Here is a 56,568-nt window from a genome sequence, read left to right as displayed (position 1 = left end):
GCGGAGCCGACGACGACACCCTGCGGGAGTTCGAACCGCGACTGGCGGAGGCGTCGGTACTGCTCGGGGAGGTGGGCAGCGAGCTGACCAGCTACCTCGACACCCTCGACGCGGACCCGCAGCGGCTGGAGACCCTGCTCGCGCGCCAGGCGGAGTTGAAGCAGCTCACCCGCAAGTACGCGGCCGACGTGGACGGGGTGCTCGCCTGGGCCGAGGACGCCCGCGCCCGGCTGGCCGGAATGGACACCTCGGAGGAGGCACTCGACGAACTGGCGGCGCGGCGCGACGCGCTCGCCGGTGCGGTGGCGGGGCACGCGGCCGACCTTTCGGCCGCGCGCACGACCGCGGCGGCCGAGCTCGGAGAGCGCATCAGCGCGGAGCTGGCGGGGCTCGCGATGGGGCAGGCGTCGATCGAGATCACCGTGCGGGGCAGGGAGGCGGCGCCGGAGGACGCGACCGCGATCACCGTGGCGGGACAGGTCCTGGCCGCGGGGCCGGACGGGGTCGACGACGTGGAACTGCTGTTGCGAGCCCACGCGAAGGCGCAGCCACTGCCGGTACACAAGGCGGCCTCGGGCGGCGAACTGTCTCGGGTGATGCTCGCGGCGGAGGTGGTGCTGGCCCACGCCGACACCGTGGCCACGCTTGTATTCGACGAGGTGGACGCCGGGGTCGGGGGCCGCGCCGCCGTCGAGATCGGTCGCAGGCTCGCCCGGCTCGCCCGCACCCACCAGGTGCTGGTGGTGACCCATCTTCCCCAAGTGGCGGCGTTCGCGGACCGGCATTTGGTGGTCGACAAGGGCACCGACGACGGGGTGACCAGCAGCGGAGTGCGCAGTCTCGACCGGGAGGAGCGGGTCACCGAGCTGGCCCGGATGCTCGCCGGGCTCGACGACACCGAGACCGGCCGGGCCCATGCGGAGGAGTTGCTGGGTGCGGCCGAGCGGTTCATCGCCGAGGCTGCGGGGCGGGGGCGTTCGGAGGGCCGTCGGAGACCGTCCCGTCGGCGCCGGAAAGAGGGCGCCTGAGCGGGGGCGCCGCCCGTCCCGGGTGAACCGGGAGGCCGTCGCGGCGTGGCGGACACCGGTGGCCAGCGAAATTTGTCACCATCCTGCGCATGAAATTCACCGGTCTGCTCTCCCGGTCCACTCCCGCTCCGCCCGGCGTCGTCGGCACCGCGCGGGTCGACCGCCGGATACGGGACGTGGTGAGACGGGTCGGGCCCGGGGACATCGCGGTGATCGACCACGTGGACCTCGACCGCGCGAGCGCCGACGCGCTCGTGAAGGCGGGAGTCGCGGCTGTCGTCAACGCCGCACCCTCCATTTCGGGCCGCTACCCCAATCTCGGTCCCGAGGTGCTGCTCAAGGCGGAGATTCCGCTGATCGACCACGCGGGCGGTGACCTGCTGCATCGTGTCAGGGACGGCAGCAAGGTCCGGGTACACGAGGCAAGCGTGTACTCGGGACGCCGCGAGGTCGCGAAGGGCATCGTGCAGACCGCCGAGAGCGTGGCGGACCAGATCGTGGAGGCGCGGGCCGGGATGTCCGCGCAGCTGGAGGCGTTCTCGGCGAACACCATCGAGTTCCTGCGACGGGAGCGCAGCCTCATCCTCGACGGGGTGGGCGTGCCGAAGCTGCGGGTGCCGCTGGACGACCGGCATGTGGTGGTCGTGGCCTCCGGCGTTGGGCACGCCGAGGACCTGCGGGCCCTGCGCACCTACATCCGGCACCATCGTCCCGTGCTCGTCGGGGTGGAGGGTGCGGCGGACACGATGAAACAACTCGGGTTCGTGCCCGACATCGTGGTCGGCGATCCGAGCGTGGTGGAAGCGGCGACGGTGCGCGCGGCCTCGGAGGTGGTGGTGCCCGCGCAGCCCGACGGGCACGCGCCCGGCGTGGAGCGGGTGCAGGACCTCGGCATCGGTGCCGTGACGTTTCCGGCCTCGGCCAACCCGGAGGACCTCGCGCTGCTGCTCGCGGACACCCATGGGGCGGCCCTGGTGGTGACCGTGGGGTTCCAGGCCACTCTGAGAGAGTTCCTCGACAGCGGCCGGTCCGGCTCCAATCCGTCCACGTTCCTCACCCGGCTGAAGCTGGGGACGAAGGTGGTGGACGGCAGGGCGGTGGCGACCCTGCATCGCCACCGCGTTCCGGTCCTGGCGCTGGTGCTGCTCGTGCTGGGCGCGCTCGCGGTCGTGGTAGTGGCGTTGCTGTTGTCCGGCACCGCGTCGGCCTACGTGGACGAAGCCGCGAAACTGTGGGACTCGGTGGCGGGCTGGGTGACAGGGTGGTTCTCGTGAGGTCGCCCCGGTGGGGACTTGTGCCGGTGGCGGCCGTGGTGCTCGCGTTCGCCGCCGGGCTCGGAATCGGTGCGACGGCCCTGCACGGCAGCGCTTTGTCGTCGCTGGCAGCGGATCGCGACTCACTGGCCGACCGAATCCGGCTAGTATCGGCCGAGCGTGACGCCGTCCGCGAGCGGGTGGCCGAGCTGCGGAGGACCATGACCGAGGTCGCACCGTCCGTCGTGGACGGCACGCTGGCCGGTCGCACCGTCGTCCTCGTCGACACACCGGATGTGGCGGAGCCGGCGCGCACCGCGATGAGAGACCTGTTGGAGGCGGCGGGCTCGACCGTCACCGGTGAGGTGCGGCTGACGTCGGACTTCACCGGGATCGGGCAGACCGACCAGCTTCGCGACCTCGCGACCACGCTGCAACCCGCCGGAGTGCGCCTGCCCGTCGGCGGGGAGCCGGGTTCGCTCGCCGGTGCGCTGCTGGGTTCGGTGCTGTTGCTGGATGCGCCGAGCGGGCAGGAGCAGGCGACCGAGCAGGAGCGTCGGGACGTGCTGGCGGCACTGCGCCACGCAGGTTTCCTCACCGACCGCCCGGGCGGTAGCGCCGATGCGGTCGAACCCGCGGAGTTGGCCGTGGTGCTGGCCGGTGCGGAGCCGGGCGCGGAGCCGACGCGGTGGCTGTCGCGTTTCGCGGAGCAACTGGACCGGGCGGGCGGTGGCGCGGTGCTCGCGGGTCCGGGTTCGCCGGGCTCACCGGGTGACGGGGAACCGGGCGCCGAGCCGCCCAGGGTGGCGAGTGCGGCCACGCCGGAGGGCAGGCTGTCCGCCGTACTCGCGCTGCGGCAGCGGTCGGGCTGAACGGTCCCCGGTTCGGACGCCTCAGCGCGCGGTCAGCACGCCCTCCCAGTCCGGCACGAACCCGGGATAGGTCTTGCCGACCGTGGCCGGGTTCTCGACGGTCACGCCCGGTACGCGCAGAGCCAGGACCGCTCCGGCCATGACGAGCCGGTGGTCGTCGTAGGTGTGGAACACCCCACCGTGCAGCGGTGCCGGGCGAATCCGCAGGCCGTCCTCGGTCTCGGTGACGTCGCCGCCCAGCGCGGACAGTTCCGTGGCCAGCGCGGCGAGCCGGTCGGTCTCGTGGCCCCTGAGGTGCGCGACTCCCCGGATCTCGGACGGGCCGTCGGCGCAGCACAGCAGCGCCGCGACCACCGGAGTGAGCTCACCGACCTCGTGGAGGTCGAGCGTGGCCCCGGTGACGGAGCCGGTACCGGTGACGGTCAGCCCGTCGCCGGAGAGAACCGCGCTGCCGCCGAGCTCGGTGACGAGGCTGCGCAGCCAGTCGCCGGGCTGGGTGGTGGCGGTGGGCCAGCCCTCGACCCGGACGGTGCCGCCGGTGAGCAGTGGCGCGACGACGAACGGGGCGGCGCTGGACAGGTCCGGTTCCACCGTGTACTCGGCCAGCGACAGCGTCGCGGGCGGGACGTGGAACCGGTCGCCGTCGCGCTCGGGGGCCGCACCGAAGCGGCGCAGCATGTCGAGGGTCATGGCGATGTGCGGCTCGCTGGGCGTGCGGCCCCGCAGCCGCACGGTGACGCCGCGTTCGAACGCCGGGGCCGACAGCAGCAACGCCGAGAGGAACTGGCTCGACGCCGACGAGTCGATGTCCACGTCGCCGCCCGCGAGCCCGCCGTGGCCGCGCACGGTGAACGGGACCGTGCCCCTGCCGTCGTCGTCGATGTCCGCGCCGAGCGCGACGAGCGCCCGCAGCAGCGGCCCGACCGGCCTGCGCCGGATCGCGGGATCGCCGTCGAAGTGGACGGACCGCGCGCCCAGCGCGGCCAGCGGCGGCGTGAACCGGGCCACGGTACCCGCGTTGCCCAGCGCGACAGTGACGTCACCGTCACCCCTGGTCAGCGGCCGGAGCCGGACGCCGTGCGGCAGCGTCTCGGAGTCGGCGCCGAGCCGGCCGAGCGCCGAGAGCATCAGCCGTGCGTCCCGGGAGTCCAGCGGATCACGGACCAGCGTGTCGCCCGAGGACAGCGCGGCCAGGACGAACGCGCGGTTCGTGATCGATTTGGATCCGGGCACCCGGACCACGGCGTCGATCGGGCCGTCGGCCGTCGGTGCGGCCCAGGTGTTCTGCTCGCCCACGCACTCACTCTCCCACAACAGCGCCCCGAGCCACGCCGGGCGGCCTTCGGGCACGTTCGTCCGGCGGTGCGATAAGGTGGAAGCCCGTGGGACTTCAGCCGCGGACAACCAAGTACGTCTTTGTCACCGGAGGCGTTGCCTCCTCCCTGGGTAAGGGGCTCACCGCCTCCAGCCTGGGCCAGCTCCTCACGGCCCGCGGGCTCCGGGTCACGATGCAGAAGCTCGACCCCTACCTCAACGTGGACCCCGGAACGATGAACCCGTTCCAGCACGGCGAGGTGTTCGTCACCGAGGACGGCGCGGAGACCGACCTCGACATCGGTCACTACGAGCGCTTCCTCGACCGCAACCTCTCGGGCACCGCCAACGTCACGACCGGCCAGGTGTACTCGTCCGTGATCGCCAAGGAGCGGCGCGGGGAGTACCTGGGTGACACGGTGCAGGTGATCCCGCACATCACCGACGAGATCAAGTCCCGGGTCATGGCGCTGGCCGTCGACGACGGCAGCGGTGCCACCCCCGACGTGGTCATCACCGAGGTCGGCGGCACGGTGGGCGACATCGAGTCGCTGCCGTTCCTGGAGGCGTGCCGCCAGGTCCGCCACGACGTCGGCCGGGACAACTGCTTCTTCCTCCACGTGTCGCTCGTGCCGTACCTGGCCCCGTCCGGCGAGTTGAAGACGAAGCCCACCCAGCACTCCGTCGCCGCGCTGCGCAACATCGGTATCCAGCCCGACGCGCTGGTGTGCCGCGCCGACCGGCCGCTGTCGGACGACGTGAAGCGCAAGATCGGTCTCATGTGCGACGTGGAGAACGAGGCCGTCATCGCGTGCCCCGACGCGCCGTCGATCTACGACATCCCCAAGGTGCTGCACCGGGAGGCGCTCGACGCCTACGTGGTGCGCAGGCTGGGCCTGCCGTTCCGGGACGTGGACTGGACGGTGTGGGGCGACCTGCTCGACCGCGTGCACAACCCGACGGAGACCGTCCGGGTGGCGGTCGTGGGCAAGTACATCGACCTGCCCGACGCCTACCTGTCGGTGACGGAGGCACTGCGGGCGGGCGGGTTCGCCCACCGCGCCAAGGTCGAGATCGTGTGGGTGCCCTCCGACGAGGCCACGACCGAGTCGGGCGCGGCGGCGGCCTTGTCCGATGTGGATGGTGTGCTGGTGCCGGGCGGCTTCGGTGTGCGCGGGATCGAGGGCAAGATCGGCGCCATCCGCTACGCGCGGACGCACGACATTCCGGTGCTCGGGCTCTGCCTCGGCCTGCAGTGCATGGTGATCGAGGCGGCCCGGGGGCTGGCGGGTATCGGCGACGCCAACTCCGCCGAGTTCGACGAGAACACCCCGAACCCGGTCATCTCCACGATGACCGACCAGAAGGACGTCGTCGCGGGGGAACGCGACATGGGCGGCACCATGCGGCTCGGCGCGTACCCGGCCAAGCTCGTCGCGGGCTCGCAGGTCGCGGAGGCGTACGGGACCAAGGAGGTCTCGGAGCGGCACCGGCACCGCTACGAGGTGAACAACGCCTACCGCAAGCGGCTCGCCGACGCGGGACTCGTGTTCTCCGGTGTCTCACCGGACGATCGTCTCGTGGAGTTCGTGGAGCTGCCGAAGGAGGAGCACCCCTTCTTCGTGGGCACGCAGGCGCATCCCGAGCTGAAGTCGCGGCCGACGCGCCCGCACCCGCTGTTCGGCGCGTTCGTGCGTGCGGTGGTCGCCTACCGCACCGCCGAGCGGCTGCCCGTGGAGCTGCCCGAGAAGGCGGCCGCGCGGTGACCGCTCCGGGCGGGCACGAGTTCACCGTCACCGCCTCCCGCGACGTCCACATCGGACGTGTGGTGGGGCTGCGGGTGGACGAGGTGGTGATGCCGGGCGGTGGCACGGCATCCCGGGAGGTCGTGGAGCACCTCGGTGCGGTGGCGGTGTGCGCACTGGACGACGAGGGCGCGGTGACGCTGGTACACCAGTACCGCCACCCGCTCGGTGACCGGTTGTGGGAGCTGCCCGCGGGACTGCTCGACCACGACGGTGAGGACGCGGTGACGGCCGCCCGCCGGGAGCTCGTCGAGGAGGCGGGCATCGAGGCGCGGCGGTGGGACACACTGGTGGACATCGCGGCCTCGCCCGGCTTCACCGACGAGGTGGTGCGGGTGTTCCTCGCCCGCGACCTGGTGCGGGTCGACCGTCAGGTCCACGGCGAGGAGGAGGCAGACCTGGTGGTGGACGCCGTCCCGCTGGAGCGGGCCGTGCGCATGGCTCTGTCCGGCGAGATCGTCAACGGGGCCACGGTGGGCGGGCTGCTCGCGGCACACGCCGTGCTGACCGGTGGGGAGGAGGTCGCACCCAGGTCGCCGGACGCTCCGTGGCGGCACCGGCCGACCCGCTTCGCGGCGCGGGAGCGGTGAGCGGCCCGCTCGGTCAGTTCAGGCGGCGGCCCCGGCCGTCGGTGCCGCCGTGGATCAGCAGCAGGATGCCGTCGACCACCGGCCAGATCGCGCCGAGGCCGAAGGTCAGCACGGTGACGATGAGCTGGAGGAGTGCCAGCCGGGTATGGCCGCTGTAGAAGCGGCCGATGCCGCAGGGCAGCACGATCTGGAGGACCCCCGCGGCGACGGCCGAGCGGTCCGACACCTCCGCGGCTTCCATTCCCGCCGGTGGTGCGGGCGTGGGCGTGGTCGTCGCCGCGGCGGCAGCGGTGCCTGGTTCGCCGTCGGTCAGGTAGGGCGGGTGTGGCGCGGGCAGGTCGCCGAACAGCGGGCGCACGTCCCGGCGCGTGCGCGCGGCCAGCGCCCGGCCCGCCCGATCCTCGTACTCCTCGACGCTCAGCCGTCCCTGCGCGAAATGGTCGGACAGCAGGCGCGTGGCCAGGTCCCGTTCGGCCGTGCCGATGCGGAGGTCGTCCGTGTCCGTCCCACCGTTCATGCCGACAACGGTACCGATCGGACGTTTCGCGCCGGGCGCGTCCGTCAACGCTGTCGGGCATGAACGCGACGATCCCACCCAGGCACGCGCCCCGCCGGCCCGCGGGACAGGACAAGAGCGGCTGGCTCGCGGTGCTGGAGCAGGGTGCCAACGTGCTGCAGTCGAGTGGCCCCCTGCCGGGCTTCGACGTGTACGTGGTGGGGCTGCACTGTGCGAAGAACGACCCCGCGATGCAGATGGAGGCGCATCACTACTGCCGGGTCGTGAACGAGGACTTCCTGCAGTGCGTGATCTTCGACGGCAACACGGCCGACGCGAACCTGATCGGGGTCGAGTACATCGTCTCGGGCGGGTTGTTCGAGACGCTGGACGAGGCGGAAAGCGGGTACTGGCATCCGCACAACTACGAGGTCCTGTCGGGCCAGCTCGCGGCCCCCGGGCTGCCCGCCGTGGCGGAGAAGGCCCTGATGAAGCAGCTGATGAACAGCTACGGCAAGACGTGGCACACCTGGCACACCGGCCGCCACGACGGGGAGCCCGGCGACGCCCTGCCGCGGGGCGAGGCGACGCTGATGTGGTCGTTCAACCGCGACGGCGAGGCCGACGAGAGCCTGTCGCTGAACCGGGACGAGGCCATGCGGCTGGACACGGCGGGCAAGCGTGACCACCGGCACGACCTGGTGGGGCTCGCCCGCCCGCAACACGGTGTCGACACGCTGCGGGACGCGTTCCGGGGCACGACGCCCGTGGAGGGAGTCCTCAACGCCTGAACCGTGTTGATCACCGGGCGCGCCGCTTCGCTGCCCTACAGTGGGCGTGTGGCAGAGGCCGGTGATCGTGAGCTTCGCGAGGTCGTGGCGGCGTACGTGGATCACCTGGTGGTGGAGCGGGGCACGGCGCGAAACACGGTCGACGGCTATGCCCGGGACCTGCGGCGTTACCTGGCCCACCTCGCGGACGCCGGGGTGAGCGGGGTGCGCCAGATCGGTCCCGACCACGTCGTCGGCTTCGCGGTGGCCCTGCGGCGCGGGGGCGCCGACCGGCCGCCGCTGGCCCCGTCGTCGGCCGCGCGGGCGCTGTCGGCCGTGCGGGGGTTGCACCGGTTCGCGCACGCCGAGGGCTGGACCGAGACCGACCCCGCACGCGAGGTGCGACCGCCGTCCCCGGCCCGGCGGCTGCCCAAGGCGCTGCCCGTGCCCGACGTCGTGCGCCTGCTCGACGTCCCGGCCGGTGAGGACGCGCGAGCGCTGCGGGACCGTGCCCTCCTGGAACTGCTGTACTCCACCGGCGCCCGGATCTCCGAGGCGACCGGACTGGACGTCGACGACGTCGACCACGCGGAGCGCACCGTGGTCCTCGACGGCAAGGGCGGTCGCCAGCGACTGGTGCCGGTAGGCCGTCCCGCGCTGGCCGCGCTCGACGCCTACCTGGTGCGCGCGCGGCCCGCGCTCGCGGCGAAGGGACGGGGCACGGGCGCGGTCTTCCTCAACGCGCGGGGCGGGCGGCTGTCGCGCCAGGGCGCCTGGCAGGTGCTGAAAGCGGCGGCGGAACGGGCCGGGATCTCCGCGGCGGTGTCGCCGCACACCCTGCGCCACTCGTTCGCCACGCACCTGCTGGAAGGCGGCGCCGACGTCCGGGTGGTGCAGGAGCTGCTGGGCCATGCGTCGGTCACCACGACGCAGGTGTACACACTGGTCACCGTGAACACGCTGCGTGAGGTGTACGCGACGTCGCACCCCCGCGCTCTGGGCTGAGCGAGGCGAAAGTACTCCGGTCGTGACCGGCGAGCCGCTTTGGCGGTGCTGTCCGTGCGGCCTACGCTGGCGCCGGTCCATGCGAACAAGGAGCTTTCGCCCCATGTCGACTTTCTCCCAGCCGGCGCGGCGGCTGCCGGACCGCCCGGACCCTGCCACCGAGTCCGAACCGGGCGGCGCGGACCCGCGTGACCGGACCACCGTGCGGATCGCGAAGGGCGCCAGGGACGCCAAGTCGGGCAAGGCCGCGAAGGACACCGGCGACGACGGACCGAAGCTGGGGCCCACGGGCCGCCCGGTGCGCCACCTGCCCGAGCCGCCGCCGATCGACCGCCACGGACCGGCCCAGATCGTCGCCATGTGCAACCAGAAGGGCGGCGTGGGCAAGACGACCTCGACGATCAACCTGGGCGCGGCTCTGGCCGAGTACGGGCGGCGGGTGCTGCTCGTGGACTTCGACCCGCAGGGCGCGCTGTCCGTGGGGCTCGGAATCCAGCCGCACGAGCTGGACCAGACCGTCTACAACGTGATCATGGAGCGGTCGGTCGACGTCGAGGACGTCATCCGCGAGACCCGCGTCGAGCGGGTCGACCTGCTACCCAGCAACATCGACCTGTCCGCGGCCGAGGTGCAGCTCGTCGCGGAGGTCGGGCGCGAGCACACACTGCTGCGGGTGTTGCGCCCCGTGATCGACCGCTACGACTACGTGCTGGTCGACTGCCAGCCGTCGCTGGGGCTGCTGACGGTGAACGCGCTGACGGCGGCCGACGGTGTCGTCATCCCACTGGAGTGCGAGTTCTTCAGCCTGCGCGGTGTGGCATTGTTGATCGACACGATCGAGAAGGTGCGCGAGCGGCTGAACCCGAAGCTGGACATCACCGGCATCCTCGCCACCATGTTCGACCCCAGGACACTGCACTCGAAGGAGGTCATCGCGCGCGTGGTGGAGGCATTCGGCGACACCGTGTTCGACACGGTGATCAACCGCACCGTGCGGTTCCCGGAGACGACGGTCGCCGGGGAGCCGATCACCAGGTGGGCGCCGCGGTCGGCGGGAGCGACCGCCTACCGCGCGCTGGCCCGCGAGGTGATCGCCCGGTGAGCAGGAGAGCGTCCCTGCCCGGTGCCTCGGAGCTGTTCCGCCGCACGGGCGAGCGCGGCACGGGCGAACCCGCCGCCGCTGCCGCCCGGCGTCCCGCCACCACCGAAGGCCCCGGCAGGCAACTCGACGGCGGCACCGGCCCCCGGCGCGGTACCGGACGGCAGAAACACGACGCGAAGATCACGGTCTACGTGTCGGGCGACGAACTGCTCGCCCTGGAACACGCCCGGCTTCAGTTGCGCGGTTCCCACGACCTCGTGGTGGACCGGGGCCGCATCGTGCGGGAGGCGGTCGCGGTGCTGCTCGCGGACTTCGACCAGCATGGTGAGGAGTCGGTGCTCGTCCGCCGGTTGCGGGGCGAGGGCGGCGGTGGGACCGAGGGCGCCGGGAGCCGATGACCGACCAGGCTTCCCCGTCGCAGCCTCCTCCCGGCGACGAGCAGGCCGACGCCGAGCGGCCGGCCAGGGGCTTCCAGGTGCGGCTGGCCAACTTCGAAGGGCCGTTCGACCTGCTGTTGCAGCTCATCTCGCAGCACCAGCTCGACGTCACCGAAGTCGCTCTGCACCAGGTCACCGACGACTTCATCGCCTACACCCGCACGCTGGGCCCGGAGTGGAACCTCGACGAGACCACCGAGTTCCTGGTCGTCGCGGCCACGCTGCTCGATCTCAAGGCGGCTCGGCTGCTGCCGTCGGCGGACGTGGAGAGCGAGGACGACCTCGCGCTGCTGGAGGCGCGCGATCTCCTGTTCGCCCGGGTACTCCAGTACCGCGCGTACAAGCAGGTGGCGGCTCTGTTCGCCGAGCTGGAGGCCGGGGCGCTGCGGCGATACCCGCGCTCGGTGTCGATCGAGGAACGGTTCGTGGGGCTGCTGCCCGAGGTCATGCTCGGCGTCACCCCGGAGAAGTTCGCCGAGGTGGCGGTGGGCGTCTTCCGGCCGAAGCCACCCCCTACGGTGTCACTGGACCACCTGCACATGGGACGGGTGTCGGTGCGGGAGCACGCCGCGATCCTGCGGGTGCGTCTCGCGGCCGAGGGCAGTGCCACGTTCGGGGAACTGGTCGAGGACTGTGAGCACACCATCGAGGTCGTGGCGCGGTTTCTGGCGCTGCTGGAGCTCTACCGCGAGTCGGCGGTGCGCTTCGATCAGGACGAGGCGCTGGCCGAGCTGCATGTGCGGTGGGCAGGTGGGTCCGCGCAGCAGGCCGCCGACGACGCCGAACGCGACCGCGCGGCCGGGCAGGACGACGAGGAGTACGGGTGAGCAGCGACGCGGAGGCAACCGCCGATACCCGGCAGGCGGACGGGCCGGTGCCGGCACCACTGCCGGAGCCGGATCGCCCTGCCGAGGAGGTCGACAGCGACGTCGACAGCGACGTCGACGTCGGCGCTGCGGCGAACGTGGCGGAGCCGGACGCGCCGGAGCCGGACTCGACGGAGTCGCAGGCGGTGCGGGAGCTGCCCGACCTGACGGGCGAGGCGGCGTTGCGGTCGGCCCTGGAGGCGTTGCTGCTGGTGGTGGACTCGCCCGCGAACGAGGAGTCGCTGGCCGGCGCCCTCGAACAGCCGGTGGAGCGGGTCACCGAGACGTTGCGCACGATGGCGCTGGACCTGACCGACCGGGGCAGCGGCATGGAGCTGCGGCGGGTCGGCGAGGGCTGGCGGCTCTACACGCGCGATACGTACGCGCCGTTCGTGGAGAAGCTTCTGCTCGACGGGCAGCGGTCGAAGCTGACCAGGGCGGCCCTCGAAACCCTGGCCGTCATAGCCTATCGGCAGCCGGTCACCCGGTCGCGGGTCGCGGCCGTGCGCGGCGTCAACGTCGACGGCGTGGTGCGGACACTGCTCGCACGCGGTCTCATCGAGGAGAACGGTGCGGACCCGGAGACCGGTGGCACGCTGTACGTGACGACGGAACTGTTTTTGGAACGGCTGGGGCTGTCGTCGCTGACCGACCTGCCCCCGATCGCTCCGTTGCTACCCGAGGTGGATTCGATTGACGACAGCTGACCCCTCCACCGAGGGAGTTCGCCTGCAGAAGGTGCTGGCCAAGGCCGGGGTCGCGTCCCGGCGTGCGGCGGAGGACCTCATCGTCGCCGGCCGCGTGAGCGTGGACGGCACCGTGGTGCGCGAGCTGGGCCGCCGGGTCGATCCGGACACGGCGGTGATCCACGTGGACGGCACGCGCGTCCAGGTACGCGACGACCTCGTGTACCTCGCGCTGAACAAGCCGCGCGGCGTCCACAGCACCATGAGCGACGAGCAGGGCAGGCCCTGTGTGGGCGACCTCGTGGCGGACCGGCGCGAACGCCTGTTCCACGTGGGCCGCCTCGACGCGGACACCGAGGGACTGCTGCTGCTGACCAACGACGGCGACCTGGCACACCGGCTGATGCATCCGTCGTTCCATGTCACCAAGACCTACCTCGCCGAGGTCGACGGCACGGTGGCGCGCGGACTCGGCAAGCGGCTCCGGGCCGGTGTCTCGCTGGAGGACGGGCCGGTGCGGGCCGACGAGTTCCGCATCAAGGACGCGCGGCCGGGACGCACCCTGGTCGAGATCGTGCTGCACGAGGGCCGCAAGCACATCGTCCGCAGGCTGCTGGCCGAGGTGGGGCACCCGGTGCGAAAGCTCGTGCGCACGGCCATCGGTGACGTCGTGCTCGGCGGTGCCCGGCCCGGCTCGCTGCGGCCCCTGACGCGGCAGGAGATCGGCTCGCTCTACCGCGAGGTCGACGGCTGAGCCGAGGGAGTTCAGTCGGTGGCGGGCTCGGCCGCAGGGTCGGCCACGCGGAGGTCCAGCGAGCCGGTGAGCCGGAGCTCGCGGACGGTGCGCTGTCCGGTGTCGAGCGTGCGCACGGTGCCGTCGGGGTTCCAGCCGACGCCCCGGAAGAAGGACAGGGACGCCGAGTCGGACTGCACCACCCAGGCGATACCCCGGTCGGCGCCGCGCTCGCGCAGCCCGGCCGCCGCGGCGGCGAGCAGCCTGCCACCGTGGCCGCGCCGACCCCACCGGGGTTCCACCACCAGCGACGCGATCAGCCCCGTGCGGGCCGCGTCGTCGGGCAGACTGCCGTCGGCGGCGGCGACCTCGGACTCGGGTGCCGTACCGGCGACGCAGAAGCCGACCGTGAACCGGCCCTCGGTGGCCACCAGCACGTCGGTGTCCGGGTGCGCGACGGCGTCGGCCCAGCGTGCCGCGACGTCGTCGGCGTCCAGCCCGTCGACGACGTCCCCGCCGAGCGCGTCACCGTAGGCCGTGCGCCAGGTGGTGAGCTGTAGACGCGCGATCTCGGACGCGTCGCCGGTGGTGGCGGGACGGACGGCGGCGGTCGACATGGCCGCCACAGTAGTGGGCCGGTGACGCGCGCCGGTTTGTCGGGGCCGACTGGCATCATCGCGAACGTGAGAACGGTCAGCCTCGACGTCGCCCGGCGAACGGCCCTCGCAGCGCAGGGTTTCGCCGATCCCCGCCCCACCGGCAGCCCCACCCGCAGGCACCTGCGCCGGGTCATGTCGCGGCTGCACGTACTGCAGCTCGACTCGGTCAACGTGGCGGTGCGCGCCCACTACGCGCCGCTGTTCGCGCGGCTCGGCGCCTACGACAGGGAACTGGTGGACGCCGCCGCGTGGGAGCACACCAGCAAACGCCCGCGACTGCTGGTGGAGAGCTGGGCGCACGAGGCGAGCCTGGTCCCCGTGCGGGACTGGCCGCTGCTGCACTCGGGAGCCAAACCGAGGGGCTGGTGGCGGCACTACGGCAGGCTCGCCGAGTCGGCTCCCGCGCTCGTGGACGACGTGCTCGCCGTGGTGAAGGAACGCGGGCCCGTCGGCGCGGGCGCCATCGAGCGCGCACTGACCGGACCCGCGGCCCGCACACCGGGCTCGTGGTGGGAACGCTCGGAGGTGAAGAAGATCTGCGAGTGGCTGTTCGGCATCGGGGAGCTGACCACCGGCACCCGGCGCGGCTTCGAGCGGTTGTACGACCTGACCGAGCGCGTGCTGCCGCCCGAGGTGCTCGCCACGAGGGTCGATTCGGATACCGCGGCTCGGGAGTTGATAGCGCGCGCCGCGAGCGCACTCGGGATCGCCACCGAGCCCGACCTGAGGGACTACTACCGGCTCGCGCCCGCCGTGAGCCGGGGTGCCGTGGCCGAACTGGTCGAGGACGGCGTGCTCGAGCCGGTGCGGGTGGCGTCGTGGCAGGCTCCCGCCTACCGGCACGTCGAGGCCCGCACCCCGCGCCGGGTGACGGGCCGCGCGCTGCTGTGCCCGTTCGATCCGCTCGTGTGGGCGCGCGACCGGGCCGAGCGGTTGTTCGGGTTCCGCTACCGCATCGAGATCTACGTACCCGAGGGCGAGCGCGTCCACGGCTACTACGTGTTCCCGTTCCTGCTCGACGGTCACCTGGTGGCGCGCGTCGACCTCAAGGCTGACCGTGCGGCGGGGGTGCTGCGCGTGCCGGGAGCCTTCGCCGAACCCGGCGTGGACCGGGCCAGGGTGGCGGTCGAGCTGGCCGCCGAACTGGACCACATGGCGTCGTGGCTCGACCTCGCGGGGGTGGCCGTCGGCGACCGGGGTGACCTGGCGGCCGACCTGCGAAGGACGCCGTGTCCGCAAGTTAGGTAGCCGTGTCCGCAGTTCCCGTAGCCGTGTCCGCACCGTGCGATGCGGACACGGCTACCCAGGTTGCGGACACGGCTACCCAGGCTGAGGACACGGCTACCCAGGTTGCGGACACGGCTACCCAGGTTGCGGACACGGCTACCCAGGCTGAGGACACGGCTACCCAGGCTGAGGACACGGCTACCCAGGTTGCGGACACGGCTACCCAGGCTGCGGACACGGCTACACGGGCTGAGGACACGGCGTCCTCAGGTCGCGCGCGTCACCAGGACGTCGCCTGCGCCGCTGCGGGCTCGCACCGTCAGTCCCACGGTGTCCTCGGGCGGGGAGTCGGCGACGTCCAGGTCGCTGTCCACGCTCCCACCGCCGCTCGACAGATCGATCTCGGCGGCGGTGCCGGAGCGGACACCCACCCTGATGTCACCCGAGCCCGACACGGCCTCGACGGAACCGTCGACGGCCTCGCCCACCCGGACCTCGCCGCTGGTGGTGCGGACGAGGACCGAGTCGCTGACCACGCCGATGCGCACTCCCGCGCTGCCACCGGACACGGTGGCCGGACCACCGAGCGAGGCGACGTCGATCTCGCCGCTGCTGGTGCGCAGCGTGGCGGTCGAGCCGCTTCCCGACACGGTGTCGAGAGTGATGGCACCGGAGGCGGTCACGATGTCGACCCGGCCGCACTTGCCCCGCGTGGTGACCGACGCGAGCCGCGTGCGGGCCCGTACGGCAGAGCCGCTGGGAGCGCGCACCGTCACCTCCAGCGCGGTGGCCACGGGTGGTGGCGCTTTCGGGCCTCGCACCACGACGCGGTCACCGACCTGCTCGATGCGTACCTCGTGTACCGCGTCGCCGCCCGCGCCCGGACCACCTCCCGGTCCGCCGCCGAACACCTCGCCGACCCAGTTCAGCACTCCCGCCGCGCCCTCGGCCCACGACGGGGTCGCGGAATGCCTGCGCCGGACCTCCACCGACACGCTGTCGGTCTCGGTCAGGCGCACGTCCACCGCGCCAGCGGTGAGGTCGACGTCCAATTCCACGGGACCGTGCGCGTCGAAGGTCTGGCTGCGCACCACATCGTCCTGTTCGGGCACGTCGTCACCCCCTGACCCAACCGTGGAGGTGCGCTCCACCCCCGTGGCCGCCGTGGCCACCATGCCCACCATGCCCCCCGTGACCCCCGCGCCTGCCGTGCCGGTGAGGCTGCTGGCGTGAGCCGCCCTGCAGCGCCCCCTGCACCGCCTGGGAGACGAACGTGTTGAGGGACACGCCCTGCGCCGCCGCGGCCTGCTCGGCCTGGCCCTTCAGTTGCTCGAACAGGCGCAAGGTCATGCGGCTGATGTCGCCTGAGTCGCCGGGGGGCGGCGGAGGCGGCGGGGGAGGAGTACCCGGTGCCTCGGGGGCCTCGGGGGGTTCCGGCGCCCCGCCTCCCGACACGACGACGCGGACGTCTCGACCGTCGAGGCGGACCTCGACGACGTGCTCGGGCAGGTTGGCGGTGACCTCGGCGGCGAGGTCGGACAGCGCGCTCATCAGGGTCAGCCGAGCGGCAGGTTCCAGGGCCGCCGACAGGACGGCGGCGGCGCGCTGCAACTGCTCGTCACCGGCCGAGGCTGTGGTGGCCAGGCTTTCTCGCAGTGTCGCGAGATAGGGGTTCAGGTCCATGACACCACTGTGACGTCATGAGCGACATCATTCAAGGGGCCGAATGGCGTCATCGCGGCAGCGCAGCACTCGCAGCACTCACACAGCAGTCGCGCGGCGTATCGCACAGTGCGGGTCGGTACCCCGCGTGGACCCGGTCCGACGGAAGTACGCTGCCCCTGTCGAACGAGTGGAGGGAGTCGGACGTGGCCGAAACGGTGGAACCGAAGGTCCGGTTGATCGCGAAGACGGAGTTCTTCCCGCCGGAGGACGTGCCGTGGACCACCGACGCGGACGGGGGGCAGGCGCTCGCGGAGTTCGCTGGCCGGGCGTGCTACCAATCGTGGTCCAAGCCGAATCCGCGGACGGCGACCAACGCGGGCTACCTCGACCACATCATCGAGGTCGGCCACCTGTCGGTGCTCGAACACGCGAGCGCCACCTTCTACATCACCGGCATCTCGCGGTCGCTGACCCACGAGCTGATCCGGCACCGCCATTTCTCCTACTCGCAGCTCTCCCAGCGCTACGTGCCCGAGCGGGACGCCGCGTTCGTGGAACCGGACGTCATCGCGCAGGACCCGGAGCTGCACGAGAAGTTCCTCGCCGCGACGCAGGCGAGTGTCGACGCCTACACCGATCTGCTCGCCGGGCTGGAGGAGAAGTTCGCCGACGCGCCGAGCGCGACGCTGCGTCGCAAGCAGGCTCGCCAGGCCGCGCGGGCCGTGCTGCCCAACGCGACCGAGACCCGCATCGTCGTCTCGGGCAACTACCGCGCGTGGCGTCACTTCATCGCGATGCGGGCCACCGAGCACGCTGACGTGGAGATCCGCGCGCTGGCGGTGGAGTGCCTGCGGCAGTTGCAGAAGGCGGCCGAGAACGCGTTCGCCGACTTCACGATCTCGACGTTGCCCGACGGCACCGAGGTGGCGTCGAGCCCGAAGGTCGCCGAGGGCTGACGGGAGTGCCGTGCGCAAGCTCGTGATCGACACCAGGCCGGGCGAGTACGCCGTCGTCCGCCTGGGTCCGGGTGCGTCCGTGCCGCCACGACTGTTCGAACCCGGCGACTCACTCGTGTCCGTGACCCGGACCCCCGGCGAGTTGTCCGTGGTGTGCGCGGCCGACCGGGTGCCGGAGGACGCGGTGGTGGAGACCGGGTGGCGGGTGCTCACCGTGCGCGGGCCGCTCGACTTCACGCTGACCGGCATCATGGCCGCGCTGTCGAGCGAACTCGCCGCCGCCGGGGTGTCGCTGTTCGCGTTGTCCACCTACGACACCGACCACCTGCTGGTGAAGGACGCGGACCTGGAGCGGGCGGTGGCGGCGTTGCGGGGTGGCGGGCACGAGGTTCACGGAACCTGAGCGCGGGAGCATCGGTCTCAGCGCAGATCCACCCAGGTGAGTGCCCGGCCGCTCGGGTGGTGTCGTTACGATCGCTGCGCACGAGACGAGGGGACCGAGGGTGACCGACGAGCAGACCGCCACGACTCCCGCGCTGTCCGGCCCGAGGATGGTGGCCAACCGCTACCGCCTCAGCGGCGAACTCGGCCGGGGCGGGATGGGCGTGGTCTGGCGCGCCGAGGACACGGTGATCGGCAGGCCGGTCGCCATCAAGGAGCTTCGCCTGCCCGAGGGAGCCGAGGACGGTGTCTTCCAGGAGCGAGTGCTCCGGGAGGTGCGCACAGGGGGCAGGATCAACGACCCCGCCGTGGTGACGGTGTTCGACGTGGTCGCCGACGGCGACACCACGTACATCGTCATGGAGCTGGTTGACGCGCCCACCCTGTCGTCCCTGGTGCGTGGAGCGGGGCCGCTGCCCGAGCCGCAGGTGGCGTCGGTCGGGCTCCAGGTGCTGTCCGCGCTGCGTGCCGCGCACGACTCCGGCATCGTCCACCGCGACGTCAAGCCCGCCAACATCATGGTCGGTGCGAACGGGCGCGTGAAGCTCACCGACTTCGGGATCGCCCAGGCCATCGATGACCCGCGGATCACGACGAGCGGGATGCTGGTCGGCTCGCCCGCGTTCATGGCCCCGGAGCGCGTCGGCGGCCAGGAGGCGATGCCCGCATCGGACCTGTGGTCGCTGGGGGCGGCGCTGTACTTCGCCGCCGAGGGATCGGTCCCGTTCGAGCGGGCGAGTACGGCCGCCACCCTGCACGCGATCATGAACGAGGTCCCGTATCTCACCCGGGTCCAGGGGCCGCTCGCCTCGGCGATCATGGGGCTGATGGCCTCGAACCCCGAGGGCCGGATCACCAGCGAGCAGGCGCACCAGCTGCTGTCGCTGGCTGCGCAGCAGCCCGCGCACCTCACGCCGCCGGGTGGCCAGCCGACGTCGCAGCACGCGGGCGGCGTGCCCACGATGCTGGCCAACCAGCCGGCCTCCCGGACGACGGGAACCGGCACGCCGCGCCCGCGCAGGACGAAGGCGCTGCTCGCCGGTGGGGCGGCCGTGGCCGTGGGGGCGCTGGTGGGCGGCTTCTTCCTCGGCGAGCCGTTCTGGTCGCCCGCCGTGGACGAGCAGATGCTGCCGACACTGACCTACGGCGACGGCGGCGACGTCGAGCGGGTGGAGTTCAACACCTCCTACCGCTGCCTCAACACGACCCTCGACCGGGGGCGCTCGCTCGCCGAGAGCAACTGGGTGGACTGCGACCAGTCGCACGACCTGGAGCTCTACGCCTGGCCTACGCCGATCGGCAACGAGGACGACCAGGGCATCCCCGCGGCTCGCTACCCGAGCGTCGAGGAGCTGGCAGCCTACGCCGAGACGGCCTGCGGGCTGGTGTTCCACTCCAACGTCGTGCAGGACCAGCACCGGCCCGCGATGACGTACCGGGCGCTCGTTCCGAGCCAGCAGCAGTGGAACATCGAACCCGACTCCTACCTCGACGACGCAAGCCGCACCGTCTACTGCTTTCTGGGGACACGGGACGGGAGCCAGCGCACCGAGGCGGTCTCCCAGCCGGTGAAATGACGGCGCAGGCAGGAAAGGTTCCGGTGCTCACGGGTCCACGCCGGTAATCCTTTCGGCCGCGCCGGTCGGCGCGTCGGCACCGGACCGAAGAGGTACCGTCAGGTTCATGTCGATCGCACCGCCCACTCCACCGACGGCCGCGCCGGGACGTCCCTTCGGCCGCGTGCTCACCGCCATGGTCACGCCGTTCACCGCCGAGGGCGCGGTGGATCTGGAGCGTGCGCAGGAACTGGCCACTCACCTGGTCGAGCTGGGCAACGACGGCCTGGTCGTCAACGGCACGACCGGGGAGAGCCCCACGACGAGCGATGCCGAGAAGGCCGACGTCGTGCGCGCGGTCGTCGAGGCCGTGGGCGAACGTGCCACCGTCGTGGCGGGAGCGGGTACCTACGACACCGCGCACAGCGTGGAACTCGCGCGCCAGGCGGAGAAGGCGGGGGCACACGGGCTGCTCGTCGTGACCCCGTACTACTCGCGGCCGACGCAGGCGGGTCTGCACGCCCACTTCACCACGGTCGCCGACGCCACCGGGCTGCCGGTGATGCTCTACGACATCCCGCCCCGCTCGATCGTGCCCATCGAGGTCGACACGCTGCGCAGGCTGGCCGAGCATCCCCGCATCCTCGCGGTGAAGGACGCCAAGGGTGATCTGCTGGCCGGAAGCGAGGTCATCGCGAACACGCAGCTGGCCTACTACTCGGGCGACGACGGGCTGAACCTGCCGTGGCTGTCGGTCGGGGCGACCGGTGTCGTGAGCGTCATCGGGCACGTCGTCGCGGGCCGCATCCGCGCGATGATCGAGGCGTACGAGGACGGCGACACGTCCACCGCGCGCACCAACCACCGCGGCATGATCCCGGTCTACCGCGCGTTCTCGCGCGTCGGCGGGGTGGTGTTCGCGAAGACGGCGCTGCGCCTGCGGGGGCTCCCCGTGGGTGATCCCCGGCTGCCGATGGTGCCCGCCTTCGACGACCAGGTACGGGCCATCGCCGACGACCTCAGCCAGGCAGGCGTCCCGCTGGAGAACGCGCCCGCGAGCGACTGGGCCGGCTCGCGGGTGGCCCAGGCCGACTCGGCCGCTGCCTACGTGGCGCCGACCACTCACACGAGTGTTGGGACCATTCACCGGTGAACCAACAACTGATCGGACCCGGACCCGCCCACCCGCCACCGCCGCTGCCCGACGGCGGCCTTCGCGTCGTCGCTCTCGGCGGCATCGGCGAGGTCGGGCGCAACATGACCGTCTTCGAGTTCGACGGCCGCCTGCTCGTGGTCGACTGCGGTGTCCTGTTCCCCGAGGACGCCCAACCCGGCGTCGATCTGATCCTGCCCGACTTCAGGGCGATCGAGGACCGCATCGACGACATCGAGGCCATCGTGCTCACGCACGGGCACGAGGACCACATCGGCGCCGTGCCGTTCCTGCTGCGCATGCGGCCCGACCTGCCGGTGTACGGGTCGCGTTTCACGCTGGCCCTGCTCGCCGCGAAGTGCAAGGAGCACCGGCAGCGCCCCGTGCTGGAGGAGGTGGCCGCCGGTCAGCGCCGGAGTGTGGGCCGCTTCGACCTGGAGTTCTTCGCGGTCAACCACTCGATTCCCGACGCGCTCGCCGTCGCGCTGCGTACTCCGGCCGGGGTGGTGCTGCACACCGGGGACATCAAGCTCGACCAGCTTCCCCTCGACGGCAGGCTCACCGACCTGGCCGGGTTCTCCCGGCTCGGCGACGAGGGGGTGGACCTGTTCTGCGTCGACTCGACGAACGCCGAGGTGCCGGGCTTCGTCACCCCGGAGCGTGACATCGGTCCGGTGCTGGACGACGTCATCGCGCGTGTGCGGCAGCGGGTCATCGTGGCGTGCTTCGCCAGCCACGTGCACCGCGTCCAGCAGGTGCTCGACGCCGCGCACCGGCACGGTCGCCGGGTCGCGTTCGTGGGGCGCTCGATGGTGCGCAACATGACCATCGCCGCCGATCTCGGTCTGCTGACCATCCCGCAGGGGCTGCTGATCGACCTCGACGAGGCGGTGAACCTGCCCGAGAGCAAGGTGCTGTTCGTCTCCACCGGCTCGCAGGGCGAGCCGCTGTCGGCGCTGTCGCGGATGGCGCGGGGCGAGCACAAGCAGATCGCCATCCGCTCCGGTGACACGGTGGTGCTGGCCAGCTCGATGATCCCCGGCAACGAGACCGCCGTGTTCGGCGTGATCAACGGACTGGTGCGGCTCGGCGCGGAGGTCGTCCACCAGGAGAACGCGAAGGTCCACGTCTCGGGCCACGCCTCGGCGGGGGAGCTGCTGTTCCTGTACAACGCCGTGCGGCCGAGCAACGTGATGCCCGTCCACGGCGAGTGGCGGCACCTGCGGGCCAACGCCGCGCTGGCGGTGCGCACCGGCGTCGCCGAGGAGAACGTGGTGCTCGCCGAGGACGGCGTGGTGGTCGACCTGGTCGACGGCAAGGCGGCCGTCACCGGCCGGGTCGAGGTCGGCATGGTCTACGTCGACGGCCTCTCGGTGGGCGACGTGGGCGAGTCCACGCTGTCCGACCGGCTCGTGCTGGGCGAGGGCGGCTTCATCGCGATCACGGTCGCGGTCGACTCCACCACGGGACGCGCGATGAGCGGCCCCACGCTGTCCGGCCGCGGGTTCTCCGACGACCCGAAGGCACTCGACGCGGTGACCCGGCTCGTCGAGATGGAGCTCTCGCGCACCGAGTCCGAGGGCATCGTCGATCCCCACCAGATCGCGCAGGCGGTGCGGCGGGTCGTCGGCCGGTGGGTCGCGGAGACCTACCGGCGCAGGCCCATGATCGTTCCGACGGTCATCCCCGTCTGATCGACGCTCCCGTGGCGGGCTCCACCGGCCCGGCCACGGGACGGCGGCGGGTGGCCGCACTGACCACCACCAGGGCCAGCACCACGGTGGCGGCCTGGGCGAACAGTGCCCGGCGGGCGCGGCGTTGTTCGATGCGGGACGGACGGCTCATCCTGGTTTCCCCCTGCGGACTGGGTTCGGTCGGCACGCCCTTGGAAGCGCGGGAGCCGCCGCCGGTTCCCGTGACTCGCCGTTCATTCCTTCGCCGTCGGGGACTCCACGGGCGCGGGCAGCGGTTCCGCGGGTCCCGGCGGCCCGCTCTGTGAGGCAGGGGCCGTCAACTGCACCAGCAGCGCCCCGCCGAGCAACACCGCCGCGCCGACGAGCTGCACCCACACCAACTGCTCGCCGAGCAACACCCAGGCCATGCCGGTGGCGACGACGGGCTCCAGCAGCGCCAGCACGCTGGCCGTGGACGCGGGCAGGTGACGCAACGCGCTGATCCCCGCGAAGTAGGCCAGTGCGGTGGAGAACACGGCGACGGCCACCAGCAGCAGCCACACCGGTGGTCGCCACGGACCGAGTTCGGCGGGCGCCAGCAGGATTGATGCCGGCATGGTCCACGGCGGCGCGACGACGGCCACGGCCACCGCGCCGACCACCATGCCCCACGTCACCATCCCGAGCGGGTGGTGGCTGGCGACGCCGTGCTCGCCGATCAGGAAGTACGCCGCGGAGCACACGGCGGCGGCGACACCGGCCAGCAGCCCCAGCGTGTCGAGCGTCAGACCCTCGTGGACCCGGGCCACCATGCCGAGGCCGACGAGCGCCAGTCCGATCCCGCTCCACATCGGCCAGGGCAGCCGGACCCCCCGGACGAACCGGACCCAGAGCGCGACGAGCACGGGCGACGTGAACTCCAGCAGGATCGCGATGCCCACCGGCACCCGCGCGGCGGAGAGGAAGTAGAACAGCTGCACGCCCGCGACGCCGAGCAGCCCGTAGCCCAGCAGCACCCGCCACTGGCCGCGCCGCACCCGCAGCAGGTGCGGGCGCGTGAGTCCGACCGCGGTCAGCAGGACGAGCGCGGCGAGCCCGATGCGGGCGGTGGCGACCTGCTCGGGGTCGAGCCCGGCCGTCATCGCGGGTTTGCCCAGCGCTCCCGAACTGCCGAAGCACACCGACGCGAGCGCCAGCAGGAGCACACCGCGCGCCCGGCTGCGGGGCGGCGCGCCGGACGCCGCCGAGCTTTCCCCCGACGTGTCGTGGCGCGTCATCGACCGGCACCGGGCCGCCACGGGCTGTTGCCGTCGGTGGGGCGCGTCGGGTCGTGGAAGCGTGGCACGTCCGGTTCGGCGGCCCGCAGCGGCACGAGCCCGTCGGTGATCGCACGCATGATTCGGGCATGGGCCTTGACGGCGTCGCCGGGCCGGGAGGGCTCGAAGGCCGAGAGGTCGACCGGCTCGCCGAAGTGGACGCGGAAGAGGGGGCGTCGCCACGGTGCCGTGAAGCCCGAGCGGGCCAGCGGCACGAGGTCGGCCGGTCCGGTGACCGTCTCGGTGCCCCAGTACACGGCCTCGTGGGCGCCCCACTGGCTGATCGGCACCACGGGCACGCCCGACGACAGCGCCAGCCGCGCCGCGCCGGTCTTGCCGCGTTCGGGCCAGAGCCCGGGATCGTGGCTGATCCGGCCCTCCGGGTAGACGATGATCGGCACGCCGCTCGTGCGCAGTGCCTCGGCGGCCTGGGTGAACTGTCCCACCGCGGAGGCGGAGCCGCGATCCACCCGCAGGTGACCGCTGGCGCGCAGGGCCGGCCCCAGCACCGGGGCGTCCAGCAGCCCGCCTGCCAGCATGAACCGGGGGGCGAGGCCGATCCTGCGGCACGCGGCCATCAGCACGAACGCGTCGAACACGCCGATGTGGTTCGCGGCCATCAGCAGCGGTCGCCCGCGCAGGCTCGCGGGGACGTGACCGCTCACCCGGAGCCTGCCCGCGAGGTTGACCAGACCCTGGTCGACCGCGAGCATGGTCCGCCACACCAGCGGTACGCGGCCGTTCCCCTGCTCGGATGACCCCCGGTCGTGTCGAAGCCCCACCATGGGGCGAAGCATGTCACGCGCCACCGACTCGGTGGCAGGGGGAGCGCCTCCGCCGAGCAAAGTCACGTGTGGCCAGTGTGGCGTGCGGGACGCGGGGTGCGGAGCGGTTACCGTAGGGACATGGCGAGCGGTTCGACGACCAGGGGGCGAAGCACCGCGCGGAAGGGCGCGAGCACGGGATCGTCGCGCTCCGCGAAGGCGGGACAGAAACCCAGGAGCACGAAGACGGCGAAGCCGGGCGGCTCCGCGCGCCCTCCGGCGAAGAAGGCCCCGAGTCGTTCCCCTGCCGCCCGCAGGCCCCCGGCCAAGCGGGCCAAGCGCTCGTCGGGCGGCGCCGCCGTCAAGGCGTTGCGCGGCACCTGGGGGCTGCTCGCCCGTGGCGTCGGCGGGGTGGCGAGAACGATGGGCCGCACGCGGGAACTCGACCCGGAACACCGCAGGGACGGGCTCGCGCTGGGACTGCTCGCGCTGGCGCTCATCGCCGCGGTCGGGGTGGGCTGGAAGGCGGCGGGACCGGTCGGCGAGGTCGTCGCCGTCGGTACCCGCAGCGTGATCGGCGCCGCGGCCGTCGGGCTGCCCGTGGCGCTGCTCGTGGCCGCCGTCGTGATCATGCGGTCGGAGCCGAGGCCGCAGACCCGCCCGCGCATGGTCGTGGGCACGGTCCTCTGCGGACTCGCGGCGCTCGGCCTGCTGCACCTGCTCAGCGGAAGGCCGCAGACCCACGACGGCCAGATGTATGCGGGCGGCTGGGTCGGCTGGGTGTCCGGGGACCTGCTCGCGCGGGGCGTCACGGGATGGGTCGCGGCACCGCTGCTGATCCTCGTGCTCGCCTACGGCGTCCTGGTCTTCGCGGGCACGCCCATCCGGCGCATCCCGCAACGGGTGCGCGAGTGGGCGGGTGAGTCCGATGCGGACACCGACGACGGCCTGGGCGAGCTCCTCTCCGGCGGTGATCCGAGCGATCCGGCCGACCCGGTGACCCAGGCCGACCCCGCGGGCGCCCGGCTGCGCAGGCCGTCCCGGCGCAGGAGCGGCGCCTCGGCCGAGGACCGTCCCGACGAGACACAGGCCACGCTCGACTTCGGCACGCCGCCGGAGCCGGACTCCGCGCCCGCCGCGCCCACCGCGTCTGCCGCGTCTGCCACACCCACCGCACCCGCCGCCTCGCGTGGCGGGCGGAAGAAGGCCACCACACCGCCCGCCGAGGCGCCCGCGCTGGCGGTGACGCGGACGGTGGAGGGCGACTACGCCCTGCCCGGGCTCGACCTGCTCACGCCGGGGGACGCTCCGGTGGCCCGGAGCAGGGCCAACGACACGATGATCGACGCGATCACCGGAGTGCTCGAACAGTTCAAGATCGACGCACAGGTCACCGGTTTCACGCGCGGTCCCACCGTCACCCGCTACGAGGTGGAGCTCGGCCCCGGAGTCAAGGTCGAGAAGATCACCGCGCTGACCAAGAACATCGCGTACGCGGTCGCCACCGAGAACGTGCGCCTGCTGGCTCCGATCCCGGGCAAGTCCGCGGTCGGCATCGAGGTGCCCAACACCGACCGCGAGATGGTGCGCCTGGGTGACGTCCTGCGCTCGCCGCTCGCGGCCTCCGACGAGCACCCGATGGTGATCGGGCTGGGCAAGGACATCGAGGGCCACTTCGTCACCGCGAACCTGACGAAGATGCCGCACCTGCTGGTGGCGGGCTCGACCGGCTCCGGTAAGTCGAGTTTCGTCAACTCCATGCTCGTGTCGCTGCTCGCCCGCGCCACCCCGGACGAGTGCCGCATGATCCTGATCGACCCGAAGATGGTGGAGCTGACGCCCTACGAGGGCGTCCCGCACCTCATCACGCCCATCATCACGCAGCCGAAGAAGGCCGCCGCCGCGCTCGCCTGGCTCGTCGAGGAGATGGAACAGCGCTACCAGGACATGCAGGCCAACCGGGTGCGCCACATCGACGACTTCAACCGCAAGGTGCGGGCCGGTGAGATCACCGCACCGCCCGGCAGCGAACGCGAGTACCGGCCCTACCCGTACATCATGGCCATCGTCGACGAGCTCGCCGACCTCATGATGACCGCGCCGCGTGACGTGGAGGACGCGGTCGTGCGGATCACCCAGAAGGCCAGGGCGGCCGGTATCCACCTGGTGCTCGCCACCCAGCGGCCCTCCGTCGACGTCGTCACGGGACTCATCAAGACCAACGTCCCGTCGCGGCTGGCGTTCGCCACGTCGTCGCTGACCGACTCGCGCGTGATCCTCGACCAGCAGGGTGCCGAGAAGCTGATCGGCATGGGCGACGCGCTGTACCTGCCGATGGGCGCGGGCAAACCGACCCGCATCCAGGGCGCGTTCGTCAGCGACGAGGAGATCGCCGCCGTCGTCAACGCCACCAAGGACCAGGCCGAACCCGACTACACCGAGGGCGTCACGGCGGCCAAGGCGGGGGAGAAGAAGGAGATCGATCCCGACATCGGCGACGATCTCGAAGTGCTGCTCCAGGCCGCCGAGCTGGTGGTCAGCTCCCAGTTCGGGTCGACGTCGATGCTGCAGCGCAAACTGCGCGTCGGGTTCGCCAAGGCGGGCAGGCTCATGGATCTGCTGGAGACCCGTGGGGTGGTGGGGCCCTCGGAGGGCTCGAAGGCACGGGACGTCATGGCCAAGCCCGACGACCTGCCCGGCGTGCTCGCGATGATCCGAGGCGACGGTCCCCCGCCCGAGGAAGAATGAGCGCCGTGGCCGCTTCCGCCGTCGCCGACCAGCTCGCCGCCGTCGAGGCGGTGAGCGTGTACTCGATCGGGATGCGCACGCGGTTTCGCGGCATCACGGTGCGGGAGGGCATGGTGCTGCGTGGCCCGTCGGGCTGGGGCGAGTTCTGCCCGTTCGACGACTACGGCGACGCCGTCGCCGTGCCGTGGCTGGCCGCGGCTCTGGAGCAGGCCACCCATGCTCCTCCGGCTCCCGTCCGCGACCGGATTCCGGTGAACTGCACCGTGCCCGCCGTCGGCCCGGACGCCGCGTACGAACTGGTCGCCCGGTCGGGCTGCCGCACCGCCAAGGTGAAGGTCGCCGACCATCGCGCGTCACTGGCCGAGGACCAGGCCCGCGTGGAGGCCGTGCGTGCGGCACTGGGGGCGGACGGCGCGGTGCGGGTGGACGCCAACGCGGCCTGGGACGTCGACACCGCCGTGCGGCACATCCGGGTCCTCGACCGCGCGGCGGGCGGCCTCGAGTACGTCGAGCAGCCGTGCCCGACGTTGCCCGAGCTGGCACGGGTGCGCCGCGCCGTGGACGTGCGTATCGCGGCCGACGAGTCCATCCGCAGGGCGGAGGACCCGCTGCGGGTGGCCGTAGCCGGAGCCGCCGACGTCGCCGTGCTCAAGTGTGCCCCGCTGGGCGGCCCGCGCCGCGCGCTGAGTGTGGCGGAGGCGTGCGGGCTGCCCTGCGTGGTGTCGTCCGCGCTGGAGACGAGCGTGGGGCTCGCCGCCGAGGTGGCGCTCGCGGCGGCGTTGCCCGAGCTGCCGTTCGCCTGCGGGCTCGGCACGCTGTCCCTGCTGGAGGGCGACGTGGTGGGGCCGGAGCAGGCCCTGGTTGCGGCCGAGGGCGTCGTGCGGGTGCCCACGGCGACGCCACGCCCCGATCCCGCGATGCTGGCCGCGTACGCGCCGGCCGATCCCGTCGCGGTCGCGCGGTGGCTCGCCCGCTACCGCAGGGTGAGCGTGCTGCTCACCCGCCGCGAGCGTCGGTGAGGCGCACCCGTTCGTCGAGGTGCAGCAGCATGCGCGTGTTGCCCAGCGTGTTCGGCTTGGCGAAGGGCAGGTCGAGGAACTCGGCGACACCCGTGTCGGCCGACCGGCGCATCTCCTCGTAGACCTCCCTCGGCACGGGCGTGCCCGTGATCTCGGCGAAACCGTGCCGGGCGAAGAACCCCGTCTCGAAGGTCAGCACGAACAGCCTGCGCAGCCCCAGCTCCTCAGCGAGGTCGATGAGCCGCCCGACGAGCGCGTGCCCGACACCGTACCCACGTACGCCCGACTCGACGGCCACCGTGCGCAGTTCGGCGAGGTCCTCCCACATCACGTGCAGTGCCCCGCACCCGACGACCTGGCCGTCCAGCTCGGCGACCCAGAACTCCTGCACGTCCTCGTACAGTGTGATGAGGTTCTTCTCCAGCAACACCCGGCCGGAGTTCGAGTCGACCAGCGCCTTGATTCTGCGCACGTCGGCGATACGCGCGCGGCGGATGAGCGGTGACTGCACAGCCCTAGACGCTAGCGCCCTCGGTGACCGGCCCCGTCCAGGGTGTGCCGTGACGCGCGGTGGGCCCGGTTACCCTGAACAGGTGGCTGACGTCGAATCCCCGCAGGACCCCCGCCGGGTCTCTCTGCTCACGCTCGGTTGTGCCCGCAACGAGGTCGACTCGGAGGAACTCGCGGGACGCCTGTCGGAGGGCGGCTGGCATCTCAGCGACGACCCGGCCGCCAGCGACGTCGTCGTGGTGAACACCTGCGGGTTCGTCGAGCAGGCGAAGAAGGACTCGGTCGACACCCTGCTCGCCGCCGCCGACACGGGCGCCAAGGTGGTGGCCGTCGGCTGCATGGCGGAGCGGTACGGCAGGGAACTGGCCGACAACCTCCCCGAAGCCGACGCGGTGCTGGGCTTCGATCACTACCCACGGCTCGCGGAACGGCTCACCGACGTCGCCGAGGGGCGGTCGGTCGAGTCGCACACACCGGCCGACCGGCGCACCCTCCTGCCGATCACCCCGGTCGAGCGGCAGGCCGCCGCCGACGGGGTGACCGTGCCGGGGCACAGCGGGTGGGGCCCGAGGGTGCTGCGGGCGAGGCTCGACGACTCCCCGGTCGCGCCGCTCAAGATCGCATCGGGGTGCGACCGGAAGTGCTCGTTCTGCGCGATCCCCTCGTTCCGGGGATCGTTTGTCTCCCGCCATCCCGACGAGCTGGTGGCGGAGGCGGAATGGCTCGCGGGCCAGGGCGCGCGCGAACTGTTCCTGGTGAGCGAGAACTCGACGTCCTACGGCAAGGACCTCGGGCGCGAGCTGGGCGGCACCCGCGCGATGGAGGCGTTGCTGCCCAGGCTGGCCGCCGTGTCCGGTGTCGGCCGGGTCCGCGTGTCGTACCTGCAGCCCGCCGAGACCCGGCCCGACCTGGTCCGGGTCATCGCGACCACGCCGGGGGTCGCCGACTACTTCGACCTGTCGTTCCAGCACTCCAGCGAGGCGGTGCTGCGCCGGATGCGCCGGTTCGGCTCCACCGACTCGTTCCTCGCGCTGGTCGAGCAGATCCGGTCCTACGCGCCCGAGGCGGGCATCCGCACCAACGTGATCGTCGGTTTCCCCGGAGAGACCGAGGACGACATCGCCGAGCTGGAGCGCTTCCTCACCGGGGCGCGGCTCGACGCGGTCGGGGTCTTCGGCTACTCGGACGAGGACGGCACCGAGGCCGAGACCTTCGACGGCAAACTCGACCAGAGCGTGATCGCCGAGCGGGTCGCCCGGATCTCGGCGCTGGTCGAGGAGCTGACGGCGCAGCGCGCCGAGGACCGTATCGGCACGGTCGTCGAGGTGCTGGTGGAGTCGGTCGACGACGAGATCGTCGGCAGGGCGGCCCACCAGGCGCCCGAGGTGGACGGCGAGTGCGTCGTGCTCGGTGACCTCGACTGCGAGGTGGGTGAGCTGCTGCGGTGCGAGGTCGTGGACAGCGCGGGCGTCGATCTGGTGGTACGTCCGGTCGGCGGGGCCGCGGGCACGACGTGAGCGGGGACAGAGCCGACGGTGCCGGCCCCCCGGGCGGGCACGTGAGCCCGGCCGTGCCGACGCTGAACGTCGCCAACGTGCTCACCGTGCTGCGGCTCGTGCTGGTCCCGGTGTTCGTGCTGGCGCTGTTCGCCGCCGCGCCGGACGGCGCGGGCGAGGACGTGGACCTGCTGTGGCGGTACGTCGCGGTGGCGGTGTTCGCGCTCGCGGCGATGACCGACCGCGTGGACGGGTGGGTGGCGCGGCGCTACGGCCTGGTCACCGACTTCGGCAAGGTCGCCGACCCGATCGCGGACAAGGCACTGATCGGCGCCGCGCTGGTGGGCCTGAGCGTGCTCGGGGAACTGGCGTGGTGGGTCACGGGAGTGATCCTGGGCCGGGAGCTGGCCGTGACACTGTTGCGGTTCTGGGTCATCCGGCACGGGGTGATACCCGCCAGCAAGGGCGGCAAGGCCAAGACGCTGGCCCAGGTGCTGGCCATCGGGGCGGTCCTGCTCCCACTGCCGTCCGCGACCGATCCCGCGGAGTGGGCGTTGATCGGCCTCGCGCTCGTGCTCACGGTGGTGACGGGCGCGGACTACGTCGTGCGGGCGCTGCGCCTGAGGGCCGGGGCCACCGGCGCCCCTGCGGCCCCGGGTGGGCCCGGGGACACGGCGTGAGCACGCCGGTGGACGGCCACGCGGGCAGCGATCCCGCACTGCGGCTCGCGCAGGACCTCGTGGCCGAGCTGACGCGACGCGGCCGGACGGTCGCCGCGGCCGAGTCCCTGACCGCGGGGCTGGTGTGCGCCACGCTCGCGCGAGTGCCGGGGGCCAGTGCGGTGCTCCGGGGCGGGCTCGTCGTGTACGCCACGGATCTCAAACGCGACCTGGCGGGCGTCGACGGCGCGTTGCTCACCGAGCGCGGGGCGGTGAACCCCGAGGTCGCCGCGCAGCTGGCGGAGGGCGCCCGCGTCCGGTGCGGCGCGGACTGGGGACTCGGCCTGACCGGCGCGGCGGGTCCCGACGCGCAGGACGGCGCCGCCCCCGGCACCGTCCACGTCGCGCTCGCCGGTGCGGGGCTCGCGCGGGGGCGAACCCACCACATCGCGGGTGACCGCGCGGCGGTGCGGCGGGGTGCGGTGGAGGCCGCGTTGCGGCTGCTCCGGGAACATCTGCGCTGATACTGTCGTTCGCTGTGGGCGGACGGTGGACTGCGCACCTGCGTTCCGTCCCCCGGTGTCGGTACCGTGGAGTCAGTCGAAGGGAGGCGCGTGATGACCGTGCTGTTGCGTGAGGCGATCGGTGATCGGCTCCGTCATGCCCGCACCACCAAGCGCCGGACGCTGCGCGACATCTCCCGCGCCGCCAAGGTGAGCCTCGGGTACCTGTCCGAGGTCGAGCGAGGACAGAAGGAGGCGTCGAGCGAGCTGCTCGCCTCGATCTGCGAGGCACTCGACCTGCCACTCGGCGAGTTGCTGCACCACGTGGCCGCCGATGTGTCCGCGCTGGACCGGGTCGAGGTCGGCGTCGACGCCGGGCACGCGACGCCCGCGCCAGCCGCTGCCGCCTCGCCTGCCTCGGAGGGTGACGGCGCCCCGGTGGCCGCCGAGCAGGGGTTCGAGGGCGGCCGTCTCGTGGCGGGAACGCAGGGCAACGACCTCGCCGACCTCCGGCTGGCTCCGGCGCTGCGCACCACGATCCGTGCGCCGAAGTCCAAGGCCGTCCTCGCGGCCTGACAGCCGCTGTGATCCGGTGACAACGGCCGTCGCGTCCCGGGTCGGCAGGGACGCGCGACGGTCAGCGTCCCGGTATCGCTGAATTGCCGGGGTCGCCTGGAACGGCGGCGCCCGACCTGACACGATGGAACCCGAACCCGGGGGTCACGTGTTCGGGTACCGCGCACGGCGCGACGGGCCAGTGTCACCCGGTCGACAACTGTGGGACGTGAGAAAGCAGGCGGAGGAGATGGCCAACCCTTTCGTGAAGTTCTGGAAGTACCTCATGGCGGCGTTCTCGTCGAAGGTTGACGAGCACGCCGATCCGAAGGTGCAGATCCAGCAGGCCATCGAGGAGGCGCAGCGCAACCATCAGACGCTGTCTCAGCAGGCCGCCTCGGTCATCGGCAACCAGCGCCAGCTGGAGATGAAGCTGAACCGGCAGCTGGGCGAGGTCGAGAAGCTGCAGTCCTCCACCCGGCAGGCCCTCACGCTCGCCGAAGAGGCCAGGAGCAAGGGCGACGAGAAGAAGGCTCAGGAGTTCGAGACCGCGGCCGAGGGCTTCGCCGCGCAGCTCGTCACGGCCGAGCAGTCGATCGAGGACCTGAAGACGCTGCACGACCAGGCGTTGCAGGCCGCCGAGCAGGCCAAGCAGGCCGTGGAACGCAACGCGAGCATGCTGCAGCAGAAGCTGGCCGAGCGGACCAAGCTGCTCTCGCAGCTGGAGCAGGCGAAGATGCAGGAACAGGTGTCCAACTCGCTGACCCAGATGTCGGAGCTGGCGGCACCGGGCAACACGCCGTCGCTCGACGAGGTCCGCGACAAGATCGAGCAGCGGTACAGCACCGCACTCGGCTCCGCCGAGCTGGCGCAGAACTCGGTCCAGGGCCGCATGATGGAGGTGCAGCACTCCACCACGCAGCTCGCCGGGCACAGCAGGCTGGAGCAGATCAGGGCCTCGATGAAGGGCGATTCGGTCGCGCAGGTCACCAGCGGCGAGTCCGCGGGCAGCGGCGCTGCGTCGTCCTCGGCGGCATCGGCGGCGTCGTCTTCGGACGTGCAGAGCGAGATCCAGGCCAGGGTGGAAGCCGAGCGCCAGAAGAACGAGGCCTGAGCGCCTCGGATCACGTAGCGGACTCGCGGGGGTGGCTGTGACGGGCGGACCGTACGAGCGTTTCTCCAAGCTCGAGAAGCACATGCGGCGGCTGCCCGACTATGCCCAGCGTGCGCAGCGCACGGCGCGCGCCGTGCGCTCCTACACCGACAGTGCCCGCTCGCGGACGTCGTCGGCCGAGCCCGGCGCCACGGACGGGCAACCGTCGTCGCGCTCGGCGATGGCCGCCGTCAACCCGGTCGTCGCCGACGTGCGCGACAAGTGGAGCCGGTGGAACGAACCCGCCGCCAAACACGAGCGGCGCAAACGCCGGACGTCGCGCGCGCTGACGCTGTGGATCGTGCTGACGCTGCTGTCGGTGCTCTACGCCGTCGCGGGATACACGGGCATCACCGGGGGGATCGACGGCTGGCAGGGTGCCTTCGGTGGTGTCGTGGCCGCGGTGCTCTTCGGGGTGCTGGGCGTGCGCTCCGGGGTGCGGTTGTACCAGCTCAGCCGCACGCCCGTGCCCGAGTCGCCACCCCGGCCACCGTCGCTGCCTCGGGCGGGGTCGGCCGCGAGAGCGCCGATGGAGCGCCTCGGCCGGTGTGAGGCGACCATGCGTGACCTGCTGGCGCAGCTGGCCCTGCCCCACGGGACGAGCGGGAGCGCCTCCGTGCCGACGATGTCGGTCGAACAGACCCGGACCACCGCGGCCGAGGCGGCGTCGGCGTTGCGTGCGCTGGCCGCCAGGGTCGAGTCGGTCGAACGAGCCAGGACTTCCGCACCGGAGGCGGAGCGGCCCGCGCTGGACACCGCGGTCGCGGGGCTGCGGGGGCAGCTCGACGACGGTGTCGAGGAGTACGCCTCGCTGGTCGCCGCAGCGGGCCAGGCCGTCGCGGCCACCAGCGACGGCACCACCGCCAAGGAAGCGTTGACGGACGCGACCGACCGGCTCGCCGGACTCGCGTCCGCGTTGCGCGACTTGTCGTCGCGCTGAGCGGGAGCCGCCGCGACGCCGGTTGACGTCCTGCCGGGTGGGGTAGGTACTACGCGCCACACCCGGTCAGAAAGGACGCGGCGTGAACCTGTTCCTCTTCGACGACGACACGGTCCCGCTTCCTCCGATCACCACCAGCCAGGCCGTCCAGCGGGTGCTGTCCGTGTTCGACGCCCTGCACCGCGGAACGGGCCCCGCTCCGGTGGTGCGGCTGCGGGTTCGCGAAGAGGTCCTGGTGGAGGCCAAGGCGGTCGACGAACGTGTCCGTGCGGGGGAGCGGTTGCCGCTGGTGGGAACGCTGGTGGCGATCCCGGACCGCTCGGTGCTCTCCGCGCGGCTGGCCGCGGCGGGTGCGGTGGTCGCCGGATACACCGTCCCGGGCGTCGTGGCCACCGGGGCGCCGGCCCGGCTGGAAACGCTCAGCAAGCTCGACGCGCTGGTGCTGACCGAACCGCCGCTGGCCTGCCGTGACGTCGTCGGGTTCGTGCCCACCAGGGGACTGCTGCCCCTCGCGTCGGCCGGAGCGGGCACCGTGCTGGCCCGTGACGCGGCGGTGGCACAGGAGGTGGCGAGCGCCCTCACGGGAGCCGATCCGAACGGGGCCGGCAGCCGGAGCTGGCCGGACTCGGTGCGCCTGAGCGCGGGTACCGCGCCGCGCGTCGGAGTCCCGGGGGCGGCGTTTCGGTCCCGGCTCGATCCGGCGGCCCGAGAGCGGTTGCTGACGACGGCGGACACCCTGCGGGTCGCGGGCGCGGTCACCGAGGATGTCGACCTCGGCGTTGGCGAGGACTGGTGTGCGCGGCGGGCCGCCTTCGCGTTGCGCGACCACGACGCGCTGGTGGTGCCCGCGGAGCGCGGCACGAACCCGTTCGCGACGCTGATCGAAGGGCTGGACACCGCGGCCGTGGTGCTCCCGGCCGGCGATGGCGGCGCGGTCGCCGTGGTGACGACGGCGTTCGACGACCAGGTGGCGCTCGACCTGGCCGGCCTGCTGACCGGTGCGCAGGCCGCGTCGCCCTACCCGGACGTGGGAGTGGAACTGGTGGCCTTCGGGGCCTACCTGCGAGGTCAGCCGAGGGCGGGCGAGCTGGAGCGCCTGGGAGCCCGGTTCGTACGCTTCGTCACCACGACCCGGCACTACCGGATGGTGCTGATCGGCGACGAGCCCCCGGAGGCGGGCGTGCTGCGGGCAGGCGAGCCCTGGCAGGGCGGGCCGCTGGTGGGGGAGCGCTGGTTGCTGTCGCCGTCGGCGCTCGGGGAGTTCGTGGCCCACCTTCCGGCGACGATGCGGCTCGGCACCGTCGAACTCGCCGACGGATCGAACTCGCCCGCCGTCCTGTGCGACCCGGTGACCGCGGAGCGCGGCGACGACATCACCGGCTGGGAGTGCTGGCGCGCGTACCTGCGGCACCTCAGCGCGTTGCGGCCGAGTACCGCGCGAGCCGGGCGTTGACGCGCCGCACGACGCCGGGGCCGTGCAGGGCGAACGCCGTGTAGAGCTGGAGCAGGCTCGCGCCCGCGTCGAGCATGCGCAGCGCGTCGTCGGGGTGGCCGATGCCCCCGACGCCGATCACGGGCAGCGCACCGGCGGTCTGCTGATGCACGAACCGGACGACCTCGCGGGAACGCTCGGCCAGCGGGCGCCCGGACAGCCCGCCCGGCTCGTCGGCATAGCGGGCGTCGGCCGGGGCGAGCCCATCCCGCGTCAGCGTCGTGTTGGTGGCGATGACACCCGCGACGCCGTGGTCGAGGCAGACGCCGAGCAGTTCGCCGATCGCCTCGAACGACAGGTCGGGCGCCATCTTCACCAGCAGCGGAACGGGGTGACGCGCACTGCGCGCGGCGAGATCACGTGCGGTGCCGGTCAGCTCCGTCAGCAACTCGGTGAGGGCACCGCGGTCCTGCAGCGTCCGCAGTCCCGGCGTGTTGGGGGAACTGACGTTCACCGCGACGTAGTCTGCGTAGGGGTGTACGGCGGTGAGGGATTCCCGGTAGTCGGCGATGGCGTCCTCGACGGGCGTGATCTTCGACTTGCCGATGCTGATACCCAGGGGAAGGTCGGGGGTGCCCGTGTCGGCGAGCCGCCGGGCGAGTGCGTGCGCGCCCGCGTTGTTGAAGCCCATCCGGTTCAGGACCGCGTCGCTGTCACTCAGGGCGAACAGGCGCGGCCGGGGATTGCCGGGCTGGGCGTAGCGCGTGACGGTGCCGACCTCGACGAACCCGAACCCGAGTGCCGACCACGCCGCGAGGGCGCGGCCGTCCTTGTCCATGCCCGCGGCCAGGCCGAGCCGGTTCGGGAAGCGAACGCCGAACACGGTGCAGGGGTCGTCGATCCGGAGGCGTCGTCGCACCGCGGCGGTGAGCGCGGGCGCCCTGCCCGCTCGTTCCAGCAGCCGGACGGTGCGTTCGTGTACCGCTTCGGCGTCGTCGCGGTGCAGGCGATAGAGGGTGGGGCGGACGATCCTGTCGAAGAACACGTCGGCCAGTATCCGTCACGGTGGCCCGCGACCGGCGGGGGAGGAGGAGTAAGGGAAGCCCCCAGTGCGGCTCCCGAACGTCGTCAGCCGTTCGGGCCCGGGTCGGACCGGGTCCCGGGAGCACTGGAGGCCGGTGACTGCCTGGTATTCACCGGCAGGCACACAAGGCTTCTGGTCGGCCCGTGTGCGCTGTCAGTGGACAGCCACCTCACGAGTCCTGTGGATATTCACCGTCGGACCACCTCCTTTCTCGTGTACCGCCACGCTAGGCGTTCTCGCCGCCGCGCGGCAACGCGTTTTTCGCGCGGCGAACACGGCTCACTCGGGCGCGGGACCCGACTGGCAGCGTGGGCAATACCAGGTCGGCCTTGCCCATGTGCCCTCGCCCTGCGGGGCCACCCGCACGGGGCCACCGCAGCGCAGGCACCCCTGCCGCGTGCGCTCGTACACCCACGCCCGCCGCCCCGGCACGTCGTAGCCGGTGGTGCTGCGACGGGACCGCCGGGCGTTGGCCACGAGCAGCCGACGTGCCAGGTCGACGGCGCGCTCGGCGTCGATCCCGGCGACCGCCGTCCACGGCGTGACCCGCAGCAGGAAGCAGATCTCCGTCTTGTAGACGTTGCCGATGCCCGCCATCACCCGCTGGTCGAGCAGGGCTTCGCCGAGCTCGGCACCGGGCCGCGCTCGCAGGGCGTCGGCCGCCTTGGCGGCGTCGAGAGCGGTCCAGTCTGGCGAGCACAGGTCCGGACCGAGGTGCCCGACGAACCGGGACTCCTCGGCGGTCGGCAGCAGCGCGAGGTCGTGAACGCGGAAGCCGACGGCCTCGGCCGTGGAGTGGGTGAGCACCACCCTGGCGTGGTGGCCCGGCATGGACCAGCGCTGTCCCCGCCGGAACGTGCGCCACGAGCCGTCCATCATCAGGTGGCTGTGCAGGCTGAGCGAGCCCGAGAAGCGCAGGAACAGATGCTTGCCCACCGTACGCACCGCCGTGACCTCGTGCCCACGGAGATCGCGGGTGGCGAGGGCCGGGTGCCGAAAGTCGGTCCGGGTGAGGGTGTGCCCGGCGAGCGCCCGGCGCAGCCGCTCGCCGGTGAGGAAGACGGTGTCGCCCTCGGGCACGACCGCTCAGCCCGTCTCGTTCCGGGCGTACGGTCGCTCCGGGGGACGACGCGGCGCGGGACCGCGCGGCGGAACCGGGTCGGGGGACGCGGGTTCCTCCGTGCCGAGGCGGTGCCTGCCCGCCCTCCCGGAGCGCAGGATCTTCGCCAGCACCATGTTGAACGTCAGGGCGATCTCCTGGGCCGCCGGTGAGGTCCACTCGTGGATCGGGGTGCAGGCGCCCTGTGCCTGCTGGATGACGAGCCGGTCGGGGATCGCCGTCGGCATGACGAGCCGCCCGAAGGACTCGCGCAGCTCCTGGATGCGGTACTCGTGCTCGGCCGACCGGCCCCGCAGCCGGTTGACCACCACTCCCGCGGGCCGCAGCCGGGGGTTGTGGTCGGCGCGCACCTGGTCGATGGCCTCCAGCGCCCGTTGCGCCCCGGCCACCGCGTACATGGTGGGTTCGGTGACCAGCAGCGCGGTGTCGGCGGCGATGAGGGCCGAACGGGTGAGCCGTCCCAGCGACGGCGGGCAGTCGAGGATCGCCAGCTCGTACGGCCTGGCCTGGGGCTGGGCCTCCAGGGCGTCGAGTGCCGTCGCGAGGTGGTCGGTGCGGTGCTCGTGGGGCCCCGGCTCGTTGAGCGGTTCCAGCTCCTCGGACCCCACGAGGACGTCGACATCGTCGCTCCAGCCGCTCGCGGCGATCGCCCTGTCGAGCACGCCGAGCCGTGGCGTCTCCAGCACGTCGGCGAGCGTCGACTCGGTGAGCGGGGGGTCGAGTGTGGCGGTGGCGTTGCCCTGGGGGTCGAGGTCGGCCACCAGGGTCCGGATCCGCCTGCGGAGCGCGGCCGAGGCGACACCCAGAGCGACCGTCGTCTTCCCGACGCCACCCTTGAGGCTCAGTACGGCGACCGTGTGCACGACTGCGAGCGTAGTCGTGCATGGTCGCCGTGAGAACGCGCGAGGTGTCCCAACTACCCTTGGGAGCCATGCGAGCGGAGACTTCGGCCGGTCACGGGTCGGCGGCGGTGCGAAAGGTGCTGGAGGCCGAACTCGGCGCCGCGCGGGCCAGGGGGGCCGAGGAGCCTGTTGTGGTGGACGTGGGCGGCGGCAGCGGGGTGTGGGCGGTGCCGTTCGCCGCGGCGGGCTGTCGCGTGACGGTGGTGGAACCCAACCTCAACGCGCTGGCCACCCTGCGGTTGCGCGCGGAGGAGGACGGCGTCGCCGACCGGATCACGGTCGTGGCCGACGACTCCGACGCGCTGGCCGAGCACGTCCGGCCCGGATCGGCCGATCTGGTGCTCGCCCACTCGCTGCTGGAGGTGGTGGACGATCCCGAGGCCGCACTGGCCGCGATCGTGGCGGCCACCGCGCCGGGCGGTGCGGTCTCGGTCCTGACGGCGAACCGCCACGCCGCGGTGCTGCACCGCGCGCTGACCGGCAGGCTCGGTGAGGCTCACCGGCTGCTCGTCGAGCCCGCCGGTGTCCTGAGCAGCGACTCGGAGACGCTGTCGCGCAGGCTCGACACGGCGGGGCTGACCGCACTGCTGTCCGGGGCGGGGCTGTCCGTGGAGTACGTGCGGGGCGACGGTGTGGTGTCCGAGATCCTCTCCGCCGAACCCGCACCCGGCACGGCCGCGTCGTGGGAGCAGGACCTCGCCGAGTTCGAGGCGCTGGCCGCGGTCACCACGCCGTTGCGCGATATCGCGACCCGCCTGCACGCGCTGGCGCGTCAGCCGTCCTGACCGCGTCGCGTCGTCTCGGAACGTCGGTGGGGCGCCGTAGGCTGGGCCCACAATGGGACGGAACACGGCGCTGCCCGGTGAGTTCGAACGGTTCCGGGCCACTGCGAAGCGGTGGCCCGACGACACCGGCTGCTCGCTGCTGCACATCGACATGGACGCGTTCTTCGCGGCGGTGGAGTTGCGGACCCGTCCCGAACTGGCCGACCGGCCGGTGATGGTCGCCGGAGCGGGGCCCCGCTCGGTGGTGCTGTCGGCCAACTACCCGGCGCGGCGGTTCGGTGTCGGCTCGGCGATGCCGGTGGCGGCGGCCCGGAAGCTGTGCCCCGGCATCGTGACCCTGCCACCCACGCGCGGCTCGTACGGCGAGGTGTCGCGGGCCGTGCTGGCCCTCTTCCACGAGATCACTCCCCTGGTGGAGCCGCTGAGTCTCGACGAGGCGTTTCTCGACGTGTCCGGTGCGCTGCGCAGGCTGGGCGCGAGCCCCGCCGAGATCGGAGCCGAGCTGCGCGCCCGCGTGGAGGCCGACCACGGCCTCACGTGTTCCGTGGGGGTCGCGGGGGTGAAGTTCGTGGCCAAGCTCGCGTCGGGCATGGCCAAACCCGACGGGATGGTCGTGGTCCCCCGGGACGAGACGGTGTCGTTCCTGCGGCCGTTGCCGGTCTCGGCGCTGTGGGGAGTCGGCCCCAGGACCGCGGAGACGCTGCGGGGCCACGGGCTGCGGACGATCGCCGACCTCGCCGCCACCCCGGCCGAACGGCTCCGCGCCTGGGTGGGCAGGGCCGCGGCCGAGCACCTGGGCGCGCTCGCGCGCGGCCACGACGACCGCGCGGTGGTGCCCGCGACGGCGGAGAAGTCGCTCGGCGCCGAGCGGACGTTCGACACCGACCTCGCCGACCGGCACGAACAGCGCAGGCAGCTGCTCGATCTGAGTGAGCGGGTCGCGGCCACCCTGCGTTCGCGGCACCTGCGCGGCCGGACGGTATCGATCAAGGTGCGCTTCGCCGACTTCCGCACCGTCACCCGGGCCCGCACCCTGCCCGGCGCCACCGACGTGGCCCGCCTCCTGCACGGCACGGCCGTGGCGTTGCTGGACGAGCTGGGCAGCACGGCGCCGGTGCGGCTGCTCGGAGTGCGCGTCGAGGGCATCGCGGGTGCGGCCGAGGCCGAACAGCTGAGCCTGGAGGACGTGCGACCCGGCTCGCGCTGGCGGGACGCGGAGGTCGCCGCGGACGGCGCACGATCGAAGTACGGCGCGGCGGCGGTGCGTCCGGCGTCCCTGCTGCGTCGTGACCAGGACTGATGCGGGGCTCACTCGCCTGCCGACCGGGCCGGACGCTGGGGTTCGCGGGCGCGCTGGGCCGTTCGAGGCAAAACGGTCGGCGCTTGGGGGGAGATCGGGTAGTCCTTCGAGCGCGGGCCTCGTATCCTGGTAACGACACCCCGATCGGGGGGTTGTCCGGGTCGACGTCCACGTGCGGTTCCGGCGCCCACCAGGGGTCGCCAAACAGCTGTGCCGGAGGAGGAAAAATGCCACTCTCCGAGCATGAGCAGCGGCTGCTCGATCAGATCGAGCGCGAGCTCTATGCCGAGGACCCCAAGTTCGCATCCAACGTGCGCGGAAGCAAGATGCGCCGTCCCACACCCAAACGCCGCCTGCAAGGTGTCGCCCTCTTCGTCGTGGGCGTCGCCATGCTGGTGGTCGGGGTCGCGGGACAGGCGCCGTTCCTCCGCATCGCCGAGATCCCGTGGCTCAGTGTGCTCGGGTTCCTGGTGATGTTCGGCGGAGTGCTGCTCGCCGTGACCTCCCTGGGTGCGTCGTCAGGTGAGGAACAGGCCGAGACGCGACGAGGCGGCAGTGGCCGCAGCGCGCCCGCGGCCAAGAGTTCCTTCACCCAGCGCATGGAGGAGAGGTTCCGCAGGCGCTTCGAGGATCGTTAGCCACACCGCGTCCGGTACAGCCTGTCCGCTGCCCGGGTTCACGCGCGCCGCTGCGTGAACCCGGGCAGCGGACTTTTCGTGCCCACCGTCGTCCGTGGTTGCGCGGGGCCGCGACGGCCAGGCGGCTTCAGCGCCGACGCCGCAGTACCGAGCGCGGCAGCAGCCGTCCCCGCCAGGACAACGGCGCCGCTCGGTCGAGTGCCGCCAGAACGCCGCGCACGGCGGCGGCGAACGTCGTGGTGTCACCGTGCGTCGCCGTCCCGCCGGAGCCATACCACGAGCGTTCCACGGTGGTGACGATCGTGCGCAGGTCGTTCTTGCCGCGCTCGTCGAGCCGCTGTCCCTGGGCCAGCCGCTGCGCGGCCAGTCGCACGGTGTCGCTGACGGGAACCTCGACACCCCGATCGGCACACTCGCGCACCAGTTCGCTCCACGCCGCGTCGGCGGCCTGCGGCACGGTGCCGTGTTCGATCTGGCGCAGGTGACGGCGGCGCTGCGCCCGCCGCACCGCCCACGGGGTCGCCGCCAGCGCGGTCAGCACCACGACCGCGACCGCCGCGATCCAGTGAACCCACCACGCCACCATGACGAGGGCGAGCCCCCACAGCCCGGCCGTCAACGCGGCGAGCGAGGACGCCCGCCGATTCTCCGCGCGTCGCGGGGCCGATCGCCCGCGCCGCCCGGCGAGCCAGGCCGCGACGGTGGCCACCAGCGCGATCCCCGCGACCACCAGCGCCAGCAGGCCGGGCCACGACCCCGAGTCGCCGAACGGCCGCTGCTGGCCCGGTTGCGCCGCCGCGTCCTGCTCCGCCTGCTCCTCGGACGGCGACGTGGGCTCGGACGAGTCCTCCGCATCGTTGCCGGGCACCTCGTCACCGGCCGAGTCCCCGTCGGTGCCGTCCTCGCCCGAGAGATACGGCGGGACGTAGCCCCGGCCGTCGGAGAGCGGGGTCGGGTCGAAACTCACCCAGCCGAGATCGCCGAAGTACACCTCGACCCACGCGTGCGCGTCCCGGGAGGTGATGGTGCGGACGTCGCCGTCGCGGTAGCCGCTGGTGAAGCCGACGGCCACGCGGGCGGGGATGTCGAGCGAGCGCAGCATCACGGCCATGGCCGAGGCGTACTGCTCGCAGTAGCCCCGCTTACCGTTCAACAGGAAGTCGGACAGCGCGTCGCCGTCGGTGGCCGGAGCCGTCTCGGTGTCGTAGACGAAGCCGTTCTCGGGGCCGAAGTACTCCCACACCGCCTGCGCCTGGTCGAACCGCGTGTCCGCGTCCGCCGTGAGGTCCTCCGCGAGCGCCACCACCCGAGGATCGACGGCGGCCAGGTCGGTGTAGCCGCCCATGTCCTCGTCCGTGCCGGATTCGACTTCCCGCAACTCCGCCCGCGACGGTTCGTCCAGCGACGCCACCTCGACGTACGGTTGCGGGGTCTGCCTGCGCTCCCGGAACACCGAGCCGCTCGTGCGGTCGTAGTACCAGCCACCGGACAGTTCGCGCAGGGCTCTGGGCGCACCGAAGACGGGCAGCCACACGTCGTTCCAGTGCACCGGCTCGATCCGGATCTCGCGGCCCTCTCCGCTGCCGTCGTCGCCGGGCGCGGACGGCAGCGTGCCGTTCGCGGGCACCCCGGCGGGCATCGGCCCGTCCGCCAGCCCCCAGCCCTCGTTGGGCCGGTAGGTGTCGAGGGTGAAGGCCCGCATCGGCCGGGGCGAGTCGCCCAGCCCGGACACGCGGAACAGCGGCACGTCGTCACCCTGGTCCAGCATGCCGCGCAGCGACGTGAACGGGTTGACGCCGAGGCCACCGAGCACGGGGCGGTTGTCCGAGTCGCTGCCGGGCAGGCTCCCCTCGGTGCCGATGGCCGTGATGCCCGCACCCGCCACCAGACCGGCCGACAGTGCGCCCACCACCACGGTCACCGGCGCCGACACGGCAGCCGCGGACACCCCGGCGCCGGGGGAGGGCCGGTTGCGCCAGCGATGGTGGCGGTGGCTGCCGTCCACCGCCAGCAGGGCCGCGAACGCCGCCGCGCCGAGCACGAAGGTCCACCACGGCAGCAGGTCGTCGGCCAGCGCCGACGGCACGGCGTAGACACACAGCAGGATGAGACCGGTGGCCGCGGGTGCCGCCGCCGCGACCACGAGCGTGTCCACCACGATCGCCACGAGACCGATCGCGATCGTGGCGAGGCACAGGATCGCAGCCGTGGCCTCGACCGGAGGGACACCGTTGCGGATCGTGCTAAACGCCTCGGTGAGTACCTCGTTCAGCTCGGTGAACGCGGCCGGACCCGGGAGGACGCCCAAGACGCCGCTTCCGGTGAACACGCCCGTGACGAGCAACAGCAGCGCGACCAGTTGCCCGAGGCCCACCAGCGGAGTCGGCACGCGCAGCGACCGCAACGCGAGCCCGGTGCAGGCCACCAGCAGTGCCGCGACGGCGACGTAGGCGAGCCACGCGCCGCCCTGGAGCACCCCGGTCAGCGAGGTGGCCGCACCGACGGTGGCGAACAGCGCCGCGGCGGGGGACAGCAGGGTCGCCGCCGGGGACGGACCTCGGCGAGGCGCGCGCTCGGGTTCGTCCCGGCGTGCGTGCCTCGGGCCCGCGGTCGTGGTCATGCCGTGCCCCCGATCAGTGAGGCGCCCGAGGCGGTGGTCCGGCACAACTCCGCCCACACGTCCGCCACGGACCGCTCCGGAGTGACCACGACGACGCCCCACCCCGCCGCGCGCAGCAGCGCCGCGGTCTCGGCCACGGCCACGTCTGTCTCCTGAGGACCGCCTGCCCACGCGGCGGTGTCGAGCAGCACGGCCAGGTTGCGGGAGCCACGGGCACGGTGCCGGGTGAGTTCGTGGACCGACTCGGTGCCCAGCGTCGCGAGCACGGCGATGAGCTCCTGCCCCTGCGCCGGATCGGCTCCGACGACGACGTCGCGCTCGTGGCCGGGTTGCAGCGCGGCGAACGAGTCCAGCACGATTCCGGCGTGTCCCGGCCCGGATTCCTCGGGCGCGTCGGACAGCAGCCTGCCGTGTTCGTCCACCAGCCGGACCCGCTGGCCCGAGCGGTTCAGATGCAGGCACATGCTCGCGGCGAGTTCGATGGCCCATTCGAGGCTCGACTGGGTCCCGGTGCCGTGATGCGCCGAGGCCCGGCGGTCGAGCAGCACCGTCGTCCCCCCATGCCAGGGGCGCTCCTCGACGCGCACCATCAGTTCGTCGCGTCGCGCCGTCGAGCGCCAGTGGACTTTGCGCAGATCGTCGCCCTGGCGGTACTGCCGGACCACGACGTCGGTCTGGCCCTGCCCCGCGTGCAGGCGGATGCTGCTGTCGTCGCCCGAGCCGATGCCCGCACCACGGGGCAGACCCCACAACGTCGTCACGCGCGGCACCACCACCAGCCGGGAGTGCGGAACCAGCTCACGCTCGAACTCACACAGGCCGAACGGGTCGGTCACCGTCGCGCGCAGCGGGCCGATCCGGTGTATCCCGCGCAACGTGGGCTGCACCGGATAACGCAGGGGGACCGGCCGCCGGTGCGGCAGTCGCTCCACGACGAACCGGGGGCGGGAACCCAGGGTGTAGGGCAGCTCGTCCTCCAGCAGTACCTCACCGGCGGGCATGTGACCCGTACGCCAGAGGTCGAGCTGGATCTCTCCCTGCCCGCCGACGGGAACGCGCTCGGGCAGCAGCGAACGCGAGGCGGACAGCGCGGTACGGGACGCGGAGGCAAGTAGGGCGACGCACAGCGGCAGCGCGAACACGAACGCCGCGACCCGCAACAGGTCGCGCTCGTTGAGCACGGCCGCGCAGAGTCCCGCGGCGATCCCGGCGGCGAGCAGGCACCGGCCCCGTGTGGTGAGACCGGACAGCGAGCGGAACACGGTGCGGACTACCGGAGCCGGTTGCCCTGCGGCACGGGCACGCGCGACAGCACCGCGCGCACCACGTCCGTGGCGGAGCGGCGGGCGGCGTGGGCCTCGGTGGTCAGCACCAGCCGGTGGGCGAGCACGGGGACCGCCACCGCATGCAGGTCGTCGGGCACCACGAACTCACGGCCGGACAGCGCCGCCTGCGCCCGCGCGGCACGGACGAGCTGCAGCGTAGCCCGGGGCGACGCACCGAGCCGGACCTCGGGCAGTGCCCTTGTCGCCGAGGTGAGCTCGACCGCGTACTGCTTGACCTCCGGTGACACGTGCAGCCTGCGCACGACCTCCGCGAGCCGCTGCACCGTGGCGCCGTCGGAGACGGGCTGCAGCTCGTCGAGCGGGTCGGAGCCCGCGTGCTCGTCCACCATCGCCAGCTCGGCGGAGGCGTCCGGGTAGCCGATGGACAGCCGGGCCGTGAACCGGTCGCGCTGGGCCTCCGGCAGGGCGTAGGTCCCCTCCATCTCGATCGGGTTCTGGGTCGCGATCACCATGAACGGGCTGCCGAGCCGGTAGGTGGCCGCGTCGACGGTGACCTGCCGCTCCTCCATGCACTCCAGCAGTGCCGACTGGGTCTTCGGCGACGCCCGGTTGATCTCGTCGCCGACCACGATGTTGGCGAAGACCGGCCCGGGCCGGAACTCGAAATCCGCGTGCTGCCGGTTGTAGATCGAGACGCCCGTGACGTCGCTGGGCAGCAGGTCGGGGGTGAACTGGACGCGGCTCACCGTGCAGTCGATGGAGCGGGCGAGCGCCTTGGCCAGCGACGTCTTCCCGACGCCGGGGACGTCCTCCAACAGCAGGTGGCCCTCCGCCAACAGGGTGACCAGGGCGACCCGGACCACGTCCGGCTTGCCGACCAGGACGCGCTCGACGTTGGCGGCGATGCGCCGCGCGGTCTCGTGGAGCTGGTCGAGTCCGACCGGCCCGCCATGGCCGTCCCCCGGCTCGGTCGGGTACCGCAGCTCACCGGTGGGCTGGCCGTCGCCGAGCGAAGCGGTAGCGGTGGACTGTCCTCTCGACGTCACACGACCTCCTGGTACGAAGAACCTCCGCGGCCGCCTCGGACGCCACCGGGGTCGAGACGACTGGTGGCTCGGTGCGAGCCAGCCTGTCACGAAGTGTGTCAAACACCCGCGAAACCGGTGAGCCAGCCCTGTGGATCAACTCGCTCCGCGGTCCCGGGTGACCTCCTGGGAAGAGGTTGCCCCTTTCAGGTGAGTTCAGATCGTAGCTCTTGGAGACGGGCCGAACTCGCCTATGCTCCGGCAGCGTAGTCGGTCGACTACCGAACGAGGAGCGCCGATGACCGATGTCGACGTGCGGGCCGCGCCGGTGGAGGTGCCCGGGATCGGGGATCGGGCCGACGGTTTCGCCGTCGCGCCGGAACTGGCCGGGGATGTCTTCGCGAAGCTGAGCGAGGTGCAGGACGCGGTGGGCCGCATGGTCCGGCGCGCCCAGGTCCTCGGGCGCACGGTGCCGCTCGGTGACGGGCACGCCAGGGAGATCGGCGAGTTCATGGCCCGATACGGAGTCGACGACTCGGGTTCGGCCGTGGAGTCGCTGACCCGTTTCGGCCAGGAGATCGCCGAGCTGAAACGGCGCATCGAGGTCGCGTTACGGCGCTACGACGACCAGGACGCGGCTGCCGCGGAGGGCGTCGACTGCGTGGGTGGCGGCTGAGTGGGCGAGGCGGTCCGGGGTCGGCCCGTGGCGGCGTTGCTGGCCGGGGCGGTGCTCGCCGGGGCGGTGCTCGCCGGGGCCGGTGCGTGCGGAACCGGCGAACGGGTTGCCGGGCTCGCGAGCGTGGGTGACTCCGGCGCGGGGGCGGTGGCGTCGGCACCAGCCACCGCGCGGTCGGGCACGGCGGCACAGGGCGAGTTCGATCCGTGTTCGCTGCTCGGCCCGGCGGATCGCTCCAGCGCCGGGCTCGCCGAGGCCGGCGAGCGGGCCACGGTGGGTGGCTCACCCGCCTGTGACTACGTCCAGCCCGGGGACTTCGGACTGCTGGTGACGCTGGACCACCACACCGATCTCGACCTGCTGCGGGAGCGGAGCCCGGAGGCCGAGGAGGTGCGCGTCGGTGCCGTCACCGCTCTGCGGGTCGCCGACCTCGCCGCCGACGACGGGACCTGTGCGGTGCTGTTGCCTGCCGGTGGCGCGGCCGGGCGCTCCGGCGCGCGGAGCGTCCACGTCGACGTCACCCTCACCGACTTCCAGGACACCCGTCGTGCCTGTACCCGGGCACTGGCCGTGGCCGAACTGATCGAGCCGGAGCTGACATGACCACGAGACCCACCGGTGAGCGCAGGTACGAGTCCTACAGCCACGAGCGGTTGCACGCCGAGGCGACGGGTGGCAACGATCCCGCCGCCGCGGGCGAGATCGGTCAGGAGTGGGCGGGACTGGGCGCCGAGTTGCGCGCGGTGGCGCAGGTGCTGACCACACTCTCCGAGGACAGTGGTCACGGGTGGCGCGGCGGGGCGGCCGACGCGGTGCGCTCGGCACTCGGCGAGGTCTCCGCGTGGTCGCACCAGGCCGCCGACGTCTCCGACGCGGTGGGCCGGGCCGTGGGGATCCAGGCCGACGCCGCGGCACGGGCACGCGCGGAGATGCCGGAACCGGTGCCCTACGACGCGGGCGCGATCATTCGCGACGCCGCGGCCGCCGGAGACGTGTGGCAGCTCGTCGGCCTGTCCGACGCGATGACCGCGCGGCGGGAGGAGGCGGAGCGGGCTCGGCAGCAGGCGATCGACGTGATGTACGCCCGGGACAGCGCACTCGACACCGCCGTTCCGGGCACGTCGTTTCCGCCGCCACCGGCCCTGCAGGCCGGGACCGGCGAAGGCGGAGCGGCCGGTGCGAGGCCGTCGGCGACCGGAAGGTCGGTCCCGGTGTGATCCGGGTGTCGGCGTCCGCGCTCGACGTCCTGTGGTCCGACCTCGGCCTTCCCGGTGGACCGGGGCCGCTGGACGTCCGCAGTGTGGGGCAGGACGACGGCGAGCGCGCCACCATCCGTGCGGCCGTGTACGACAACCTCACGGAACGCGGGCTGTACCGGGGCGGTGAGCTCGACCCGGCGCTGCGCGAACGGCTGGACGTGCTCGCCCGTGCCGTCGTGACCGTGGAGTGCGAAGCGGTCGTCGACGTCGACGAGCCGAGTCCACTGTGTGCGGTCGCGGCCGCCACGCGCGGTCGGGGTGTGCTCGCGGTGCAGCCGCGCCGAACCGTGGCGTTGTCCGCGATCCGTCCCGGCGAGGTCGTTTCCGCTGCGGTCGGGGTACTGCCAGAGTTCGCCGCGGGGCCCGGGGTCGGGGTCAGCCTGCCTGCCTCGGCACTGGACTCCGTGAGGGAGACGGCCGACCCGGACTCGCCTGGGCGGCGCGCCCGGGTCGCCGGGCAGCAGGCGCGGGAAGTGCTGGCCGTGCAGGCCCGGCCCGTGCTTGCGGCGGGGCAGTTCTCGCTCCGGGTCCGTGAGGGCGCCGCGCTGCGGCGGGTCGGCGGCGTGAGCTGGTTCGTCACCGACGCCGGTGGCTATCTGGGCACGGTCACCGACGGCAGAGGGGGCGAGCCGTGGTGGAATCTGGTGCCAGCGGACCCCGCACGGATCGCGGAGCGGCTGACCGAGCTGCACGACGACGCGCTGTCCGCGCGGGCCTGAACTCGGCGCTCCCCACTGTGCCCCCACCGCGCTCCCCACGCGCCCCCCACCGGGCTCCGGGCCGGGCTCCGGGCCGGGCCTGATCGGGGCCGCGCGCCCGTGCCGCAGACCCGGATGACACCGATCTGGTGTCACTCTGCGCGGCGACGGTAACCGAGCGCACCACCACGCCCCCACCGTGCTGACCTGCGAAAACCCGCGCCACGTCCCACTGAAGTGCAGGTTTCGGCGTTGACTGTGGTGGAAAGTGGGGTACGGTGGTGGCCAGTGGGGCGGAAGGGACGCTCCGTGGCCGATCTCGACGGACTTCCGGGTCGTGGCGCTGGTCGGTAGGGGAGGTGGAGGCCGGTGTTCCTCGGCACCCACACCCCCAAGCTGGACGACAAGGGGCGGCTCACGCTGCCTGCGAAGTTCCGCGACGCGCTGGCAGGTGGGCTCATGATCACCAAGGGACAGGATCACTGCCTGTACGCCTTCCCGCGCGCCGAGTTCGAGCGGTTGGCCCGCAAAGTCGCGGACGCGCCGTTCACCAACGAGTCGGTGCGGGCCTACCAGCGGTACCTGTTCGCGGGCACCGACGAGCAGCGCCCGGACGGGCAGGGCCGCATCGCGATCACTCCCGAACTCCGCCGGTACGCCGGGCTCACCAAGGAGTGCGTGGTGATCGGGGCGATCACCCGGTTGGAGATCTGGGACTCGCGGGCCTGGGAGACCTACCTGGAGGAGCACGAGGACGGTTACGCGAAGGCGCAGGAGGAGATCCTGCCGGGCATGTTCTGACCGGATGGCGTGAGGCTGCGGCCCTGATGCAACTTCCCCGGTATCAGGTCCGCAACCTGACGGCATCCGGTTGACGCCTATTTCGGAAGTGGGGGCGAGCGAGAACGACGGGAGAGGGGGTGCCGTGACCGATCGTGCCGATGGTTCGGCCGGCGAGAACGCCACGCACCTGCCCGTGTTGCTCGACCGAGTGCTCGACCTGTTCGCACCGGCGCTCGCCGACCGCGACGCGACCCTGGTGGACGCCACCCTCGGGCTGGGCGGTCACACCGATGCGCTGCTGCACGCGCACCCCCGGCTCACGGTGATCGGTCTCGACCGCGACCCCGAGGCGCTGGAGCGGGCGCGGGCCCGGCTGGCCGGTCACGGTGACCGGATCCGGTTCGTTCGGGCCGAGTACCACCGGCTTCCCGACGTCCTCGCCGAGGAGGGGCTCACCGCCGTCGAGGGCGTGCTGATGGATCTCGGGGTCTCGTCGTTGCAGCTCGACCGCGACGAACGCGGGTTCGCCTACGCGCGCGACGCGCCGCTGGACATGCGGATGGACCCCACCCGGGGCACCACGGCGGCGGACGTGCTCAACACGTACTCCGTCGACGAGCTGACGAGAATTCTGCGCGAGTACGGTGAGGAACGCTTCGCCCGCCGCATCGCGAAAGCGGTGGTGGCCGAACGCGAGCGCAGGCCCTTCGACACCAGCGAGCGGCTGGTACGGCTGCTGTACGACGCGGTGCCCGCGCCGAGCCGCCGTACCGGAGGGCACCCCGCCAAGCGCACGTTCCAGGCGTTGCGCATCGAGGTGAACAGCGAGCTGGACATCCTCCGCGCCGCCGTTCCGGCCGCGGTCGACGCCCTCGCCGAGGGAGGCAGGCTCGTCGTCGAGTCGTATCACTCGCTGGAGGACCGGATCGTCAAGCGTGTGCTGGCACGCGGTGCGGCTTCCCGGACGCCGGAGGGGCTGCCGGTGGAGTTGCCGGGACACGGCCCCGAACTCACGCTGCTGACCCGCGGCGCGGAGAAGGCGGACGAGGAGGAGGTCCGGCGTAATCCCCGCGCGGCGTCCGTCCGGCTCAGGGCGGCGGAGAAGAGGGGAGCTGACGGCTCGTGACCGCACCCGCCCGGAACCGGACCGCCCCCGCGTCGGCGCGCACGGCGACCCGCACCACCGCTCCCGCGACCGACGAGCCGTCGAAGCCCGGCCGCCGTACGTCCGGAGGAACCGGCAGCACGCGGCGCACGGCGGCGCAGCGTGCCTACGCGCGTCGCGCGCATCGCACCGGAACCCTCGTCGAGGGCGAGACCCCGGGAGCCGGCCGGCTGGCGCTGCAACACTGGCCGCGCTCACGGGCGACGTTCGTGCTCGTCCTCATGGGACTGATGCTGTGCGGGGTGGTGGCCTCGCTGTGGCTGTCCACCCAGGCCATCGCCGACTCCTACCGGCTGGAACAGCTGCGGGAGCAGAACGACCAGCTCGCCGAACGCGCTGAGCAGTTGCGCCGCGAGGTCGGCCGGCTGAACTCGCCGTCGTCGCTCGCGGAGCGGGCCGAGGCACTCGGCATGGTGCCGGGCGGAAACCCGGCGAGGCTGGTGGTGTCGGAGGACGGCTCGGTGTCGGTGGTGGGCGACCCCGTGGCGGCGACCGCGCCGCCACCCCCGCCTGAGGCCGACGAGGACCGGGACGCTGACGGCGACGAGAGCGAGATCGGCTCCGGCGACACCACTGACACCGGCGACACCGGCTCGGAGTCCGACGCGGAGTCCGACGCCGACCCCGAGTCAGGAACCGACGGTGACGGCGCGGAGGGCGCGGCGCGGCGCTGAACCGCGCCGACGGACGTGGTGAGGGGAGTCCCGGGATGCCGGAACAGCGCGGCACGCGGCGCGGTCAGGCGAGACCCGGTGGTGCCGGAGACGGCGCGCACCGGACGTATTCGGTGCGCGCGCGCCGCAGCCGCTCCGCGACGACGGCCAGGAACAACCGCAACCGCTTCGCGGTGGGCCGTATCGCGCTGACGATGCTCCTGGTGGCCGCCGGGCTGAAACTGGGGCACATCCAGGCGTTCGAGGCATCCGCGCTGTCGGAGCGGGCTGAGCGGCAGCGCACGACCATCATCGACATCCCGGCCGAACGCGGGTCCATCGTGGACCGCAACGGCGCCGAACTCGCGTTCAGCGTGGAGACCCGCAAGCTGTGGGTGAGTCTGCGGCAGATGCGCCAGACCTGGGCGGAACAGGCGAGGGAGAACCCCGGTTCGGGGGAGAACTTCGACACCAGGGCCGCGGAGATCGCCGACCACATCGCGGCCCAGGTGCCGGATCTGGTCACCGAGGAGGAGCTGCTCGACGCCTTCCACAAGGACGCGGCGTTCACCTACCTCGTCGACGACGTCGAGCCGACCGTCGCCGACGAGATCAGCGAACGCTATCCCGAGATCGGTTTCGAGAAGCGGGCCAAACGGGTGTACCCGGGCGGGGAACTGGCCGCCAACGTCGTCGGCTACGCCAACTGGCGCACCGAGAGTGAGCAGGTCTCGGAGCACAACATCCACGGGTTGTCCGGGCTGGAGTTCTTCCGCGACGAGGACCTGGTCGGCACTCCCGGCAGGCAGATCGTCGACACGGCCCAGGGCACCGACGTCGTGATTCCCGGCACCGAGCGCGACGTGCAGGCCGCCACGGCGGGGTCGGACCTCGAACTGACTCTGGATTCGGACGTGCAGTACGAGTTGCAGCGCAGTCTCGGCGCCTACGTCGACAAGGCCGACGCCGAGGCAGGCAGCGCGGTCATCCTCGACGCGAGGACGGGTGAGGTGTACGGGCTGGCCAACGATCACTCGTTCGACCCGAACCAGCCGCCCGACTCCAGCGACGCCCTGGCCAATCCGGCGGTGTCGACCCCGTTCGAACCGGGATCGGTGGCCAAGGTGGTCACCGCGACGGCCGCGATCGAGGCGGGTCTCGTCGGCCCGGACAGTACGCTCGCCGTGCCGGGGTCCATCAAGGTGGCCGATCACACCGTGCACGACGCATGGCCGCACGGCACCCAGGACTTCACGGCCACCGGCGTTTTCGCCAAGTCGTCCAACGTGGGCACGCTCCAGCTCGCACAGCGGCTCGGGCCCGACCGGTTCCTGGCGGCGCTGACCAAGTTCGGGATCGGTCAGCGCACCGGCGTCGGGCTGCCGGGCGAGAGCGCGGGCTACGTGCCGCCGCGTGAGCAGTGGTCGGGCACCACGTTCGGCAACCTTCCCATCGGTCAGGGCCTCTCGATGACGGTGGTCCAGATGACCAGTATGTTCCAGGCCATCGCCAACGGGGGTGAACGGGTGGAGCCCCGCATCGTGAGCGCCAAGCTGGCGCCCGACGGCAGCAGGATCCCGGAACCCGCGCCGCGGACCACGCGGGTGACGGACCCGAAGACGGCCGACGTGGTGAAGGACATGCTCCGGGCGACCACACAGGACGGTGACTACAACTACAGCGGGACAGCGCCCGAAGCCGCGCTGGAGGGGTACCAGATCTCCGGGAAGACGGGGACCGGACAGCAGGTGGACCCCGACACCGGCGGGTACAGCGACCGCCTGCACAACATCACCTTCGCGGGCATCCTGCCCGCCGACGAGCCCCGGTTCGTGGTGGGAATCTGGCTCGACGCGCCCGACACCACGATCCCGGAGGGCAACTCGGCCGCTCCGCTGTTCCGGGAGATCGCCTCCTACCTGGCCCAGCGGTACAACATTCCGGTGTCCGAGGAGTCGGCACCGACGAAGCGACTGGTGCGCTGACGCGCCGGTGGTGGTGCCCGACCACGAGGGCACCACCACCGTTCGCGTCACAGTCCCGCGTCGCGGAACCGGCGGATCGAGAGCGGCACGAACACCACCAGCAGCAGGACACACCAGCCGACCACGGCCACGACCGGATGCTGCAACGGCCACGCGGCGTCGGGGCCCACCGGTGGACCGGGGTTGCCGAACAACTGCCTGCAGGCCGCGGTGGCCGCACTGATGGGATTCCAGTCGGCGATGACCTGGAGCACGGTGGGCATGCCGTTGGTGGGCACGAAGATGTTCGAGATCATCGTGATCGGCATGATGAGCGGGCCGATGCGCGCGGCGGTCTCCTCGTTCTTCGCCAGTGCGCCGAGGTAGACGCCGACCCACGAGACGGCGTACTGCAACAGCAGCACGATGCCGAAGCCCGCGAGGGTCGCGCCGAGGCCGTTGTGGGTACGCCAGCCGAACAGCAGTCCCACCAGTGCCATGATCACCAGGCCGCCGAGCGCGATGACCAGGTCCGCCGCCGTCTGGCCGAACGGCACCGCCGAGCGAGCCATCGGCATCGAGCGGTAGCGGTCCATCACGCCGAGACCGTTGTCCTTCGCGATGACCGTGAGCGAGCCCATGACTCCGAACACGGAGCTCATGACGAACAGCCCGGGCATCAGGTACTCGCGGTAGTCACCGCCGCCGGGGATGGGGATGGCGCTGCCGAAGACGTAGCCGAACAGGATGACCGACACCAGCGGAAAGGTGAAGGTCATGACGATCTGGGACGGCTGGTGCTTCAGCTTCAGCAGGTTGCGCTGGAAGATGGTCAGCCCGTCGGAGATCCCGGCGCGCAGCGAGCCGGTGTCCGTGGCCGGTGCGGTGCTCGCGGTGGTCGGTGTCGTCACCGGCTCGCCTCCTTGTTCTGCGGCGTGTCCTGGGGTGCGGGCCTGCCGGTGAGCGTGAGGAAGACCTCGTCGAGCGTCGGCTGCCGGATACCGACGTCGACCGCCTTGATCCCGACCTGGTCGAGCTGGCGGACGACGTCGGGCAACGTGACGCCCTCGCTGCCCACCGGCAGGGACAGCATGCCGCGCTCGGTGTCGAGGTCGGGTTCGGCGGAGCTGCCCGCCAGCGCGGTGAGCACCGTGGCCGCCTGTGGCAGCTGGTCGGACTCGGCCAGCGCCACGTCGAGCCGTCCCCCGATCCGCGCCTTGAGTTCGTGTGGGGTGCCGGACGCGATGACTCTGCCGTGGTCGATGACGGCGATGTGCTTGGCGAGCTGGTCGGCCTCGTCGAGGTACTGCGTGGTGAGCAGCACGGTCGTGCCCTCGGCCACGAGGTCCCGCACGGTGTCCCAGATCTCGGTGCGGCTGCGGGGATCGAGCCCCGTGGTCGGCTCGTCGAGGAACAGCACGGTGGGGGACACGATCAGGCTGGAGATGAGGTCGAGCCTGCGCCGCATCCCGCCGGAGTAGGTGCGGACCTGCCGGTTTCCCGCGTGAGCCAGGTCGAACCGTTCCAGTAGTTCGTCGGCACGGGCCTTGGCGCGGGCCGAGCCGAGCCGGAAGAGCTTGCCGAAGATGCGCAGGTTCTCGCGGCCGGTGAGTTCCTCGTCGAGTGCGGCGTGCTGACCCGCGAGACCGATCTTTGTCCGGACGAGGGCGGCCTCGCGTACGACGTCGTGTCCCGCGACCGTGACCCTGCCCTCGTCGGGGCGGGTCAGTGTGGACAGGACGCGCACGGCGGTGCTCTTACCCGCCCCGTTGGGGCCGAGCAGTCCGTAGACCATGCCGGGACGCACGGTCAGGTCCAGCCCGGCGAGTGCGTGGGTGGCGCCGAATCTCTTGTGAACGCCCTCGGCGACGACGACGGCGTCACCGTTGGGTGATGACATGGGAGTCCCCCTGAACGAAGTACGGTGTACGCTGTCCACGATAGCCAACCGAGTACGTCGTACGCAACCAAGTGATTCCGAGGAGACCATGGCGCCGAAGGATGAGTCGCCTCTGCTCGCCCGGCTTCGCGTGTGGAGTCCGCGTCCCCGCTCCGGACGGGGGCCCGCGCCCGCGTACAGCCGGGAGCAGATCGCCGACGCCGCGATCGCCGTCGCGGAGGCCGACGGACTCGACGCCGTCACCATGCGCCGGGTCGCCACCGAACTCGGCACCGGCGCGATGAGCCTCTACCGCTACGTGGAGAACAAGGAGGTACTCGTCGAACTCGTCAGCGACCGGATGTACGCCCGCCACGACTGGCCGGAACTCACCGGACGATGGCGCGAGGACCTGCGGAACTTCGCCTGGGCGCACCGCAGGGCGCTGCGGGCCCACCCGTGGCTGCTGCGGGTCTGGAACTCCGGTCCGACGCTGGGCCCCAACATGCTCCGGCACTTCGAGTCGACCGTGTCGATCGTGGACGGTCTCGGTCTCGACATCGACGACATGGTCGAGACGGTGTTGCTGGTGCTGACCTGGGTCGGCGGCTACACGCGCCAGGAACTCGACACCCTGACCTACCTACGGGCCCACAGCGAGGACGAACTCGAACGCGAGCTGGGCGGGCACGTGCGCACGGTGATCGACAGCGGCGACTATCCGTACTTCACCCGGTTCGTCAGCGAGGCGCGCACTCCGCACATCGACGAGGACGCCCGCTTCGCCCGCGCGCTCGACCGCATCCTCGCCGGCATCGAGGCGACGTTGCCATCGGCGGGCGGGGGATGAGCCGCGAAGGCCACCTTCACTGCGTCGGACGCAGCTAAGGTGGCCTTCGCGGTACGGATTAGCGGCGGCGCCTACTTCGCGTAGAGCTGGTCGATGGCGTTCGCGTAGTTCTTGCTCACCACGTTGCGCTTGAGCTTCAGGCTGGGCGTGATCTCGCCACCCGCCTCGGTGAAGTCCTGCGGCAGGATCACGAACTTCTTGATCGCCTCGGCCTGGGAGACCAGCTCGTTGGCCTGGTCCACGGCGGCCTGCACGGACGCGCGGAGGTCGGCGTCGTCGGCGAGGTCGGACACCGTGGCGCCCTCGGGCTTGCCGTGCTGCGACTTCCAGGTCGGGAAGAACTCCTCGTCGATCGTCACCAGCGCGCCGATGAACGGGCGCTGGTCACCCACCACCATCGCCTGGCTGATCAGCGGGTTCGCCTTGAGCGTGTCCTCCAGGCCCGACGGCGCGACGTTCTTGCCGCCCGCCGTCACGATGATCTCCTTCTTCCGCCCGG

At 72.3% G+C, this 56,568-nt stretch carries 57 protein-coding genes (2 of these 57 cut by a window edge); 39 read left to right on the top strand and 18 right to left on the bottom strand.

The features are described from left to right. The 3 genes from recN to FFT09_RS05450 form a co-directional block, all read left to right on the top strand. Positions 1–1,028, top strand: partial view of a DNA repair protein RecN gene (recN, locus tag FFT09_RS05460; RefSeq protein WP_138381977.1) — the 3' portion only. The gene continues 787 nt to the left of window position 1, outside the view; only the last 1,028 of its 1,815 coding nucleotides appear in the window; the start codon falls outside the window, past its left edge; it ends in the stop codon at positions 1,026–1,028. An 89-nt stretch (positions 1,029–1,117) separates the two neighbouring features. Beyond that, complete coding sequence (steA, locus tag FFT09_RS05455) at positions 1,118–2,302, top strand: putative cytokinetic ring protein SteA (protein WP_081190991.1); 1,185 nt, start codon at positions 1,118–1,120, stop codon at positions 2,300–2,302. After that, entirely contained in the window at positions 2,299–3,153 is an 855-nt protein-coding gene (locus FFT09_RS05450) for a copper transporter (protein WP_167305334.1), read from the top strand. Before steA ends, FFT09_RS05450 begins: the two co-directional genes overlap by 4 nt. A 21-nt stretch (positions 3,154–3,174) precedes the next feature. On the opposite strand, the gene aroA is transcribed toward FFT09_RS05450, so the two are convergent. After that, positions 3,175–4,449, bottom strand: coding sequence for a 3-phosphoshikimate 1-carboxyvinyltransferase (gene aroA / locus FFT09_RS05445; RefSeq protein ID WP_138381975.1), 1,275 nt, complete (start codon positions 4,447–4,449; stop codon positions 3,175–3,177). 86 nt (positions 4,450–4,535) lie between these two features. On the opposite strand from aroA, the gene FFT09_RS05440 reads away from it, so the two are divergent. Beyond that, positions 4,536–6,233, top strand: a complete 1,698-nt coding sequence (locus FFT09_RS05440; RefSeq protein ID WP_081190989.1) for a CTP synthase — start codon at positions 4,536–4,538, stop codon at positions 6,231–6,233. After that, positions 6,230–6,862, top strand: a complete 633-nt coding sequence (locus FFT09_RS05435) for an NUDIX domain-containing protein (RefSeq protein WP_081190988.1) — start codon at positions 6,230–6,232, stop codon at positions 6,860–6,862. The genes FFT09_RS05440 and FFT09_RS05435 overlap by 4 nt, the downstream gene beginning before the upstream one ends. Positions 6,863–6,875: 13 nt before the next feature. Here FFT09_RS05435 and FFT09_RS05430 read toward each other — a convergent pair whose 3' ends face one another. Then, positions 6,876–7,379, bottom strand: a complete 504-nt coding sequence (locus tag FFT09_RS05430; RefSeq protein WP_081190987.1) for a DUF1707 domain-containing protein — start codon at positions 7,377–7,379, stop codon at positions 6,876–6,878. A 59-nt stretch (positions 7,380–7,438) separates the two neighbouring features. Between FFT09_RS05430 and FFT09_RS05425 the strand changes: the two genes are divergently transcribed. The 7 genes from FFT09_RS05425 (at position 7,439) to FFT09_RS05395 (ending at position 12,978) form a co-directional block, all read left to right on the top strand. After that, positions 7,439–8,149 carry an OBAP family protein gene (locus tag FFT09_RS05425; RefSeq protein ID WP_081190986.1) on the top strand — a complete coding sequence of 237 codons (711 nt, stop codon included), beginning with the start codon at positions 7,439–7,441 and terminating at the stop codon, positions 8,147–8,149. 48 nt (positions 8,150–8,197) lie between these two features. Beyond that, a complete protein-coding gene (xerD, locus tag FFT09_RS05420; RefSeq protein WP_081191048.1) occupies positions 8,198–9,133 on the top strand; it encodes a site-specific tyrosine recombinase XerD in 936 nt (311 codons plus the stop codon). Positions 9,134–9,236: 103 nt separating this feature from the next. Continuing rightward, complete coding sequence (locus FFT09_RS05415; protein WP_081190985.1) at positions 9,237–10,235, top strand: ParA family protein; 999 nt, start codon at positions 9,237–9,239, stop codon at positions 10,233–10,235. Further along, entirely contained in the window at positions 10,232–10,633 is a 402-nt protein-coding gene (locus tag FFT09_RS05410) for a hypothetical protein (RefSeq protein WP_024874666.1), read from the top strand. The genes FFT09_RS05415 and FFT09_RS05410 overlap by 4 nt, the downstream gene beginning before the upstream one ends. Beyond that, entirely contained in the window at positions 10,630–11,499 is an 870-nt protein-coding gene (locus tag FFT09_RS05405; protein ID WP_081190984.1) for a segregation and condensation protein A, read from the top strand. Before FFT09_RS05410 ends, FFT09_RS05405 begins: the two co-directional genes overlap by 4 nt. Then, positions 11,496–12,245 carry an SMC-Scp complex subunit ScpB gene (scpB, locus tag FFT09_RS05400; protein ID WP_244231215.1) on the top strand — a complete coding sequence of 250 codons (750 nt, stop codon included), beginning with the start codon at positions 11,496–11,498 and terminating at the stop codon, positions 12,243–12,245. The genes FFT09_RS05405 and scpB overlap by 4 nt, the downstream gene beginning before the upstream one ends. Next, positions 12,232–12,978, top strand: coding sequence for a pseudouridine synthase (locus tag FFT09_RS05395; protein ID WP_024874663.1), 747 nt, complete (start codon positions 12,232–12,234; stop codon positions 12,976–12,978). Before scpB ends, FFT09_RS05395 begins: the two co-directional genes overlap by 14 nt. A gap of 11 nt (positions 12,979–12,989) precedes the next feature. On the opposite strand, the gene FFT09_RS05390 is transcribed toward FFT09_RS05395, so the two are convergent. After that, a complete protein-coding gene (locus tag FFT09_RS05390) occupies positions 12,990–13,574 on the bottom strand; it encodes a GNAT family N-acetyltransferase (protein WP_138381974.1) in 585 nt (194 codons plus the stop codon). 66 nt (positions 13,575–13,640) lie between these two features. On the opposite strand from FFT09_RS05390, the gene FFT09_RS05385 reads away from it, so the two are divergent. Continuing rightward, entirely contained in the window at positions 13,641–14,864 is a 1,224-nt protein-coding gene (locus FFT09_RS05385; protein WP_138381973.1) for a winged helix-turn-helix domain-containing protein, read from the top strand. Positions 14,865–15,109: 245 nt separating this feature from the next. Here FFT09_RS05385 and FFT09_RS05380 read toward each other — a convergent pair whose 3' ends face one another. Continuing rightward, entirely contained in the window at positions 15,110–15,955 is an 846-nt protein-coding gene (locus FFT09_RS05380; protein WP_138381972.1) for a DUF4097 family beta strand repeat-containing protein, read from the bottom strand. Between the two features lie 4 nt (positions 15,956–15,959). Further along, positions 15,960–16,526, bottom strand: coding sequence for a toxin-antitoxin system HicB family antitoxin (locus FFT09_RS05375; protein WP_081190982.1), 567 nt, complete (start codon positions 16,524–16,526; stop codon positions 15,960–15,962). Between the two features lie 185 nt (positions 16,527–16,711). Between FFT09_RS05375 and thyX the strand changes: the two genes are divergently transcribed. From thyX to FFT09_RS05350, 5 genes are all read left to right on the top strand, one after another. Next, complete coding sequence (gene thyX, locus FFT09_RS05370) at positions 16,712–17,464, top strand: FAD-dependent thymidylate synthase (protein ID WP_024874656.1); 753 nt, start codon at positions 16,712–16,714, stop codon at positions 17,462–17,464. 10 nt (positions 17,465–17,474) lie between these two features. Further along, positions 17,475–17,867 carry an ACT domain-containing protein gene (locus FFT09_RS05365; RefSeq protein ID WP_138381971.1) on the top strand — a complete coding sequence of 131 codons (393 nt, stop codon included), beginning with the start codon at positions 17,475–17,477 and terminating at the stop codon, positions 17,865–17,867. A 100-nt stretch (positions 17,868–17,967) separates the two neighbouring features. Then, complete coding sequence (locus tag FFT09_RS05360) at positions 17,968–19,482, top strand: serine/threonine-protein kinase (protein WP_138381970.1); 1,515 nt, start codon at positions 17,968–17,970, stop codon at positions 19,480–19,482. 106 nt (positions 19,483–19,588) lie between these two features. Further along, on the top strand, positions 19,589–20,614 hold the full coding sequence (gene dapA, locus FFT09_RS05355) for a 4-hydroxy-tetrahydrodipicolinate synthase (RefSeq protein ID WP_138381969.1): 1,026 nt from the start codon (positions 19,589–19,591) through the stop codon (positions 20,612–20,614). Beyond that, the gene (locus tag FFT09_RS05350) at positions 20,611–22,308 is read left to right on the top strand and encodes a ribonuclease J (RefSeq protein ID WP_024874652.1); all 1,698 of its coding nucleotides are present in this window, start codon (positions 20,611–20,613) and stop codon (positions 22,306–22,308) included. The genes dapA and FFT09_RS05350 overlap by 4 nt, the downstream gene beginning before the upstream one ends. Here the strand turns inward: FFT09_RS05350 and FFT09_RS22860 are convergent. The 3 genes from FFT09_RS22860 to FFT09_RS05340 form a co-directional block, all read right to left on the bottom strand. Next, positions 22,295–22,459: a hypothetical protein gene (locus tag FFT09_RS22860; RefSeq protein ID WP_167305333.1), complete on the bottom strand. Its 165-nt coding sequence runs from the start codon at positions 22,457–22,459 to the stop codon at positions 22,295–22,297. The genes FFT09_RS05350 and FFT09_RS22860 overlap by 14 nt on opposite strands. A gap of 82 nt (positions 22,460–22,541) precedes the next feature. Further along, on the bottom strand, positions 22,542–23,564 hold the full coding sequence (locus FFT09_RS05345; RefSeq protein ID WP_081191044.1) for an EamA family transporter: 1,023 nt from the start codon (positions 23,562–23,564) through the stop codon (positions 22,542–22,544). After that, on the bottom strand, positions 23,561–24,388 hold the full coding sequence (locus tag FFT09_RS05340) for a lysophospholipid acyltransferase family protein (RefSeq protein WP_420852669.1): 828 nt from the start codon (positions 24,386–24,388) through the stop codon (positions 23,561–23,563). The genes FFT09_RS05345 and FFT09_RS05340 overlap by 4 nt, the downstream gene beginning before the upstream one ends. Before the next feature lie 120 nt (positions 24,389–24,508). On the opposite strand from FFT09_RS05340, the gene FFT09_RS05335 reads away from it, so the two are divergent. Beyond that, entirely contained in the window at positions 24,509–27,115 is a 2,607-nt protein-coding gene (locus FFT09_RS05335; RefSeq protein ID WP_138381968.1) for a DNA translocase FtsK 4TM domain-containing protein, read from the top strand. 5 nt (positions 27,116–27,120) lie between these two features. Further along, positions 27,121–28,134, top strand: a complete 1,014-nt coding sequence (locus FFT09_RS05330) for an o-succinylbenzoate synthase (protein ID WP_425273039.1) — start codon at positions 27,121–27,123, stop codon at positions 28,132–28,134. On the opposite strand, the gene FFT09_RS05325 is transcribed toward FFT09_RS05330, so the two are convergent. Next, positions 28,112–28,645: an amino-acid N-acetyltransferase gene (locus tag FFT09_RS05325; RefSeq protein ID WP_138381966.1), complete on the bottom strand. Its 534-nt coding sequence runs from the start codon at positions 28,643–28,645 to the stop codon at positions 28,112–28,114. The two genes, FFT09_RS05330 and FFT09_RS05325, sit on opposite strands and share 23 nt — an antisense overlap. A gap of 82 nt (positions 28,646–28,727) precedes the next feature. Between FFT09_RS05325 and rimO the strand changes: the two genes are divergently transcribed. The 7 genes from rimO to FFT09_RS05290 all read left to right on the top strand — a co-directional run bounded on the left by rimO (position 28,728) and on the right by FFT09_RS05290 (position 35,403). Continuing rightward, entirely contained in the window at positions 28,728–30,161 is a 1,434-nt protein-coding gene (rimO, locus tag FFT09_RS05320; protein ID WP_081190976.1) for a 30S ribosomal protein S12 methylthiotransferase RimO, read from the top strand. Beyond that, a complete protein-coding gene (gene pgsA / locus FFT09_RS05315; protein WP_024874645.1) occupies positions 30,158–30,820 on the top strand; it encodes a CDP-diacylglycerol--glycerol-3-phosphate 3-phosphatidyltransferase in 663 nt (220 codons plus the stop codon). Before rimO ends, pgsA begins: the two co-directional genes overlap by 4 nt. Then, positions 30,817–31,323 carry a CinA family protein gene (locus tag FFT09_RS05310; protein ID WP_081190975.1) on the top strand — a complete coding sequence of 169 codons (507 nt, stop codon included), beginning with the start codon at positions 30,817–30,819 and terminating at the stop codon, positions 31,321–31,323. The genes pgsA and FFT09_RS05310 overlap by 4 nt, the downstream gene beginning before the upstream one ends. A gap of 93 nt (positions 31,324–31,416) precedes the next feature. After that, complete coding sequence (locus FFT09_RS05305) at positions 31,417–31,878, top strand: helix-turn-helix domain-containing protein (protein WP_024874643.1); 462 nt, start codon at positions 31,417–31,419, stop codon at positions 31,876–31,878. 229 nt (positions 31,879–32,107) lie between these two features. Further along, complete coding sequence (locus FFT09_RS05300) at positions 32,108–32,971, top strand: PspA/IM30 family protein (RefSeq protein ID WP_081190974.1); 864 nt, start codon at positions 32,108–32,110, stop codon at positions 32,969–32,971. A 37-nt stretch (positions 32,972–33,008) separates the two neighbouring features. After that, the gene (gene pspM / locus FFT09_RS05295) at positions 33,009–33,950 is read left to right on the top strand and encodes a phage shock envelope stress response protein PspM (RefSeq protein WP_138381964.1); all 942 of its coding nucleotides are present in this window, start codon (positions 33,009–33,011) and stop codon (positions 33,948–33,950) included. 82 nt (positions 33,951–34,032) lie between these two features. Next, positions 34,033–35,403, top strand: a complete 1,371-nt coding sequence (locus FFT09_RS05290; RefSeq protein ID WP_081190972.1) for an allophanate hydrolase-related protein — start codon at positions 34,033–34,035, stop codon at positions 35,401–35,403. On the opposite strand, the gene FFT09_RS05285 is transcribed toward FFT09_RS05290, so the two are convergent. The 3 genes from FFT09_RS05285 to FFT09_RS05275 form a co-directional block, all read right to left on the bottom strand. Further along, positions 35,363–36,427 (bottom strand): quinone-dependent dihydroorotate dehydrogenase, encoded by a 1,065-nt coding sequence (locus FFT09_RS05285; protein ID WP_138381963.1) that lies wholly within the window; start codon positions 36,425–36,427, stop codon positions 35,363–35,365. The two genes, FFT09_RS05290 and FFT09_RS05285, sit on opposite strands and share 41 nt — an antisense overlap. A gap of 318 nt (positions 36,428–36,745) precedes the next feature. Further along, a complete protein-coding gene (locus FFT09_RS05280; protein WP_138381962.1) occupies positions 36,746–37,546 on the bottom strand; it encodes a DNA-formamidopyrimidine glycosylase family protein in 801 nt (266 codons plus the stop codon). 6 nt (positions 37,547–37,552) lie between these two features. Then, positions 37,553–38,449 carry a ParA family protein gene (locus tag FFT09_RS05275; protein ID WP_081190969.1) on the bottom strand — a complete coding sequence of 299 codons (897 nt, stop codon included), beginning with the start codon at positions 38,447–38,449 and terminating at the stop codon, positions 37,553–37,555. A gap of 68 nt (positions 38,450–38,517) precedes the next feature. On the opposite strand from FFT09_RS05275, the gene FFT09_RS05270 reads away from it, so the two are divergent. The 3 genes from FFT09_RS05270 (at position 38,518) to FFT09_RS05260 (ending at position 41,211) form a co-directional block, all read left to right on the top strand. After that, the gene (locus FFT09_RS05270) at positions 38,518–39,273 is read left to right on the top strand and encodes a methyltransferase domain-containing protein (RefSeq protein WP_024874636.1); all 756 of its coding nucleotides are present in this window, start codon (positions 38,518–38,520) and stop codon (positions 39,271–39,273) included. 52 nt (positions 39,274–39,325) lie between these two features. Next, positions 39,326–40,573 (top strand): DNA polymerase IV, encoded by a 1,248-nt coding sequence (dinB, locus tag FFT09_RS05265; RefSeq protein WP_081190967.1) that lies wholly within the window; start codon positions 39,326–39,328, stop codon positions 40,571–40,573. A gap of 227 nt (positions 40,574–40,800) precedes the next feature. Further along, positions 40,801–41,211, top strand: a complete 411-nt coding sequence (locus tag FFT09_RS05260) for a DUF3040 domain-containing protein (RefSeq protein WP_081190966.1) — start codon at positions 40,801–40,803, stop codon at positions 41,209–41,211. Between the two features lie 127 nt (positions 41,212–41,338). On the opposite strand, the gene FFT09_RS05255 is transcribed toward FFT09_RS05260, so the two are convergent. The 3 genes from FFT09_RS05255 to FFT09_RS05245 are packed head-to-tail and all read right to left on the bottom strand — an operon-like array spanning position 41,339 to position 46,163. After that, positions 41,339–43,831, bottom strand: coding sequence for a transglutaminase TgpA family protein (locus tag FFT09_RS05255; protein WP_138381960.1), 2,493 nt, complete (start codon positions 43,829–43,831; stop codon positions 41,339–41,341). After that, on the bottom strand, positions 43,828–45,093 hold the full coding sequence (locus tag FFT09_RS05250; RefSeq protein WP_024874632.1) for a DUF58 domain-containing protein: 1,266 nt from the start codon (positions 45,091–45,093) through the stop codon (positions 43,828–43,830). The genes FFT09_RS05255 and FFT09_RS05250 overlap by 4 nt, the downstream gene beginning before the upstream one ends. 8 nt (positions 45,094–45,101) lie before the next feature. Beyond that, positions 45,102–46,163, bottom strand: a complete 1,062-nt coding sequence (locus tag FFT09_RS05245; protein ID WP_081190964.1) for an AAA family ATPase — start codon at positions 46,161–46,163, stop codon at positions 45,102–45,104. Between the two features lie 277 nt (positions 46,164–46,440). On the opposite strand from FFT09_RS05245, the gene FFT09_RS05240 reads away from it, so the two are divergent. The 8 genes from FFT09_RS05240 to FFT09_RS05205 all read left to right on the top strand — a co-directional run bounded on the left by FFT09_RS05240 (position 46,441) and on the right by FFT09_RS05205 (position 53,361). Then, on the top strand, positions 46,441–46,818 hold the full coding sequence (locus tag FFT09_RS05240) for a hypothetical protein (protein ID WP_081190963.1): 378 nt from the start codon (positions 46,441–46,443) through the stop codon (positions 46,816–46,818). Further along, entirely contained in the window at positions 46,819–47,421 is a 603-nt protein-coding gene (locus tag FFT09_RS05235) for a DUF3558 family protein (protein WP_138381959.1), read from the top strand. After that, complete coding sequence (locus FFT09_RS05230; RefSeq protein ID WP_081190961.1) at positions 47,418–48,035, top strand: PPE domain-containing protein; 618 nt, start codon at positions 47,418–47,420, stop codon at positions 48,033–48,035. Before FFT09_RS05235 ends, FFT09_RS05230 begins: the two co-directional genes overlap by 4 nt. Next, positions 48,032–48,796, top strand: coding sequence for an ESX secretion-associated protein EspG (locus FFT09_RS05225; RefSeq protein WP_138381958.1), 765 nt, complete (start codon positions 48,032–48,034; stop codon positions 48,794–48,796). The genes FFT09_RS05230 and FFT09_RS05225 overlap by 4 nt, the downstream gene beginning before the upstream one ends. Positions 48,797–49,144: 348 nt before the next feature. Then, positions 49,145–49,576 carry a division/cell wall cluster transcriptional repressor MraZ gene (gene mraZ, locus FFT09_RS05220; protein WP_024874624.1) on the top strand — a complete coding sequence of 144 codons (432 nt, stop codon included), beginning with the start codon at positions 49,145–49,147 and terminating at the stop codon, positions 49,574–49,576. Between the two features lie 124 nt (positions 49,577–49,700). After that, the gene (gene rsmH / locus FFT09_RS05215; RefSeq protein ID WP_138381957.1) at positions 49,701–50,684 is read left to right on the top strand and encodes a 16S rRNA (cytosine(1402)-N(4))-methyltransferase RsmH; all 984 of its coding nucleotides are present in this window, start codon (positions 49,701–49,703) and stop codon (positions 50,682–50,684) included. After that, positions 50,681–51,397, top strand: coding sequence for a cell division protein FtsL (gene ftsL, locus FFT09_RS05210; protein WP_244231214.1), 717 nt, complete (start codon positions 50,681–50,683; stop codon positions 51,395–51,397). Before rsmH ends, ftsL begins: the two co-directional genes overlap by 4 nt. Positions 51,398–51,432: 35 nt before the next feature. Further along, complete coding sequence (locus tag FFT09_RS05205) at positions 51,433–53,361, top strand: peptidoglycan D,D-transpeptidase FtsI family protein (protein ID WP_081190957.1); 1,929 nt, start codon at positions 51,433–51,435, stop codon at positions 53,359–53,361. Positions 53,362–53,408: 47 nt separating this feature from the next. Here FFT09_RS05205 and FFT09_RS05200 read toward each other — a convergent pair whose 3' ends face one another. Then, complete coding sequence (locus tag FFT09_RS05200) at positions 53,409–54,251, bottom strand: ABC transporter permease (RefSeq protein WP_081190956.1); 843 nt, start codon at positions 54,249–54,251, stop codon at positions 53,409–53,411. Further along, positions 54,248–55,240, bottom strand: coding sequence for an ATP-binding cassette domain-containing protein (locus FFT09_RS05195; protein ID WP_138381956.1), 993 nt, complete (start codon positions 55,238–55,240; stop codon positions 54,248–54,250). Before FFT09_RS05195 ends, FFT09_RS05200 begins: the two co-directional genes overlap by 4 nt. 88 nt (positions 55,241–55,328) lie before the next feature. On the opposite strand from FFT09_RS05195, the gene FFT09_RS05190 reads away from it, so the two are divergent. After that, positions 55,329–56,069 carry a TetR/AcrR family transcriptional regulator C-terminal domain-containing protein gene (locus tag FFT09_RS05190; protein ID WP_081190954.1) on the top strand — a complete coding sequence of 247 codons (741 nt, stop codon included), beginning with the start codon at positions 55,329–55,331 and terminating at the stop codon, positions 56,067–56,069. Positions 56,070–56,140: 71 nt separating this feature from the next. Here the strand turns inward: FFT09_RS05190 and FFT09_RS05185 are convergent, their stop codons facing one another. Continuing rightward, positions 56,141–56,568: the end of an AMP-dependent synthetase/ligase gene (locus tag FFT09_RS05185; RefSeq protein ID WP_024874617.1), read on the bottom strand. Its footprint extends 1,378 nt past the window's final position; 428 of the gene's 1,806 nt are visible here — the last part of the coding sequence; the start codon falls outside the window, past its right edge; it ends in the stop codon at positions 56,141–56,143.

The organism is Saccharomonospora piscinae (assembly GCF_005862235.1).
GTDB classification, from domain to species: domain Bacteria; phylum Actinomycetota; class Actinomycetes; order Mycobacteriales; family Pseudonocardiaceae; genus Saccharomonospora; species Saccharomonospora piscinae.
This window is presented reverse-complemented; position numbering and strand designations above follow the sequence as displayed.

Bases quoted from the DNA above. Each gene is read 5' to 3' on its own strand.
- steA (WP_081190991.1), top strand. From the start codon at position 1,118: ATGAAATTCACCGGTCTGCTCTCCCGGTCCACTCCCGCTCCGCCCGGC.
- FFT09_RS05430 (WP_081190987.1), bottom strand. From the start codon at position 7,379: ATGAACGGTGGGACGGACACGGACGACCTCCGCATCGGCACGGCCGAA.
- FFT09_RS05425 (WP_081190986.1), top strand. From the start codon at position 7,439: ATGAACGCGACGATCCCACCCAGGCACGCGCCCCGCCGGCCCGCGGGA.
- FFT09_RS05415 (WP_081190985.1), top strand. From the start codon at position 9,237: ATGTCGACTTTCTCCCAGCCGGCGCGGCGGCTGCCGGACCGCCCGGAC.
- FFT09_RS05405 (WP_081190984.1), top strand. From the start codon at position 10,630: ATGACCGACCAGGCTTCCCCGTCGCAGCCTCCTCCCGGCGACGAGCAG.
- FFT09_RS05390 (WP_138381974.1), bottom strand. From the start codon at position 13,574: ATGTCGACCGCCGCCGTCCGTCCCGCCACCACCGGCGACGCGTCCGAG.
- FFT09_RS05375 (WP_081190982.1), bottom strand. From the start codon at position 16,526: ATGGACCTGAACCCCTATCTCGCGACACTGCGAGAAAGCCTGGCCACC.
- dapA (WP_138381969.1), top strand. From the start codon at position 19,589: ATGTCGATCGCACCGCCCACTCCACCGACGGCCGCGCCGGGACGTCCC.
- FFT09_RS22860 (WP_167305333.1), bottom strand. From the start codon at position 22,459: ATGAGCCGTCCGTCCCGCATCGAACAACGCCGCGCCCGCCGGGCACTG.
- FFT09_RS05345 (WP_081191044.1), bottom strand. From the start codon at position 23,564: ATGACGCGCCACGACACGTCGGGGGAAAGCTCGGCGGCGTCCGGCGCG.
- FFT09_RS05340 (WP_420852669.1), bottom strand. From the start codon at position 24,388: ATGGTGGGGCTTCGACACGACCGGGGGTCATCCGAGCAGGGGAACGGC.
- FFT09_RS05335 (WP_138381968.1), top strand. From the start codon at position 24,509: ATGGCGAGCGGTTCGACGACCAGGGGGCGAAGCACCGCGCGGAAGGGC.
- FFT09_RS05305 (WP_024874643.1), top strand. From the start codon at position 31,417: ATGACCGTGCTGTTGCGTGAGGCGATCGGTGATCGGCTCCGTCATGCC.
- FFT09_RS05300 (WP_081190974.1), top strand. From the start codon at position 32,108: ATGGCCAACCCTTTCGTGAAGTTCTGGAAGTACCTCATGGCGGCGTTC.
- FFT09_RS05270 (WP_024874636.1), top strand. From the start codon at position 38,518: ATGCGAGCGGAGACTTCGGCCGGTCACGGGTCGGCGGCGGTGCGAAAG.
- dinB (WP_081190967.1), top strand. From the start codon at position 39,326: ATGGGACGGAACACGGCGCTGCCCGGTGAGTTCGAACGGTTCCGGGCC.
- FFT09_RS05260 (WP_081190966.1), top strand. From the start codon at position 40,801: ATGCCACTCTCCGAGCATGAGCAGCGGCTGCTCGATCAGATCGAGCGC.
- FFT09_RS05255 (WP_138381960.1), bottom strand. From the start codon at position 43,831: ATGACCACGACCGCGGGCCCGAGGCACGCACGCCGGGACGAACCCGAG.
- FFT09_RS05240 (WP_081190963.1), top strand. From the start codon at position 46,441: ATGACCGATGTCGACGTGCGGGCCGCGCCGGTGGAGGTGCCCGGGATC.
- FFT09_RS05230 (WP_081190961.1), top strand. From the start codon at position 47,418: ATGACCACGAGACCCACCGGTGAGCGCAGGTACGAGTCCTACAGCCAC.
- FFT09_RS05205 (WP_081190957.1), top strand. From the start codon at position 51,433: ATGCCGGAACAGCGCGGCACGCGGCGCGGTCAGGCGAGACCCGGTGGT.
- FFT09_RS05195 (WP_138381956.1), bottom strand. From the start codon at position 55,240: ATGTCATCACCCAACGGTGACGCCGTCGTCGTCGCCGAGGGCGTTCAC.
- FFT09_RS05190 (WP_081190954.1), top strand. From the start codon at position 55,329: ATGGCGCCGAAGGATGAGTCGCCTCTGCTCGCCCGGCTTCGCGTGTGG.